This window comes from Exiguobacterium artemiae, from assembly GCF_033342815.1.
GTDB lineage: Bacteria > Bacillota > Bacilli > Exiguobacteriales > Exiguobacteriaceae > Exiguobacterium_A > Exiguobacterium_A artemiae_A.
In genome coordinates this window covers 172,238-229,908 of record NZ_JAWPEN010000003.1, presented here as the reverse complement: position 1 = coordinate 229,908, position 57,671 = coordinate 172,238, and the positions used below count along the sequence as shown (strand labels likewise).

General features: G+C 49.2%; 56 protein-coding genes, 1 riboswitch and 1 other annotated feature (2 of these 58 running past the window's edge). Of the genes, 52 read left to right on the top strand and 4 right to left on the bottom strand.

What is annotated here, in order from left to right; translation table 11 throughout:
• Window positions 1-613, top strand: the 3' portion of a protein-coding gene (locus R7V76_RS05415; RefSeq protein WP_318091528.1) for a SepM family pheromone-processing serine protease. The gene continues 386 nt to the left of window position 1, outside the view; the window shows 613 of its 999 coding nt (coding positions 387-999); its start codon lies off the left edge, out of view; its stop codon occupies window positions 611-613.
• Here the strand turns inward: R7V76_RS05415 and R7V76_RS05410 are convergent.
• Entirely contained in the window at window positions 586-1,737 is a 1,152-nt protein-coding gene (locus R7V76_RS05410; RefSeq protein WP_318091527.1) for a tRNA(Met) cytidine acetate ligase, read from the bottom strand. The genes R7V76_RS05415 and R7V76_RS05410 overlap by 28 nt on opposite strands.
• Window positions 1,738-1,907: 170 nt before the next feature.
• Here R7V76_RS05410 and R7V76_RS05405 point away from each other — a divergent pair, with 170 nt between their 5' ends.
• The 35 genes from R7V76_RS05405 to R7V76_RS05235 all read left to right on the top strand — a co-directional run bounded on the left by R7V76_RS05405 (window position 1,908) and on the right by R7V76_RS05235 (window position 38,322).
• Window positions 1,908-2,417: a YceD family protein gene (locus tag R7V76_RS05405; RefSeq protein ID WP_234944528.1), complete on the top strand. Its 510-nt coding sequence runs from the start codon at window positions 1,908-1,910 to the stop codon at window positions 2,415-2,417.
• 47 nt (window positions 2,418-2,464) lie between these two features.
• Window positions 2,465-2,638, top strand: a complete 174-nt coding sequence (gene rpmF, locus R7V76_RS05400) for a 50S ribosomal protein L32 (protein WP_012370841.1) — start codon at window positions 2,465-2,467, stop codon at window positions 2,636-2,638.
• 87 nt (window positions 2,639-2,725) lie between these two features.
• Window positions 2,726-3,547 carry a ketopantoate reductase family protein gene (locus R7V76_RS05395; RefSeq protein ID WP_318091526.1) on the top strand — a complete coding sequence of 274 codons (822 nt, stop codon included), beginning with the start codon at window positions 2,726-2,728 and terminating at the stop codon, window positions 3,545-3,547.
• Window positions 3,548-3,558: 11 nt separating this feature from the next.
• Complete coding sequence (locus R7V76_RS05390) at window positions 3,559-3,900, top strand: DUF3397 family protein (protein ID WP_318091538.1); 342 nt, start codon at window positions 3,559-3,561, stop codon at window positions 3,898-3,900.
• A 25-nt stretch (window positions 3,901-3,925) separates the two neighbouring features.
• Window positions 3,926-5,485, top strand: a complete 1,560-nt coding sequence (bshC, locus tag R7V76_RS05385) for a bacillithiol biosynthesis cysteine-adding enzyme BshC (protein WP_318091525.1) — start codon at window positions 3,926-3,928, stop codon at window positions 5,483-5,485.
• Between the two features lie 160 nt (window positions 5,486-5,645).
• Complete coding sequence (gene rsmH, locus R7V76_RS05380; RefSeq protein ID WP_012370837.1) at window positions 5,646-6,584, top strand: 16S rRNA (cytosine(1402)-N(4))-methyltransferase RsmH; 939 nt, start codon at window positions 5,646-5,648, stop codon at window positions 6,582-6,584.
• A 13-nt stretch (window positions 6,585-6,597) separates the two neighbouring features.
• Complete coding sequence (gene ftsL, locus R7V76_RS05375) at window positions 6,598-6,984, top strand: cell division protein FtsL (protein ID WP_012370836.1); 387 nt, start codon at window positions 6,598-6,600, stop codon at window positions 6,982-6,984.
• Window positions 6,981-9,119 (top strand): penicillin-binding protein, encoded by a 2,139-nt coding sequence (locus R7V76_RS05370; RefSeq protein WP_318091524.1) that lies wholly within the window; start codon window positions 6,981-6,983, stop codon window positions 9,117-9,119. Before ftsL ends, R7V76_RS05370 begins: the two co-directional genes overlap by 4 nt.
• A 104-nt stretch (window positions 9,120-9,223) precedes the next feature.
• A complete protein-coding gene (locus tag R7V76_RS05365) occupies window positions 9,224-10,543 on the top strand; it encodes a UDP-N-acetylmuramoyl-tripeptide--D-alanyl-D-alanine ligase (RefSeq protein WP_318091523.1) in 1,320 nt (439 codons plus the stop codon).
• Window positions 10,544-10,565: 22 nt separating this feature from the next.
• Complete coding sequence (gene mraY, locus R7V76_RS05360; RefSeq protein WP_012370833.1) at window positions 10,566-11,528, top strand: phospho-N-acetylmuramoyl-pentapeptide-transferase; 963 nt, start codon at window positions 10,566-10,568, stop codon at window positions 11,526-11,528.
• A gap of 36 nt (window positions 11,529-11,564) precedes the next feature.
• Window positions 11,565-12,911: a UDP-N-acetylmuramoyl-L-alanine--D-glutamate ligase gene (gene murD / locus R7V76_RS05355; protein ID WP_318091522.1), complete on the top strand. Its 1,347-nt coding sequence runs from the start codon at window positions 11,565-11,567 to the stop codon at window positions 12,909-12,911.
• Complete coding sequence (gene murG / locus R7V76_RS05350; protein ID WP_318091521.1) at window positions 12,908-14,002, top strand: undecaprenyldiphospho-muramoylpentapeptide beta-N-acetylglucosaminyltransferase; 1,095 nt, start codon at window positions 12,908-12,910, stop codon at window positions 14,000-14,002. Before murD ends, murG begins: the two co-directional genes overlap by 4 nt.
• A 61-nt stretch (window positions 14,003-14,063) precedes the next feature.
• Window positions 14,064-14,843 (top strand): cell division protein FtsQ/DivIB, encoded by a 780-nt coding sequence (locus R7V76_RS05345; RefSeq protein ID WP_012370830.1) that lies wholly within the window; start codon window positions 14,064-14,066, stop codon window positions 14,841-14,843.
• A gap of 229 nt (window positions 14,844-15,072) precedes the next feature.
• On the top strand, window positions 15,073-16,377 hold the full coding sequence (gene ftsA, locus R7V76_RS05340) for a cell division protein FtsA (RefSeq protein WP_290827028.1): 1,305 nt from the start codon (window positions 15,073-15,075) through the stop codon (window positions 16,375-16,377).
• Window positions 16,378-16,416: 39 nt separating this feature from the next.
• Complete coding sequence (gene ftsZ / locus R7V76_RS05335; protein WP_012370828.1) at window positions 16,417-17,577, top strand: cell division protein FtsZ; 1,161 nt, start codon at window positions 16,417-16,419, stop codon at window positions 17,575-17,577.
• 82 nt (window positions 17,578-17,659) lie between these two features.
• The gene (gene pgeF, locus R7V76_RS05330; RefSeq protein WP_214763710.1) at window positions 17,660-18,436 is read left to right on the top strand and encodes a peptidoglycan editing factor PgeF; all 777 of its coding nucleotides are present in this window, start codon (window positions 17,660-17,662) and stop codon (window positions 18,434-18,436) included.
• A complete protein-coding gene (locus tag R7V76_RS05325) occupies window positions 18,423-19,094 on the top strand; it encodes a YggS family pyridoxal phosphate-dependent enzyme (RefSeq protein ID WP_290828917.1) in 672 nt (223 codons plus the stop codon). Before pgeF ends, R7V76_RS05325 begins: the two co-directional genes overlap by 14 nt.
• Window positions 19,095-19,295: 201 nt before the next feature.
• Window positions 19,296-19,619 (top strand): cell division protein SepF, encoded by a 324-nt coding sequence (locus tag R7V76_RS05320; protein ID WP_233550664.1) that lies wholly within the window; start codon window positions 19,296-19,298, stop codon window positions 19,617-19,619.
• Window positions 19,620-19,621: 2 nt separating this feature from the next.
• The gene (locus tag R7V76_RS05315) at window positions 19,622-19,894 is read left to right on the top strand and encodes a YggT family protein (RefSeq protein WP_318091520.1); all 273 of its coding nucleotides are present in this window, start codon (window positions 19,622-19,624) and stop codon (window positions 19,892-19,894) included.
• Complete coding sequence (locus tag R7V76_RS05310; RefSeq protein ID WP_012370823.1) at window positions 19,894-20,667, top strand: RNA-binding protein; 774 nt, start codon at window positions 19,894-19,896, stop codon at window positions 20,665-20,667. Before R7V76_RS05315 ends, R7V76_RS05310 begins: the two co-directional genes overlap by 1 nt.
• 26 nt (window positions 20,668-20,693) lie before the next feature.
• On the top strand, window positions 20,694-21,215 hold the full coding sequence (locus R7V76_RS05305) for a DivIVA domain-containing protein (protein ID WP_290828910.1): 522 nt from the start codon (window positions 20,694-20,696) through the stop codon (window positions 21,213-21,215).
• Window positions 21,216-21,443: a binding site (T-box leader), on the top strand. It abuts the gene before it with no gap.
• Window positions 21,444-21,500: 57 nt separating this feature from the next.
• Window positions 21,501-24,236 carry an isoleucine--tRNA ligase gene (gene ileS, locus R7V76_RS05300; RefSeq protein ID WP_318091519.1) on the top strand — a complete coding sequence of 912 codons (2,736 nt, stop codon included), beginning with the start codon at window positions 21,501-21,503 and terminating at the stop codon, window positions 24,234-24,236.
• 72 nt (window positions 24,237-24,308) lie between these two features.
• A complete protein-coding gene (gene lspA / locus R7V76_RS05295; RefSeq protein ID WP_318091518.1) occupies window positions 24,309-24,782 on the top strand; it encodes a signal peptidase II in 474 nt (157 codons plus the stop codon).
• The gene (locus R7V76_RS05290; protein ID WP_012370819.1) at window positions 24,783-25,706 is read left to right on the top strand and encodes an RluA family pseudouridine synthase; all 924 of its coding nucleotides are present in this window, start codon (window positions 24,783-24,785) and stop codon (window positions 25,704-25,706) included. It abuts the gene before it with no gap.
• A 243-nt stretch (window positions 25,707-25,949) separates the two neighbouring features.
• On the top strand, window positions 25,950-26,480 hold the full coding sequence (gene pyrR / locus R7V76_RS05285; RefSeq protein ID WP_012370818.1) for a bifunctional pyr operon transcriptional regulator/uracil phosphoribosyltransferase PyrR: 531 nt from the start codon (window positions 25,950-25,952) through the stop codon (window positions 26,478-26,480).
• A gap of 51 nt (window positions 26,481-26,531) precedes the next feature.
• Window positions 26,532-27,848 carry a uracil-xanthine permease family protein gene (locus R7V76_RS05280; RefSeq protein WP_318091517.1) on the top strand — a complete coding sequence of 439 codons (1,317 nt, stop codon included), beginning with the start codon at window positions 26,532-26,534 and terminating at the stop codon, window positions 27,846-27,848.
• A 138-nt stretch (window positions 27,849-27,986) separates the two neighbouring features.
• The gene (locus R7V76_RS05275) at window positions 27,987-28,886 is read left to right on the top strand and encodes an aspartate carbamoyltransferase catalytic subunit (RefSeq protein ID WP_318091537.1); all 900 of its coding nucleotides are present in this window, start codon (window positions 27,987-27,989) and stop codon (window positions 28,884-28,886) included.
• A gap of 1 nt (window position 28,887) precedes the next feature.
• Entirely contained in the window at window positions 28,888-30,159 is a 1,272-nt protein-coding gene (locus tag R7V76_RS05270) for a dihydroorotase (RefSeq protein ID WP_318091516.1), read from the top strand.
• Entirely contained in the window at window positions 30,152-31,240 is a 1,089-nt protein-coding gene (locus R7V76_RS05265) for a carbamoyl phosphate synthase small subunit (RefSeq protein ID WP_318091515.1), read from the top strand. Before R7V76_RS05270 ends, R7V76_RS05265 begins: the two co-directional genes overlap by 8 nt.
• Window positions 31,233-34,445, top strand: a complete 3,213-nt coding sequence (carB, locus tag R7V76_RS05260) for a carbamoyl-phosphate synthase large subunit (RefSeq protein WP_318091514.1) — start codon at window positions 31,233-31,235, stop codon at window positions 34,443-34,445. The genes R7V76_RS05265 and carB overlap by 8 nt, the downstream gene beginning before the upstream one ends.
• Window positions 34,442-35,173 carry a dihydroorotate dehydrogenase electron transfer subunit gene (locus R7V76_RS05255; protein ID WP_318091513.1) on the top strand — a complete coding sequence of 244 codons (732 nt, stop codon included), beginning with the start codon at window positions 34,442-34,444 and terminating at the stop codon, window positions 35,171-35,173. The genes carB and R7V76_RS05255 overlap by 4 nt, the downstream gene beginning before the upstream one ends.
• A complete protein-coding gene (locus R7V76_RS05250) occupies window positions 35,170-36,099 on the top strand; it encodes a dihydroorotate dehydrogenase (protein ID WP_290828894.1) in 930 nt (309 codons plus the stop codon). The genes R7V76_RS05255 and R7V76_RS05250 overlap by 4 nt, the downstream gene beginning before the upstream one ends.
• A complete protein-coding gene (pyrF, locus tag R7V76_RS05245; protein ID WP_318091512.1) occupies window positions 36,074-36,772 on the top strand; it encodes an orotidine-5'-phosphate decarboxylase in 699 nt (232 codons plus the stop codon). The genes R7V76_RS05250 and pyrF overlap by 26 nt, the downstream gene beginning before the upstream one ends.
• Window positions 36,769-37,413, top strand: a complete 645-nt coding sequence (gene pyrE, locus R7V76_RS05240; RefSeq protein WP_012370809.1) for an orotate phosphoribosyltransferase — start codon at window positions 36,769-36,771, stop codon at window positions 37,411-37,413. Before pyrF ends, pyrE begins: the two co-directional genes overlap by 4 nt.
• Window positions 37,414-37,512: 99 nt before the next feature.
• Complete coding sequence (locus R7V76_RS05235; protein ID WP_318091511.1) at window positions 37,513-38,322, top strand: GNAT family N-acetyltransferase; 810 nt, start codon at window positions 37,513-37,515, stop codon at window positions 38,320-38,322.
• Between the two features lie 76 nt (window positions 38,323-38,398).
• Here R7V76_RS05235 and R7V76_RS05230 read toward each other — a convergent pair whose 3' ends face one another.
• Window positions 38,399-39,370, bottom strand: a complete 972-nt coding sequence (locus R7V76_RS05230) for a zinc-binding dehydrogenase (protein WP_318091510.1) — start codon at window positions 39,368-39,370, stop codon at window positions 38,399-38,401.
• Between the two features lie 2 nt (window positions 39,371-39,372).
• Entirely contained in the window at window positions 39,373-39,864 is a 492-nt protein-coding gene (locus R7V76_RS05225; protein WP_290828884.1) for a lactoylglutathione lyase family protein, read from the bottom strand.
• A 106-nt stretch (window positions 39,865-39,970) separates the two neighbouring features.
• On the opposite strand from R7V76_RS05225, the gene R7V76_RS05220 reads away from it, so the two are divergent.
• The 4 genes from R7V76_RS05220 to R7V76_RS05205 all read left to right on the top strand — a co-directional run bounded on the left by R7V76_RS05220 (window position 39,971) and on the right by R7V76_RS05205 (window position 43,016).
• Window positions 39,971-40,270: a winged helix-turn-helix transcriptional regulator gene (locus R7V76_RS05220; RefSeq protein WP_012370805.1), complete on the top strand. Its 300-nt coding sequence runs from the start codon at window positions 39,971-39,973 to the stop codon at window positions 40,268-40,270.
• Between the two features lie 40 nt (window positions 40,271-40,310).
• The gene (locus R7V76_RS05215) at window positions 40,311-41,000 is read left to right on the top strand and encodes a metal-dependent hydrolase (protein ID WP_318091509.1); all 690 of its coding nucleotides are present in this window, start codon (window positions 40,311-40,313) and stop codon (window positions 40,998-41,000) included.
• A 208-nt stretch (window positions 41,001-41,208) separates the two neighbouring features.
• Complete coding sequence (locus R7V76_RS05210; RefSeq protein ID WP_318091508.1) at window positions 41,209-42,108, top strand: DUF4097 family beta strand repeat-containing protein; 900 nt, start codon at window positions 41,209-41,211, stop codon at window positions 42,106-42,108.
• A complete protein-coding gene (locus R7V76_RS05205; protein WP_318091507.1) occupies window positions 42,105-43,016 on the top strand; it encodes an FUSC family protein in 912 nt (303 codons plus the stop codon). Before R7V76_RS05210 ends, R7V76_RS05205 begins: the two co-directional genes overlap by 4 nt.
• A 58-nt stretch (window positions 43,017-43,074) precedes the next feature.
• On the opposite strand, the gene R7V76_RS05200 is transcribed toward R7V76_RS05205, so the two are convergent.
• Window positions 43,075-44,769, bottom strand: a complete 1,695-nt coding sequence (locus tag R7V76_RS05200; protein ID WP_318091506.1) for an Rqc2 family fibronectin-binding protein — start codon at window positions 44,767-44,769, stop codon at window positions 43,075-43,077.
• 168 nt (window positions 44,770-44,937) lie between these two features.
• On the opposite strand from R7V76_RS05200, the gene gmk reads away from it, so the two are divergent.
• The 12 genes from gmk to R7V76_RS05140 form a co-directional block, all read left to right on the top strand.
• Window positions 44,938-45,555, top strand: a complete 618-nt coding sequence (gene gmk, locus R7V76_RS05195) for a guanylate kinase (RefSeq protein WP_234944616.1) — start codon at window positions 44,938-44,940, stop codon at window positions 45,553-45,555.
• Between the two features lies 1 nt (window position 45,556).
• On the top strand, window positions 45,557-45,760 hold the full coding sequence (rpoZ, locus tag R7V76_RS05190; protein ID WP_012370799.1) for a DNA-directed RNA polymerase subunit omega: 204 nt from the start codon (window positions 45,557-45,559) through the stop codon (window positions 45,758-45,760).
• 56 nt (window positions 45,761-45,816) lie between these two features.
• Window positions 45,817-47,007 carry a bifunctional phosphopantothenoylcysteine decarboxylase/phosphopantothenate--cysteine ligase CoaBC gene (coaBC, locus tag R7V76_RS05185; RefSeq protein ID WP_318091505.1) on the top strand — a complete coding sequence of 397 codons (1,191 nt, stop codon included), beginning with the start codon at window positions 45,817-45,819 and terminating at the stop codon, window positions 47,005-47,007.
• Window positions 47,004-49,328: a primosomal protein N' gene (gene priA / locus R7V76_RS05180; RefSeq protein WP_318091504.1), complete on the top strand. Its 2,325-nt coding sequence runs from the start codon at window positions 47,004-47,006 to the stop codon at window positions 49,326-49,328. Before coaBC ends, priA begins: the two co-directional genes overlap by 4 nt.
• Before the next feature lie 11 nt (window positions 49,329-49,339).
• Window positions 49,340-50,725, top strand: coding sequence for a methionyl-tRNA formyltransferase (gene fmt / locus R7V76_RS05175; protein WP_318091503.1), 1,386 nt, complete (start codon window positions 49,340-49,342; stop codon window positions 50,723-50,725).
• A complete protein-coding gene (rsmB, locus tag R7V76_RS05170; RefSeq protein WP_318091502.1) occupies window positions 50,722-52,062 on the top strand; it encodes a 16S rRNA (cytosine(967)-C(5))-methyltransferase RsmB in 1,341 nt (446 codons plus the stop codon). Before fmt ends, rsmB begins: the two co-directional genes overlap by 4 nt.
• A 24-nt stretch (window positions 52,063-52,086) precedes the next feature.
• Window positions 52,087-52,821 carry a Stp1/IreP family PP2C-type Ser/Thr phosphatase gene (locus R7V76_RS05165; protein WP_318091501.1) on the top strand — a complete coding sequence of 245 codons (735 nt, stop codon included), beginning with the start codon at window positions 52,087-52,089 and terminating at the stop codon, window positions 52,819-52,821.
• Between the two features lie 2 nt (window positions 52,822-52,823).
• Window positions 52,824-54,749 (top strand): Stk1 family PASTA domain-containing Ser/Thr kinase, encoded by a 1,926-nt coding sequence (gene pknB / locus R7V76_RS05160; protein WP_318091500.1) that lies wholly within the window; start codon window positions 52,824-52,826, stop codon window positions 54,747-54,749.
• Between the two features lie 37 nt (window positions 54,750-54,786).
• Window positions 54,787-55,692: a ribosome small subunit-dependent GTPase A gene (gene rsgA / locus R7V76_RS05155; RefSeq protein ID WP_318091499.1), complete on the top strand. Its 906-nt coding sequence runs from the start codon at window positions 54,787-54,789 to the stop codon at window positions 55,690-55,692.
• A gap of 1 nt (window position 55,693) precedes the next feature.
• The gene (gene rpe / locus R7V76_RS05150) at window positions 55,694-56,350 is read left to right on the top strand and encodes a ribulose-phosphate 3-epimerase (RefSeq protein ID WP_318091498.1); all 657 of its coding nucleotides are present in this window, start codon (window positions 55,694-55,696) and stop codon (window positions 56,348-56,350) included.
• 23 nt (window positions 56,351-56,373) lie between these two features.
• A riboswitch (TPP riboswitch) is annotated at window positions 56,374-56,480 on the top strand.
• Window positions 56,481-56,543: 63 nt separating this feature from the next.
• Window positions 56,544-57,104: an energy-coupled thiamine transporter ThiT gene (gene thiT, locus R7V76_RS05145; RefSeq protein WP_318091497.1), complete on the top strand. Its 561-nt coding sequence runs from the start codon at window positions 56,544-56,546 to the stop codon at window positions 57,102-57,104.
• Window positions 57,104-57,671, top strand: the 5' portion of a protein-coding gene (locus tag R7V76_RS05140; RefSeq protein WP_318091496.1) for a thiamine diphosphokinase. 41 nt of this gene lie beyond the right edge of the window; the window shows 568 of its 609 coding nt (coding positions 1-568); its start codon is at window positions 57,104-57,106; its stop codon lies beyond the right edge, outside the window. The genes thiT and R7V76_RS05140 overlap by 1 nt, the downstream gene beginning before the upstream one ends.

Here is a 57,671-nt window from a genome sequence, read left to right as displayed (position 1 = left end):
TTCGGGAATCATTCCAAACGGTCCGGCAGACCGGAAGTTAAAAGCGGGGGACCAAATCACGGCGATTGGTGACGACGCGATTACTTCATTAAGCGGATTCATGAAAACGATCAGCAGTAAAAAAGCAGGGACAAAAGTAGAGTTGACGTTCCTGCGAAATAAAAAACAACGGCAAACAAACATTACGGTCAGTCAGCTGACGAAGGAATCAGAACGAGTGGGACTTGGGATTTATGAGCCGCTTCCGATATCTTCCGTGAAAACGGATCCGGAAGTCGATTTTAATGTCAAGGATGTCGGCGGTCCATCGGCCGGAATGATGTTCACACTCGAAATTTACGATCAACTGACGAAAGGTGATTTAGCCAAAGGATATAAAATTGCTGGAACCGGTACGATTGAAGAGGGCGGAAAAGTCGGTCCGATCGGCGGCGCGTGGCAAAAAGTTGTCGCGGCAGACGAAGCCGATGCAGAAATCATGTTTGTCCCGGCGGGTGAGAATTACAAAGAAGCCAAACCGTCGATCAAAAAAATCGAGACGAGTATGAAACTCGTCCCGATCAAGACAGTGGAAGATGCACTGGATTATTTGGAAACACTGCCGGCAAAATGAGCGAAGCGGCGATGTTCTTCAAGCATGTCATAACGAGCCAAGGGCACAGCGTATGCTGCTGTGACTTGGCTTTCTTTGATGAGCCAGGGATGTTTCTCAAATGTCGAAATGACCGGGATCCGCTGTTTAATTTTGCGTAAGGCGAGACGTCCTTTGTCATTGAAAGCCAATGGACGGACATAGTCAATCCGGTCGAATGCGATATTTTCGAACTCGCTTGATTTAGTTGACGTCAACAGGTAGATCAGAACACGTTGCAGGCTGGTCCGGGTGTAACGACGTGTTTTAACAGCCGTCATGAAATCGTCGAAAGTCTCGTTTTTACGTGCTCCTTCAATCAAGCGCGGGGCCAAAGAGGAATCAATCCCGTTAAATTGCGTTAAATCATCGAGAGGGGTTGTCAGAAGGCGGTGGCGGATAAAAGGATAGTAGGATTCAAATGAAGCAAAGACCGCATTCTGTAGCGTCTCAGCGGTCAGTTCCGGTAAACCGATTAATGAGCGATGCGTGGCATGATAAGCACGGATTGCCGTGGCACTCATGATGTCACCGGTGGAAAGATCATGGTAGCCGCTCCCGATGCGTTTTGTCGTGTGCAAGGTGATCGTCGAGGCAGCCCGGGCGTAATAATATCCGAGTGTATTATTCGGTGTCGTCAAGTCCAGTGTCGTCGTCATCTCCCGGAATGCTTGACTGGCGGCTGTTGCAGACGATAATCCACGGGCTAACCCTTCCTGCATCAGTTCTTGATAACGCGGAGTCGCTTCATGGTTTTCGGCAGCAGCCTCGATAAACGGCTCCAATTGACCGCATTCACTCCCGAACGATAAACTTTCCGCACCGATTGTCTCGGCAATCGTGACTCCCCCGAGGGCGAACCGGTCGGCCCGTTGGACGGCGAAATAAAACGGAAGTTCGAGGACGAGATCGATTTCGCCGCTCGCGACAGCCGCCTGCGCCCGGGTCCATTTGTCTGTAAAAGCCGGTTCACCGCGCTGTGTGAACGTTCCGCTCATGATGGCGACAATCAAATCAGCGCCTGTTTCTTGACGTGCGATTTTTGCTTGATAAAGGTGTCCGTTGTGAAACGGATTGTACTCAGAAATAATTGCAGTCATTCTCATGAAACTTTCTCCTTTGCAAACCGAATTAAGTGCGGTAATATGGATGAAGACGTCCAAAAGTGTTCGTTCTCTAGCGATTTCAGTGTAAAGAAAAAACATTGACAAAACAAGATGTCCTCTCTATAATTCATATTGTTGCAATTGAGGTGATTCGGATGAAATGGTCCCTGATGCAATTGAATAAATTGCGCAATCTGGGTCAACTTCAGGTTAACGAGACGATTGAGCTTCCTGAGCTTATCGCCCTCCATCCGGATATCCGGGCGGTGCAACCTGTGCACGTTCGTGCAAATGCATCGTTTACATCGAATCAATTAATATTCAATCTCCGGATTACAGGTGAAATGACGCTTCCGGATGCCCGGACGCTGAGTGACGTCGCGTACCCGTTCGAGATTGAATCCATCGAGTCGTTCCTGCTCGAGGTTGATGCTGTTCCGAGTGATTCGGATGACATCAACTTACCGAACGGGAATACGGTTGATCTTCAACCACTCGTGCAAGAATTGATTTTACTTCATGTGCCAGTGCAAGTGCATGGGGATGATGAAGAAAATCAGTTGGTTCAAGGGGAAGGCTGGACGGTTCTCTCTGAAGAAGCGCCAGAAGAAGCTGAACCAAAAATTGATCCGCGACTTGCGGGTCTCGCTCAGTTCTTTAAAAAAGATCAGGATTCCTAATCTTTTCATAAAAAGACGAGTGTATTTTTTCAAGGAGGTGGACAACGATGGCAGTACCATTCCGCAGAACGTCGAAAACACGCAAACGTCTTCGCCGTACTCATTTCAAACTCCGTGTACCAGGTATGGTCGAGTGCCCAAACTGTGGTGAAATGAAACTTTCACACCGCGTTTGTAAAGCATGTGGCTCGTACAAAGGTAAAGAAATCGTCAGCAAGTAAGCTGAATGATCGGTATAAAAGCGACCCTAGAATCGAGCAATCGGTTTGACAGGTCGCTTTTTTTGATGAAAGAAGGAGCGTGGACAGATGAGTAAAGTAGGAATCATCGGTGCTGGATCGATTGGATTATTAATCGCGTCCTACCTTGCAGAACAGCACAGTGTGACACTCTATACGAGACAAACGACAGAGCATGAAATCAAGATTCTCCGGGATAATCAAGTCAGCCGACCTGTAGAGGTACGGCCGCTTGAACAATTCGAGTCACAAGACTTGGTGTTCGTGACGACAAAGTCGTATGATATAAAAAGTGTGATGCCTTATCTGACGACCGGAAAGATGCCGGTCATGTTCTTACAGAACGGGATGGGGCATGTGAAAGAAGCGGAGCAAGTACCGCAGGCGTTGTTCGGGATCGTTGAGCACGGTGCCATGAGAACGGGACAATACGCTGTCCGGCATACCGGAATGGGACGGATCCGCTACGGGCGGGTACCCGTCGCGATGCTTGAAGCAACACCGTTGCAGTTTGAGTATGTTAAAAACATTGAGCAGGTCATGTTAACGAAATTATTCATGAACGCCGTCATCAATCCGTTGACCGCCTATTACCGGATTACGAACGGTCAATTACTCGAAGCACCTTACGCTGAAAAAGCACACGATATTTTTGAGGAGTTGCGGAACGTCTTTCCGGAGCATCCCATCAGCTATGAAGAAATTGAACAGGTCATCAGACGAACTGCGCTGAATCGTTCGTCGATGCTTCAAGATATAGAGCAGGAAAGACAAACGGAAATTGAGCCGATTGTCGGTTTTGTCCTGGAACACGCGGGGAATCCGACACCCTTACTGACTTTTTATTTTGATCAGATTAAATCTCAGGAAAAAAGAGGGGATTCGATGTGACGTGGTTTATTATGTTTCCGATCTTCAGCTTAGTTAGCTTATACCTTATTTTTTTGATGGTCTTTCGCCAACACGGAAAAGCAGTCCGGTTGGCGCTGGATTTAGGTACATTCATCGTATTGTATGGAATTCACGTCGCTCTGATTGCCTTGACCGGTCAAAATTATTTAGGGTGGCTGCTGATCGCCGTCCTCTTAATTTTTGCAGTCAATGCCTTATGGCAACGGATCAAAAAAGTGGATGTGGATTATATACAGATGATTCGACACAGTTGGCGGATTACGATCTTGATTGCTCTGCCGGTTCAGTTGACGCTTTTTGGAATCGGAATTCAACAACTGTTCATTCATTGATTTTGTCAGAAAGAAGGGATTTTGTTTGAAGGTACAATCATTTGACGCCTTGTATGATGAAGATTCATTGATGCAGAAAGCTTCCCGTCAAGAATTTTCGAAATACGTTGATCATATTGGAACAGAAGGAATGCAGGCAAGAAGCAGCCTGTTGCAAGAACGGCAATATCCGCATCTGAATGCACTTGTCGACGAATTGATGCGGCAAAACCCCCGGCTGAACGACAGCCTGAAGGAACGTCTCGAACTGTTGCGGACAGGTGAGGCGCAAGTCGTGATCACCGGTCAGCAAACGGGAATCTTCGGCGGTCCGATGTATGCCGTTTATAAATTGCTGACCTGTCTAAAGGTTGCCCGCCAAACGGAAGAACTGCTGAATCGTCCGGTTCTCCCAATTTTCTGGCTCGCAACCGAAGACCATGATTTTGATGAAATCAATCATCTGATTGTACCGACACATGATTTCCGGACACGGAAACTGGCAATTCAAGCACCGGATTCGATTTCGCGTTCCGTCAGTCGGCTGGCATTTGACCAGACGGCCGTCAAGGAAATCGTTCGTCAGGCACTATGTACCGAACAGGAAACACCGTATACAAAAGAGTTACTGGCACTGTCGGACCGGTTAATCGAATCGAGTACGACATACGGAGAGTTTTTTGCTTCGTTCCTGGGAGAACTTGTCGATCACGATATCATCTTCTTTGATGCAGATACGGAAGCAGTCCGCCAGCTTGAAATTCCGTTTTTCGAACGATTGATTCAGGACAATGCTGAAATCCGGCAAGCGTTATCAAAAGGCATTCAAGAAACAACTGAATTGCCGGATACCTTTTTAAACGAAGAAGCAGCTCATCTATTTGTGGAGGACATCGGACGTGATTTATTGTATCCGGGACAGGATTTTGTGACGAAACAAGGGAAGACCTATACGGAGCTTGAGCTGTTGGCATTACTGTATGCAAGTCCGGAACGTTTTTCAAACAGTGTCGTCACACGTCCGTTGATGCAGGATTACTTATTCCCGACACTTGCTTATATCGGAGGACCGGGAGAAATTGCATACTGGACAAGATTACGGCCGTTGTTCCATCACTTCGATTGGACGATGCCGGTGCTGATTCCACGGATGGGAGCCATCATGTTACAGGCAAGGGACGAGAAAGGACTTCGGCGTCATGGTCTGAGTCTCGAACAAGTGCTTCATACAGGCGTGCCGCTCGCACCATTTGACGCGGCGGCAATCAAACGGCATTTGCATGACGCAACCCTGTTAGGAACAGTCCTGGTCGAGGAAGTCACGCGGGTCGAACAACAGGAGTTGCGCACGACGGCTGTCGCAACGAAATTGAACAAACAGCTTCAACTTGCCATAGAGACGATCGTCGATCAAAAGCGGCGTCTTCATGAACAAGCGAATCGTTCGGACCGCGCCTTGCAGTATCAGTTGGCACCTGATCATGCACCGCAGGAACGGATTCATTCGATATTGCCTTGGCTGAACCGATACGGTTTGAATCTAGTTCAGACCTTACGGATGCACTATGAACAAACCGAGGCGGAACAATTGAAAATTATGCTCTAAACCTGCGAAATAAGCAGGTTTTTTTGTTTTTTTAACGAAAGATACACAAAAGTTCAAAAAATCAAGGAAACTGTCTCATTTTCGTAACGTTTTCAAGAAAGAATATGATACATTGAAAAAGAGTAACGTCCAGTTTGGACAGTGAAAGGTGAGGCAGCACATGTTTGAGCATGAAACAGTATTAAAATGGGAGTCCATTAAAGGGCTGAATATCAAACCTGACGGGATTTATGTTGATTGTACGTTGGGTGGAGCAGGACACAGTGAAGAAATCGTCAAGCAGTTGACGACAGGACATCTGTACGCGTTTGATCAGGACGATGTCGCACTGGCACATGCAGCAGAACGTCTCGCGGCGTATGAAGGTCGCTTTACTTTAATAAAAAGTAATTTCGTACATTTAAAAGAGGAATTAGAAGCACGATCCGTAACAAAAGTGGACGGGATTTTATTTGATCTCGGCGTATCTTCTCCACAACTAGACGAAGGCGAACGTGGATTCAGCTACAACTTTGACGCCCGACTGGATATGCGAATGGACCAAACGTCACCGCTGTCTGCGTATGAAGTCGTCAATGAGTGGCCGTATAACGATCTTGTTCGGATTTTGTTTACATATGGGGAAGAAAAGTTCTCCAAACAGATTGCCCGCAAGATTGAGAAGGCACGTGAGATTGCACCGATTGAAACGACATTTGAACTGGTCGAGTTAATCAAAGATGCGATTCCGGCACCAGCCCGCCGTAAAGGAGGGCATCCGGCCAAGCGGACGTTCCAAGCGATCCGGATTGCCGTCAATGACGAACTGAATGTTTTTGATCGAGCCGTGTATCAGGCGATTGATTTACTCGCCGTCGGTGGGCGCTTATGTGTCATCACTTTCCATTCGCTCGAAGACCGGATGTGTAAGCAAGCATTCAAAGAAAAGTCATCTTTACCTGAGCTTCCGCAAGGGTTGCCGATGATTCCAAAAGAATTTGAGCCAGAACTGCGTCTGGTGACAAGAAAACCGATTACAGCAGGAGACGATGAACTCGATGATAATCGCCGGTCACGCTCCGCCAAATTACGAATTGTTGAAAAAATGAAGGAAAGTTGAGAGGAGCATTCAAATGGCAGAACCACTTCGTAAACCGATGCAATCCATGGAACCTGTTCGGCAGCAACCTATCCAAGAACCACGTAAGACGGAAGATATCGCACGTCGTGTTGCGGTTCGTCCAAAATATCGTTTGTATCCATTTGAAAAGTTTTTGTACAGTGCGATGATTGGCGGAATTGTCCTCTTTGGCAGTGTGACGATTGGTGCTCATAACGAAGCCTACAATGTCAGCCGCGATCTCGCGAAAGAAAACCAAGTGACACAAGAGATGAAAAAAGAGAATGAACGTCTTCAACTTGAAGTGACCAACTTAAGCTCTCCAGAACGCATTTACAAGATTGCGAAAGAACAAGGTCTTGATATGCGAAAAGGGAACATTAAGGTGATTCCTAAATGAATCCACTATCTAAATCCCGACGGAGAGTAGCCTTTGTCATGTTGATATTTGCTGCTCTCTTTTTGGTGTTCATTTCACGCTTTTTATACTTATCGACGACAAAAAAATTCCACGGAGAAGACATGTTGGTCTACGCGGAAAAAAAACGTTGGGAGTCGCAATCGACATTATCGGCAGAACGTGGAGAAATCTTTGACCGGCTCGGTTCACCGATTGCGATCAACATCCCGTCCTATCACTTAGTGGCAATCTACCGGTTGGGCGGAGTGAAGGATCCGGACGAGACAGTGGTCGATTTCAAGAAAACAGCGACCGGACTGGCGCCGATTTTAGGCATGTCGGTGAAAGAGCTGGAAACTTATCTGATTGAAAACAAAGATCGGTCTCAAATCGAATTCGGTAAAAAAGGGAACGACTTGACGGTTGATCAAAAAGAACAGATCGATCGGTTGAAGTTGCCCGGAATTCGATTAATCGAGGAACCGAAACGCTATTATCCGAACGGGATTTTCCTGTCGGATACGCTAGGATTCGTCCAAAAAATTACAGAAGATAACGGACGGGTCGTCTTAAAAGGACAGATGGGCATCGAAAAACAATACGATGAGGCCTTACGTGAATCATTTGGCTCCCGTGTCTTTGAAAAAGATCGCAGTGGCGGAGAGTTGGTTCAAGGTACGTCAAAAATCTCAAATGAGCCGAAAGACGGATCCAATCTGTATCTGACGATTGATCACCGGATTCAGCAAGCGCTTGAGAAGCAGATGCAGAAGATGTACAACGAATACAAACCGAAAAATGCGACCGGAATCGTCATGGACGCCAAAACAGGTGAAATTTTGGCAATGACGGATCGTCCGTCATTTAACCCGAATTTACGTGATATGACGGATTTTACGAACTTTGCCGTCTCGTCTCGTTTTGAACCCGGATCGACGATGAAGATTTTCACGTTGGCTGCTGCCATCGATGCAGGGGTCTTCCGTCCGAACGAACCTTATAAATCAGGAAGTTACAATTACAAGGGGACCGTCATTAAAGACTACAATGATGTCGGCTGGGGAACGATTCCGATGATTGAAGGGGTTTATCATTCCTCAAATGTCATGTTCTCGATTCTGACGGCTGAAAAGCTTGGAATCGAGCGCTATAAAGACTATTTCAAGAAGTTTCATTTCGATCAAAAAACGGGTATAGACATCTCGGGTGAAGTCAACAGTCAATCTGATTTGTCAAAACCGCTGAATACGCTGATTACATCGTGGGGACAATCGACGGCGGTAACGCCGATGCAAATTCTCCAAGGGGCGACAGCGATTGCCGGAAACGGTGAAATGGTCAAACCGCATATTATCCAAAAAGCGGACCATACGGACAAAGCGCCGTATAAAGCCAAGACAGAAGTAGTCGGAAAACCGATTTCCGCGGAAGCGGCCAAAGCGACCCGGGAAGCACTGGACGGTGTCGTCAACAGTAAAATCGGAACCGGACAGATGTACAAGCTGAAAGATTACCGTGTCATCGGGAAAACAGGGACGGCCCAGATTTCCGAGAACGGAAAATACATCCAAGGACAGTTCATCCACTCCTTTATCGGAATGGCGCCAAAGGATGATCCGGAATTGATCATGTATATCGCGGTCGATCGGCCGTCGAAAAATGAATCGTCGGTTTCCGGTCCAAGCATCATGAGTCCTGTCTTCAAAAGTGTCATGAATACAGCATTACAGTATCGAAGCATTAAACCAGCGACTCAAAAAGAGTCGGTGGATGTCAAAGCGAAAATCATTCCGAGCTACATCGGGAAAAGTATGAATCAGGCGGAAGAGATGGCGAAAGAGCAAGGTGCCGTACCGGTCGTGTTAGGTGACGGGGTCGAAGTCGTCTCCCAAATTCCGACCCGCGGACAGGAATTCGTCAGCGGGGAACGTGTCCTCTTCAAAACAGGACGGACGTTTAAGATGCCTGATATCACCGGGTGGTCACAACGGGATGTCAAAAAGCTTGTCAGTCTCTATGATTTAAAGTTAGACGTGATTGGTAAAGGTTTTGTAACCAAACAATCGGCGCGAACTGGTACACTAGTGAAAGAAAATGGAAAGCTGACGGTGGAACTCGCTGAACCAAAAGAGTAAGAAACAGCGGTCTCCTGATTTCTGCAGTGAAACGAGGACGGACCGGAGTCATTCGTTGACTTCTGTTCGTCCTCGTTTTCTGTAATCGAGTGGAGGAAATAGTGATGGTGACAATTGCACAGATTGCCCAGTGGCTGGGACTAGAAGAAACCGATACACGGGCTTTAAGAAATTTTGCGACAGATTCAAGAAGTACGCTGACAGAAGGATTGTATATCCCGATCCAGGGAGCACGCGTCGACGGACATACGTTCATCGAGGGAGCAGTTGCTCAAGGGGCCATCGCCACGTTGTGGAAAAAAGGTATTCCGCTTCCGGAGATGGATATCACGGTTCTTGAAGTCGAAGATCCGTTACAAGCGTTACAAATCATCGCTCGACGTTATTTACAACAAGTGGCACCGAAAGTCATCGCCATTACAGGATCAAACGGAAAGACCTCAACGAAAGACATGATTGAAAGTGTCTTGAAACAGTCATTTCGAACGCACAAAACGGCAGGGAACTTTAATTCGGATATCGGAATGCCTTTGACGATCTTGATGATGCCGATCGAGACGGAAGTCGCCGTTCTTGAAATGGGGATGAACGGGTTTGGGGATATCGAGCTGTTATCGAATCTTGCCGAACCGGATATCGCACTCGTGACGAACATTGGGGAGTCCCATGCCGAGCAAGTCGGCGGACGAACTGGAATCGCTCAAGCTAAACTGGAGATTCGCTCAGGCTTAAAACCGAACGGTCATCTCTTCGTAGATGGCGACGAGCCGTTGTTAGGAGAAGTGCCGGCTGAACGGATCGGATATCATGCGACCAATACGTACGTCATCGAACAGGCGGAAGCGACGTTCATCGGAACGACGTTTAAATTTGACGGGACGACGTTCAGCATACCGGTCCTCGGTAAGCATCAAGTCCGGAATGCAGCGTACGCGATTGCGACAGCAAAAGCACTGGGTCTTACCGATGAGGTCATCCAGGCAGGATTGAATGACGTACAATTGACACCGATGCGGATGGAACGTTTAATGTACGGTCAAACAGCCATCATCAACGATGCCTACAATGCCAGTCCGACATCGATGAATGCGGCGATTGAAACGATTGCAACGCTCGACGGATTTACGAATAAGGTCGTTGTCCTCGGTGATATGTATGAACTCGGTCAACAGGAACGTCTGTTGCATGCCTCTGTCGGGAAGAAGATTGCACTTCCTGTATCCCATGCTATCCTTGTAGGGGGGAAAGGGCGTTATATCGCGGATGGAATTGCAGATCCGACCGTCCAAGTCCAATTTGCGGACACGGTCGAAGAGGCAGCTCGTCTGCTCAAACCTTTGCTCGGCCAGCAAACCGTTGTTTTGTTGAAAGCATCGCGTGGACTGGCACTGGAACAAATTTTTACATTTCTAAATGAAACTTAATCCTTAAAAGTAGGTGTTTGCAATGATCACATTATTCATCAGTTTAATTATTGCGTTTTTGGTTGTCGTCCTCGTGATGCCAAAAGCGATTCCTTTTTTACACAGTCTTAAATTCGGTCAAGAGATTCGCGAAGAAGGTCCGGATTGGCACCAAGTGAAATCCGGGACGCCGACAATGGGTGGAATCGTCATATTGCTGGCGATGATCGGCAGCCTGCTTGTGCTCTTGGTAATGGGAGATCTGGACCGGAGCCATCTGTCGTTGTTGTTCTTGACGCTTGCTTACGGAGCAATCGGTTTTATCGATGACTATATCAAAGTCGTTAAAAAACGTAATCTTGGTTTAAACTCAAAACAAAAATTAATCGGACAAATTGTCGTTGGTCTCTTGTTCGTCTGGTTGAGCGGCGGATTTTCGAGTCAAGCTACGTACCTGGCGATTCCTTTTACGACATGGTCGATTGACTTCGGTATTTTGTATCCGCTCGTCGCGTTATTCTGGCTCGTCGGATTCTCGAATGCGGTCAATCTGACGGACGGACTGGACGGACTCGTATCCTTTACGGCGATTCCGACATTCCTGTTCTTTGGTCTTTACGGTTGGTTTATCGCGGATGAGCCGGGAGTTGCCTTGTTTGCCTTTTCAGCTGTCGGTGCGTTGATCGGATTCCTTGTGTTTAATGTCTATCCGGCTAAAATCTTCATGGGCGATACGGGATCACTGGCTTTAGGAGCGGCGCTTGCCGGTTTATCGATCTTATTGAAACTGGAATTACTGTTAGTACTGATCGGCATTGTATTCGTTGTCGAGACATTATCGGTCATCCTGCAGGTTATTTCCTTCAAGACGACAGGAAAACGGATCTTTAAAATGAGTCCGATTCACCACCATTTCGAAATGGTCGGGTGGAGTGAATGGCGGATCGTTGGAACGTTTGCTTCGATTAGCTTAATCGTGGCGTTAATTGCCTATCTGTTCGTGTAATTGAAATTCGTGGTCAAGAAAGTGAGCGATTTAATGATGAAGAGTTCTGAGCTGGAGAAGAAAAAAGTATTGGTCCTTGGGACTGCGAAAAGCGGAATTGCGGCAGCGACTTATCTTGTGAAGGCAGGCGCTGTCGTGACAGTGAACGATGGTGGGACGCCTTCGGAAAATGACGTCCAAACGCTTGAATCCTTGAAGGTCGAGACCCTCTTCGGAAGTCATCCGTTATCCTTGCTGGATGGAACAGACTTAATCGTAAAAAATCCAGGGATCCCTTATCAGATTCCGTTGTTACAGAAAGCGCTGGAGCTTGGTATCCCGGTTTGGACGGAAGTGGAACTGGCTTATCGTTCTACAAAAGCGGACTGGGTGGCGATTACAGGATCAAACGGCAAGACAACGACGACGACGCTCGTTCATGAATTATTGAAAAGGGGATCAAAACGAGTTCATCTGGCGGGGAACATCGGTTTCCCGGCAGTTGAGGTTGCCCAGCAGGCAGAAGCAGGCGATGTCATCGTCATCGAGCTGTCCAGTTTTCAATTGATGGGTATCGAATCCTTCCGTCCAGTCAGTGCGGCGTTCCTGAACCTGTCGCCGGCTCATCTTGATTACCACGGGGATGTCACATCTTATGCGGCAGCCAAAGCACGGATCTTTTCAAACATGGATGAAGCCGGACGACTGGTCGTCAATGCGGACGACGAGGAGGTCATGCGCCTGAGCGAAACAGCGGCAGCTGAACGGTTGACGTTCTCACGTCGCCAAGATGCGTATGCACACATCGAAAACGATATGATTTTTGTCGGTCAGACAGAAATTCTCCCGGTCCGTGAGCTGGCGCTCGGCGGTGGTCATAACCTCGAAAACGTCCTGGCTGCCTTGACATTGATTGAACCGTTCGGGATTTCCCTGACAGCAATTCAAGACGTCTTGCGGACGTTTGGCGGAGTAGCACACCGGACAGAATACATCGGTGAGTTTGCCGGACGAAAAGTCTACAATGATTCAAAAGCCACGAACAACGTTGCAACGGAAGCAGCATTGTCCGGTTTTCAATCGTCGATCATCTGGATTTGCGGCGGACTCGAACGCGGTGCAGATTTAACGCCGTTGAAAAGTGCGATGACCCATGTCAAACATGTCATCGGACTCGGGGAGACCGGTCAACGCTTCGCCGATTTAGCGGGCGAGCAACAGATCGCCTCGACGGTGACGCGTGAGATGGAAGAAGCCGTTTCCACGGCATTTGATGTTTCGAAGCCCGGGGATATCATTTTACTGTCTCCGGCATCGGCCAGTTGGGACCAATACAAAACGTACGAAGAACGCGGCGAACACTTCATCCGTTCTGTCCAAAAAGTAGGGGGGATGACGAAATGAGAATCGTAGTTTCAGGTGGAGGCACAGGTGGACATATCTATCCGGCGTTGGCGATGATTCGAGAAATTGAACGTCGGACGCCATGCGAAGTGTTGTACATCGGAACGGAGAACGGACTCGAAGCGGATATCGTCCGCCGAGCGGGTATTCCTTTCGAATCGATTGAAATTTCGGGGATCCGCCGTTCCTTGTCGTTTGAAAACGTCAAGACCGGTTTCCGCTTTTTAAAAAGTGTTGTCCGCGTCCGGAAGCTGCTGCGCGACTTCCAACCGGATATCGTCGTCGGAACGGGTGGTTTCGTCTGCGGTCCGGTTTTATACACGGCAGCGAAGATGGGATATAAGACGCTCGTCCATGAACAAAACAGTTTACCCGGAATCACGAATAAGTTCCTGGCGCGTTACGTCGACCGAGTAGCCTTGTCCTTTAAGGGATCTGGTCATCATTTCGGCAAAAATGAAGGGAAGACGATTTTAATCGGAAATCCCCGTGCTTCGGAAGTTGCGATGCTACAGATTGATCCAGTCGAAGAAAAACAAAAATACGGTTTTGAACAAGATCGCCCTCTGATTGTCGTGTACGGCGGCAGCCGGGGGGCACCAGCCATCAATAAAGCAGTCGTCGACATGATTCCCAAGCTGACAGAAACCGACTGGTCGTTATTGTTCGTCACGGGACAGGTGCACTACGAAGACATTCAGGCTCAGCTCGGCTCATTACCCGACCGGATTCAATTGCGTCCGTTCATTTATGATCTGCCGTTGATTTTAAAAGCGAGCCAACTGGTCATCTCGCGTTCCGGCGCAAGTACGTTAGCTGAATTGACGACGCTCGGTTTACCGAGCATCTTGATTCCAAGCCCGTATGTGACGGAAAATCATCAAGAAGTGAATGCTTCGTCACTCGTCGAGACAGGAGCCAGTCTGTTGATTCGGGAACCCGAGTTGACGGGAGACCGGTTGTTCGACGCTTGTACGAAAGCAATTGCCGATCAAGCGTACATGTCAAAAGCGTCACTTGCGCTTGGTATGCCAAATGCGGCAAGTGATCTGGTCGATGAATTATTACGGTTGATTCAGCAAAAAAACTAAAGCATTGCAGGAATAGACCGATAAGGTACTGAAATTAAACATAATGGAGGGAGAGGCTTACGTGAAGGAACAACAACCGGCCAGACAGCCGAAGATGGATGCGACTGTCCGCAGCTTAGAAGATAAAATTCCATATGTCCGTGAGCAGCGTCGGAAAAAGGCGAACCGGCGTTTAATCTATGTCCTCATCCTGATCGGTCTATTGATTGGTGTCGTCTTCTATCTTCAATCGAGTTTCTCGCGTGTCGCGACATTTGATGTCACCGGCACCGTGAACGTCAAGAAGGAAGACATCATTCAAGCATCACGTATTAAGGTGAAGGAGACACATGCTTTCAATGTGTCGGAAGAAGCCGTGTTGGAACGGATTGAAGATGTTCCGGGTATTCGCGAAGCGACGATGAAAAAAACGTTTTTACACCATTATGAAGTGGATGTCGTCGAAGAAAAAGAAATCGCGTATGCCAAAGACAAACCGGGTGCCCGGATCGTCTTAGCGGACGGAACGATTATTCCTGGAAAGTCGAAGGAAGAATTGTTTGATGCACCGATTCTAACCGGATTTACGGATCAGTCCTTGGAACGTCTGACAAAGGAACTCGTTAAAATCGAGCCGAAAGTCCGGAGCCGGATTTCGGAAATCGTAGCCAATGATCAGACCGACAAAGGCGGATTAAAGTTATTCATGACGGACGGAAATACCGTCTTATTGAGTACATCGGCTTTTTCTAACTCGTTGAATGAATATGTCAAAGTGATTTCCGCATTGCCAAAAGGTAAAACAGGAACGATCACGATTGATGGTGGTATCTATTTCAAACCATATAAAGGTAAAAAATAGTAAATAACATCCTGTATTAGATGGGTTTGACAAACGTTTGTTTTCATTAGTAGGAAAGCGGACACATCGTCATCAAATCGTAATCTATTAGATGGGTAAGTTAGACAATAACTTCTTTTCGTGAGGTTTTTTATAGTGTAGACTTAAACGAGAAGAAGATTGTCTCGATTCCTGTAAATATAAACAGGAACGACAGGATTAGTATTATGAAAGTGGAGGTGTCACTCCCATGGAAACGAAAGGTACGATTGCCGCACTAGATATTGGGACATCGGAAGTGAAACTCATCGTCGGTGAACTTCTAGGTGGAACACTGAATGTCTTAGCGGAAGGGTCTGCACCATCTGCAGGCGTCAAGCGAGGTGTCATCGTCGACATCGATCAAACAGTAAATGCCATTAAACAAGCGGTTGCAGAAGTGGAACGCACACTCGGCGAACCGATTGGTGAAGTATATGTAGCAATTTCCGGTGAGCACATCCAAGTCAAGGATTGCCAAGGGATGACATCAATCAAAGGGGAAGATAACGAAATCACGGATGATGATGTGAAGGATGTCCTTCATTCTGCCATGGTGATGCGGATTCCAAACGAATTGAGCGTTGTCGATGTGTTACCTAAAACGTTTACTGTCGATCAGCAGACGGAGATCACAGATCCACGTGGCATGATCGGTTATCGTTTAGAAGTGACAGGGAAGCTGATTATCGGAGCGAAGACGATTCTACATAGCATCAAACGTTCCATCGAACGAGCTGGTTTAGAACTTGCGGGGTATGTGCTGGAAAGCTTGGCCGTCTCACGAATTGCAGCTTCGATTGATGAATTGGAACTCGGTGTCGGAATCGTTGATATCGGACATGAAACGACCACTCTTTCAATTTACGAAAAAAATGATTTAGTGTACTCAACGACACTTTCGTATGGCGGAGATCATCTGACACGCGATTTGACGTATAAAATGAATTGTAAATACCAAGATGCCAAACTCGCCAAAGAAGAGTATGGTGTCGCACTGGAAGCACTCGGAGATCCGGAAGAGAAAGTCTCCTACGTGACGATTAACGGGGAACACCGTTTCGAACCACAGACGGAAATCGGTTTTGTACTGGAAGCCCGTCTGGAAGAGATTTTTGAAATGATCCAGAAACGAATGACACAAGCCGGATATGCACAAATGAACAGCGGCATCATTCTTTGTGGCGGCAGTTCTTCCTTACCAGGAATTGACCAACTCGGTAAGCGGATCTTTAAACAAAGCGTGAATGTGTATCAACCAGCCAGCTTAGGGATTCGTCATCCGAAGTATGCTGTCGCTGCCGGAATGTTACGCTACGTGCTGTCACGCAGTGCCGTTTCGAAGTCAGGGTTTGACCGTGCGGACGAAAAGGGAACAGCAGCACAAGGTCGCGAACAAGAAGAAATGTTTACACCTCCTTCAGCTCCTACGCGTGACGAAAATCGCGCACCGAAGGAACAGCCTCCAAAAGAGCGGAAGTCATTCAGCAGTTTCTTTGAGAAATTTTTCGGCTAAATAAAAAATTATCAGTAAAAAAAATAGGGGGCCCCTTTTATGTTGCATTTTGATGAAATGATGGACCAAGTAGCTAAAATCAAAGTCATCGGAGTAGGTGGCGGTGGTTCAAACGCTGTCAACCGAATGATTGAACATGGTGTCCAAGGCGTAGAATTCATCGCTGTCAATACGGATGCACAAGCTCTAAACATGTCACAGGCGGATGTAAAACTTCAACTGGGAGCAAAACTGACACGTGGTCTTGGTGCCGGAGCAAATCCGGAAATCGGTAAGAAAGCTGCCGAAGAAAGCCGCGAACAGTTGACAGAAATTCTATCTGGCGCCGATATGGTTTTCGTAACGGCAGGAATGGGTGGCGGTACCGGAACAGGTGCAGCACCAGTCATCGCTGAAATTTCTAAAGAAATCGGTGCGTTGACAGTAGGTGTCGTCACAAAACCTTTCATGTTCGAAGGCCGCAAACGGATGCAACATGCTGTTTCAGGCGTACAGAACTTTAAAGAAAAAGTTGATACACTCATCGTCATTCCGAATGATAAATTGCTTGAAATCGTCGATCGTAACACGCCGATGCTTGAAGCCTTCAAAGAAGCCGATAACGTGCTTCGTCAAGGTGTTCAGGGGATTACAGACTTAATCGCCGTTCCGGGTCTCATTAACTTGGACTTCGCGGATGTTAAAACGATCATGACGGAAAAAGGTTCAGCATTGATGGGTGTCGGTGTTGCAACGGGTGAACACCGTGCGACAGAAGCCGCGAAAAAAGCGATTTCGAGTCCATTGCTTGAAACATCAATCGAAGGTGCAAAAGGCGTCTTGATGAATATCACCGGTAGTGCGAACTTGAGCCTTTACGAAGTAACGGAAGCTGCTCAAATCGTTCAAAGCGCTGCGGACGAAGAAGTCAACTTAATCTTCGGATCAGTCATCAATGACAACTTGGAAGACGAAATCATTGTTACGGTCATCGCAACGGAATTTGAAAACGAGCCACTCGATTTTGAAATCCCGTCAGCACAAGAGATGATGAAAAACCTGCTCAAGAAAAAGCAGGCGTCGACACCATCACCGGTAGCTGAAGAACCTAAACCGCAAGTCGAAGAGACACCTATTAGCTCGAACCAAGAATCAGCAAAAGGGTCAGATGTCGAAGAGACGATGGATATTCCTTCTTTCCTTCGCCGGAATAATCGTTAATCCGATATTCCCGGGACACGACTGCTAGATCAAGAGGTGTCGCGTAAGCGACACCTCTTTTTTTAAAAAAGGATGGGATGAGATGTTTGGTCAATGGATAAAATGGGATACCCCGACAGGAACGGTCCGTGCAGCGTTTACGACAAAGTTTTCAGCACCTCACGGTCAAGGCAACTTAGGACTGCATGTAAAAGATGATCCGGAAGGTGTCATTAAAAATCGTGAAGTCATCGTGCGGCAACTGGATTTAGCTCTGGAAAACTCAGTATGGGCTGAACAGGTGCATGGCAATCATGTCGAGCAAGTAACGACCCTCGAGTCCGGTCGCGGAGCCGCAGATTACGAAACGGCAATCAAGGGTACAGACGGACTGGTGACAACGGATTCAAACGTTTTATTGATGATGCTGTTTGCAGACTGTGTGCCGCTCCTTTTCTGTGATCCGCGGACAGGCATCATTGCAAACGTTCACGCCGGCTGGCGCGGAACAGTTGCCAACATCGTCGAAGCCACATTGACAAAGATGGAACAAGCCGGTGCCGAACGTTCTTCGATTCAGATGGTGATCGGACCCTCGATCCGGGAATGTTGTTACGAAGTCGATGGTCCTGTTCTTGAGGCGGTTGACCAACTGAACTTGGAAGAGTCTCCTTATACTAAAAAAGAAGACGGAAAAGCTATGTTATCACTTCAAAAAACCAATGCCATGTTAGCCGAACGCAGTGGTGTCGGTGATGTGTTGGATACAGGAATCTGTACGAACTGCCAGGCGGAAGACTACTTCTCCTATCGTCATGGGGATCATGGTGGACGGTTTGCCAGTTTGATTGTAAAGGAGTCTCTCGATGTCAATTTCTGAAAATGTACAACAAGTCCGACAAAACATGAAACAGGCGTATGAAAAGACCGATCAAAAAAAGCAGGTACAATTGATCGGCGTGACGAAATCAGTGTCAAGTGAAGTGGCGGCGGAGTTGCTGGCGGCAGGCATAACGGCACTGGGTGAGAATCGTCCGGAAGGATTGACCGACAAACAAACGGTCTTAGGACGTGAGGCATGTGAGTGGCATTTTATCGGAACACTGCAGACCCGTAAAGTCCGGCAAGTCATTGATCGGATCGACGTGTTGCATTCCTTGGACCGGTTGCATCTCGCGGAAGAAATCAATAAACGTGCCAAGCAGCCAGTCGATTGTTTTGTACAAGTCAACGTTTCCGGTGAAGAATCCAAGCAGGGAATTGATCCGGGGGATGTCCACTCATTTTTGCATGAGGTGGGGCAATATCCGATGGTCCGTGTAATCGGGCTGATGACGATGGCTCCGTTGACGGAGGATGAACAAGTACTCCGTTCGGTTTTCCGTTCACTTCGTGTCTTGCGAGACGAAGTGGCAGCCCGTCATCTCCCGCATGCACCATGCACGGAATTGTCGATGGGGATGTCATCGGACTATCAGATTGCCATTGAAGAAGGCGCGACATATGTCCGAATCGGTACGACGTTAGTCCAGTCATAAATTGCCTAGATATACGAAAGGAGAATTGATATGGGATTCAAATCAAAAATGCAAAATCTATTTCTCGGTAATACAGACGATTTAGATGAACTCGAATATGAAAATGATGCTACAATAAATAAAGGTAGAGGTGCATCACAGCAAGACTATGACGAGTATTATGAGGATTCTACCCCTACTGTTACTCAAAAGGAGGACCCTGTGAGACAATCGAACATCGTACCCATTCATACAAAAAAGGCAAAATCACAAGTCATTCTCAGTGAGCCGCGTGTGTTTAACGAAGCACAGGAAATCGGCGAACATCTTCGTCAAAATCGTGCTGTCATCGTGAACATGCAACGGATGTCTAAAGATCAGTCACGCCAAATGATTAATTTCCTGTCAGGTGTCGTGTTTGCTCTTGATGGAACGATTACGACCATCAGTCAAAATACACTCCTCTGTGTACCGAACAACGTCGAGCTGGCCGGAAGTATCTCTAATCTGCTCGGTGAAGATGATATCAACCATAAGGGGTGGTAAGCATGGATCCGCAAGTCATGTACGCAATCGGTCGTACACTCAGCACGTTACTTCAATATTACAGCTACGTCATGATTGCCTATATTTTATTATCGTGGTTCCCAAATGCACGTGAATCACGATTCGGTCAAGTCCTGGCCATGTTAGTCGAACCTTTCCTCGCACCGTTCCGACGGATTATCCCGCCCATCGGAGGTATGCTTGACATTTCACCTATCGTTGCCTTTTTGGTGCTTAATTTGGCACAGGCAGGTATTGGAGCGATCTTCTTCTAATGAGCGTTTATGATCATTATCGCGGACATGAGCGGGAGTTCGTCGATCTCGTCCTAAACTGGATCGACCATGTCGAAGCGACCTATACATTTAAAGTGACAGACTTTCTGGATCCGCGTGAACAACAGATTACCCGAGAACTTGTCGGAACAAAATGTGCCCTCTTTTTTGAGGGCGGTTTTGAAGGTGCGGAACGACAGCGTGCCCTCATTGCCCCTGATTATTACGAGCTTGATGCCAACGATTTTGATATCGCCATTTATCGTATCCATTATCCCACAAAATTCGTCGAGCTCTCGCATCGCCAGGTGACAGGGACATTGCTGAACGTCGGATTAAAACGAGGGAAATTCGGTGACGTCGTCATCCAAGATCAACTCGTCCAGTTCGCCGTCGCGAAAGAAGTGGCTTCTTATATTGAAGCGAACGTCGATCGTGCGGGGAAAACCAAAATCCGGTTGTCACTCGTGGATTCAGAAGAACAGTTGAAAATCAAGGATCAAGAATGGCAGGAAGAACTGGGTTTTGTCAGTTCGCTCCGTTTTGATACGGTCGTCAGTGAAATCCTTGGATTTTCAAGACAAAAAGCGCAAAGCCTGATTAAGCAGGGTGAAAGTAAAGTCAATTATAAAATCGTTGAAGATCCGAGCTTTTTGTTAGAGGAAGGCGATTTACTGTCACTTCGCGGAACGGGACGTGTCAAGTTGATTGCCGTACTCGGGTCGACGAAACGGGATCGGATCAAACTGCAATACGGTCTGCTAAAAGGATAACCAACAAGCTGAGGGAGGATTTCATCATGCCATTGACGCCACTTGATATTCACAATAAGGAATTTACACGTAAGTTTCGCGGCTATGACGAGGATGAGGTCAATGAATTTCTTGATCAAGTCATCAAAGATTTTGAATTGTTGCTCCGGGAAAACCGTCAACAGCAAGAAGTCATTCAAAACATGCAGTCTCGTGTCGATTACTTTAGCTCGATGGAGGAAACGCTAAACAAATCCATCATCGTGGCCCAAGAAGCGGCAGAAGAAGTCAAAGCGAATGCGACGAAAGAAGCCAGCCTCATCGTCAAACAAGCAGAACGGGAAGCCGAACAACTGCAGGATGCGGCACAGCGTCGAGCACAGCGGACTGATTTTGAAGTCGAACAGATGCGTAAAAAAATCGAATTGTACCGTAACCGATTCAAAGTATTGATCGATGCACAGATGGAATTGTTGACGAGCCACGACTGGGATGCATTTGATAGTTCGACCCGGGGTGCGCTTGACGAGATTCCGGCAGTTGCGTATAATGACGACGATGTCGTATAAGTTAAATCATTGAGAAGGACACGTCTTTTATCTAAATACTGTCAGCGAATCGGGGACCGGTGTGAGCCCGATCAGTCAAGGATAAAAGGTATCCCCTTTGAGTGTGGAACTGAACCTGTTCAGTAAGTTCCACCGTCTCGCCTCCGTTATCGGGCTCTTAAGTGGTAATCCGTTTTTCAGGATTGCTAGTAGGGTGGTACCGCGAGTTCAAGCCAACTCGTCCCTATCAGGGGATGAGTTTGGCTTTTTTTGTACGCAAAATTCAGATAAGTGAGGGAATGCCAGATGGAATACAAAGATACGTTATTGATGATGAAAACGGAATTTCTAATGCGGGGAAACCTGCCGAAACGTGAGCCGGATATGCAGGCACGTTGGAACGAGATGAACCTGTATGAAGCCGTCCAGGAAAAAAATGCCGGTAAACCGACATTCATTCTTCATGATGGTCCTCCTTACGCCAACGGAGACATCCACATGGGACACGGATTAAACAAAGTCTTAAAAGACATCGTCGTCCGTTACAAGTCCATGAACGGGTTCCGTTCTCCGTATGTACCGGGTTGGGATACGCACGGACTTCCGATTGAAACAGCGCTTCAAAAAGCGGGTGTCGACCGGAAATCGATGTCGGTCGCAGAATTCCGTGAGCTGTGTGCGAAATATGCACTGGAGCAAGTCGATCACCAACGGGAACAATTCAAGCGTCTTGGTGTCCTCGGGGACTACGACAATCCATACATCACGTTACAACCGGAATTCGAAGCGGCACAAATCCGTCTGTTTGGTGATATGGCGAATAAAGGATACATCTATAAAGGGAAAAAACCGGTCTACTGGTCACCGTCATCCGAGTCTGCTCTGGCTGAAGCGGAAATCGAATATCAGGATAAACGTTCGGCTGCAATCTACGTGGCGTTCCAAGTCATGGACGGAAAAAACATCCTGGAGCCAACGGATCATTTCGTCATCTGGACGACAACACCTTGGACGATTCCGGCGAACCTCGGGATCTCTGTCAGCGGTGAGTTGACGTATGCTCGGATTGAGCACGAAGGAAAAGGGTATATCGTCGCCGAGACTCTTGTCCCGGAAGTCATCGAAGCTCTCGGCTGGGAAGATGCGACAGTTGGTCGTGTCTTCAATGGAGCCGACTTTGAATACATCAAAGCGAAACATCCGCTCTATGACCGCGAATCACTTGTCATGCTCGGCGATCATGTCACGGCAGAAGCGACAGGTGTCGTTCATACTGCGCCTGGACACGGGGAAGATGACTTCCGAATCGGTCAAGCGTACGGTCTCGATGTTCTTTGTCCGGTTGACGACAAAGGGGTCATGACGGCGGAAGCTCCTGGTTTTGAAGGATTATTTTATGAAGATGCCAACAAAGAAATCGGTGTGGCGTTAGAAGAATCCGGTGCTTTATTAAAACTGTCATTCATCAAACACTCGTATCCGCATGACTGGCGGACGAAAAAACCAGTCATCTTCCGGGCGACACCACAGTGGTTCGCTTCGATCAAAGATTTCCGGGCTGAAATCCTTGACGAAATCAAAGAAGTCCAGTGGGTACCGGAGTGGGGCGAAACACGTCTTCACAACATGTTCAAAGATCGCGGAGACTGGGTCATTTCCCGTCAACGTGCGTGGGGTGTTCCGCTGCCGATCTTCTATGCAGAAGATGGTACGGAAATCGTCACACCGGAAACAATCGACCATATCGCCAATCTGTTCGCAGCTCACGGATCAAATGTCTGGTATGAGCGCGAAGCCGTTGATCTGTTACCGGAAGGCTTTACGCATCCGGCAAGTCCGAACGGAATCTTCAAAAAAGAAACGGATATCATGGATGTCTGGTTCGATTCCGGATCATCCCATGCCGGTGTCCTCGCGACACGTCCGGAACTCGAGCGTCCTGCTGACTTGTACCTGGAAGGGTCTGACCAGTATCGCGGATGGTTCAACTCGTCTCTTTCGACAGCTGTCGCAACGACAGGGAAAGCACCTTACAAAGCGGTCGTCAGTCACGGATTCGTCCTTGACGGTCAAGGACGGAAGATGTCGAAATCAATCGGAAACACGATTGCACCAATCCAAATCATGCAACAGTTCGGAGCGGAAATTCTTCGTCTTTGGGTGGCTTCCGTCGATTATCAATCAGATGTCCGTGCTTCCATGGACAACTTCAAACAAGTCTCGGAATCTTACCGGAAAATCCGGAATACGGTCCGCTTCCTGCTCGGAAACCTCGACCAGTTCGATCACACGACGCACCGTGTGGCATTTAAAGACTTGCCGGAATCGGATCGCTTCATGCGGACGAAACTGGATCAACTTGTCGGTAAAGTAAAGGCAGCGTACGATGCGTATGACTTCATGGCGGTCTATCAACTGTTGCATAACTTCTGTGTGCTTGACTTGTCTTCGTTCTATCTCGATTACACGAAAGATATCTTGTATATCGAAAAAGAAGATGCACCGGCGCGTCGTGCCGTTCAAACGGTCATGTATGATACCGTCGTCACATTGTTACAACTGATGGCACCGGTCTTACCGCATACAGCCGACGAAGCGTGGGAGTTCGTTCCCGGCGTCGAGACGGCGAGTATCTTCTTGACGGATCTTCCGGAAGCACCGGAAATGACGGAAGAGGGTCTTGCGTTGATCGCGAAATGGAACAGTTTCCTCGTCTTCCGCGATGATATCTTGAAAGCACTCGAAGAAGCACGTGCCGAGAAACTTGTCGGGAAAACGCTTGAAGCGAAACTCCTGCTTGCACCGAATGACGAAACGAAAGCATTACTTGCGACGATTGATCACCTCGAACAACTGTTGCAAGTTTCGCAAATCGAGTTTGTCGCTTCGGCCGAGAAATCGTACGGAACGACAGGCATCACTGTTCTGAAAGCAGACGGCGAAAAATGTGAACGCTGCTGGACATATTCGACTGAACTTGGACAAGATCCGGCTCATCCGACACTTTGCCCACGTTGTACTGAAGTCGTCAATTCTTTATAATGAATCAGGGAGGGGCAGCTACGGCGACTTCGTAGCGGTCCCTCATTATTTTTGGATGTGGAGGAAAAAAGAATGTGGCTTTACTTAGCGATTGCTGCTGTACTCGTCGGAGTGGATCAATTGACGAAATGGATCGTCGTCCAACAGATGACGATTGGTCAAGCGATTGAGATCATTCCCAATTTCTTTTATTTAAATTCATACCGGAATCGTGGGGCCGCCTGGGGAATGCTTGAAGGGAAATTCGGTTTTTTCTTCGTCATTACACTGGTCGTCGTCATCGGGCTGATTTATTTTCTTTACAAAGAAGGCACAAAAAACAAAGTATTTGCTTGGAGCGTCGCCTTGTTACTCGGCGGTGCGGTCGGAAATTTCATCGACCGGATGGCACGTGGAGAAGTCGTCGACTTTTTTCATTTTTATCCGTTCGGGTATAATTTTCCGATCTTTAATGTTGCGGACGTCTGTTTGACGTTTGGTGTTATTTTGATGCTGATCAGCGTCATGTTTGAAGAGCGTTTGACTAAGAAGGGAACGATTGATTAAATGAATGAACAAAATGAATGGGCTGTTAAAGCCAATGGTGCTACCGGTCGAATTGATAAATGGTTAGCCGAACAACAAGACTGGTCCCGGTCACAAGTCCAGGACTGGTTAAAAGCGGGTCACGTCGAAGTAGACGGACGGATCGTAAAACCGAACTACAAGATGTCCGGAACGGAAGAAATCCTTGTTCGAATCCCGGAAGCGGTTGAGCTTGAAGTCTTACCGGAAGATATCCCGCTGGATGTCGTCTATGAAGACAGTGACGTCATCGTCATCAACAAACCAAAAGGAATGGTCGTGCATCCGGCAGCCGGTCATGTGTCTGGAACACTCGTCAATGCCTTGCTCCATCATTGCCAGGATTTATCCGGCATCAACGGCGTCAAACGTCCGGGGATTGTCCACCGGATCGATAAAGACACATCGGGTCTCTTGATGGTCGCTAAAAATGATTTGGCACATGAATCGTTGGCACAACAATTAAAAGATAAGACGACAGAGCGTCTTTATATCGCACTGGTCCACGGCGAGATTCCACATGAGCTCGGGACGATTGAAGCACCGGTCGGCCGTGACAAAAATGACCGTCAACGGATGACGGTGACAGATAAAAACTCGAAAGCAGCTGTGACACATTTCCGTGTTCTCGAGCGGTATGAAGGCTTTACGGTCGTCGAATGTAAGCTCGAGACAGGACGGACGCACCAAATTCGTGTCCATATGCGTTACATCGGTTTCCCGCTTGCCGGAGATCCGAAATACGGTCCACGGAAAACGATGAAAATGAACGGTCAAGCGCTTCATGCTGCGGTTCTTGGATTCAAGCACCCGCGGACCGGTGAGATGTTGCATTTCGAAGCACCTTTGCCGGAAGAGATGACGTTTGAGATCAGCCAGTTGAAAAAACTTGAATTAGAGTCTTGACGTTTTTCTAATAAAACGGTAGAGTATCACCTAGAGAGCGATGCGAGACATCTGCCTCAAACAACCGGTCGTCCGCGTTGACGATCCTACCCATAGCACACCTTTAAACGAGTCCGGAGAGGCTACGAAAGGGAGACACTTCATTTGTGTAGATACGTGCAGTTTCGGCTGCTCAACACTTATTGTCTTCAACAACCTCCTGCGACTTTGCGCAGGAGGTTTTTTTGCAGAAAGGAGCACCTCATGAAACCATCCGTCATTTTAGATGAAGCGGCAATCAGTCGTGCGTTGACACGCATCGCCCATGAAATCATCGAACGTAACAAAGGAATCGACCAACTGATGATTGTCGGCATCAAAACACGCGGGGAGACACTCGCCCGCCGTCTGGCCCGCCGGATTGAAGAAATTGAAGGAAAGCCGGTCTTGCTCGGTGTCGTTGACATCTCGATGTACCGGGATGACTTATCGAAAAAAAGTCTCGAGCCAGAAATCAAAGGAACGGATATGCCGGAAACGGTGACCGGAAAAATCATTGTCCTCGTCGATGACGTCCTGTACACCGGACGAACCGTCCGCGCCGCAATGGATGCGCTCGTTGACCACGGTCGCCCGAGTATGATCCAGCTCGCGGTCCTCGTTGACCGGGGGCACCGGGAACTGCCAATCCGACCGGATTTCATCGGGAAAAATGTCCCGACCTCACGCGAAGAACAAGTTGTCGTCGCTTTATCCGAAGTCGATGACGCCGATCAAGTATTCATCAAACGTTAAACACAAATACCTTTAACGTGGTCCAGAGAGACCAGAAAGGGAGTTATCCTCATGCAAACACACACAGCAGTTCTCGATGTACAAGAACGACCAAAACATCCCCTTCAGTGGCTGATGCTCAGCCTCCAACATGTCTTCGCGATGTTTGGCGCGACGGTCCTGGTTCCGTTATTAACGGGACTGAACACATCCGTCGCCCTCGTCGCAAGCGGAGTCGGCACGTTGATTTTCCTCGCCGTCACCCGCTTTAAAGTCCCGACGTACTTAGGTTCAAGTTTCGCTTATATCGTCCCGATCATTGCCGTCAGTGAACGCTGGGGTGTCGAAGATGCGCTTGTCGGCGGAATGGTGGCAGGACTTGTCTACGGCATCGTTTCCCTCGTCATCACGTATACAGGTGTCGGCTGGTTAATGAAACTGTTGCCGCCGGTCGTGATCGGCCCCGTCATCATGGTCATCGGATTATCGCTTGCTCCAACAGCCGTCAACATGGCAATGAACGGAGCGGACGGGAAGTACAACGGTACCTTCCTGCTCGTCGCCTTGACGACACTCGCTGTCACCTTGCTTGCGATGACGTACTTCAAAGGAATGTGGAGTACCGTCCCGATTCTGTTTGGTATCCTGACCGGATATCTGGTTGCCGTCGCTGCCGGGATCGTCGACTTCACGTCACTGAAACAAGCGAGCTTTTTCCAGGTGCCTAACTTTACGGTGCCATTCCTCGACTACTCGCCGACGCTAAACTGGGCAGCACTTGCGCTCATCGTTCCGGTCACACTGGTCACATTAACAGAGCATATCGGAGAACAGAAAGTGACATCACGGATTATCGGGCGCGAGACGCTTCTTGATCCGGGGATGCACCGGACGGTTCTTGGAGATGGACTGGCGAAGACGATTGCCTCGATCCTCGGCGGTCCACCGGTCACGACGTATGGTGAAAACAACGGCGTCATGGCCATCACCCGCGTCTACAGTGTCTTTGTCCTCGGAGGCGCAGCGGTTCTCGCCATCAGCTTTGGCTTCCTCGGCTATGTGGAAGGATTCATCAAGACGATACCGACACCTGTCATGGGGGGAATCAGTATCCTGTTGTTCGGGGTCATCGCTTCGAACGGTCTGCGGACACTGGTCGAAAGTAAGGTCGATCTTGCCGATAAAAGGAACCTGACCATCACAGCGGTCATTCTGGTCATCGGGATTGGTGGAGCTGCCCTCAAAATCGGCAACTTCTCGCTCGAAGGCATGGCACTGGCCACGATCTTAGGAGTCCTTCTGAATTTGATCTTGCCGAAAACAACGGTCGAAACGGCAGAACACGAACAAGAAATACCACAATCGAAACGAGCAGCTAACGACTTTTAAGACGTTCCAGAGAGAACGATAAAGTGGAGGCCCTTCAGAAACAGGTGGCGACATCTGTCTTCTTCAGCGCACCTTCACATCAGAAGGTGCGCTTTTTTGCGGCCCAAAGGAGAGAAAAACATGCAGACACGACAACGAATTGCCCATTTTACGAGTCTAGACGCATTAGCGACAGAAGACATCGAACAGTTGATTGAGCGGGCACTGCAGCTGAAACAAGGCGCACCTGTCCGACCGCTTCCGACGAAAACCGTCGCTAACTTATTTTTCGAACATTCGACACGGACTAAAAGTTCGTTTGATATGGCGGAACACCATCTCGGACTGCATGTGCTGCCGTTCGAAACGGCAACTTCATCCGTCCAAAAAGGAGAAACATTGCTGGATACGTGCAAAACGTTACAAGCAATCGGCGTGGATGCCCTCGTCATCCGACACGGAGAGACCGGTTATTATGAACCGTTGCAACAACAGCTGTCGATTCCGATCATTAATGCCGGAGACGGCAGCGGGCAACATCCGTCGCAATCACTGCTCGATTTGATGACGATGTATGCGGAATACGGTCATGTCAGCGGAAAAACCATCGTCATCTGCGGTGATCTCCGGCACAGCCGGGTTGCCCGGTCAAACGCACACGTCTTGCAACGCTTGGGAGCGACCGTCATCGGTTCCGGACCGAGGGAATGGTTTGACGAGACGATGGGCATCACCTACCGGGAGATGGACGAGGCGGTGGCGACGAGTGACATCATCATGCTGCTCCGGGTCCAGCACGAGCGGCATACGGATGGTCGTCCGTTTGCAGCGGAAGAGTATCACGAACGGTACGGATTGACGGAACAACGGATGAAGCGGATTCGACCGGAAGCGATTGTGTTACATCCGGCACCGGTCAACCGCGGTGTTGAGATTGCCGACGAATTGGTGGAGCATCCGCAATCACGTATCTTTGATCAGATGACGAACGGTGTGTTTGCCCGAATGGCGATTTTGGAACGGGCATTTGAGACAGCAACGACAAAGGAGACGATATAAAATGGCGATTCGAATTGATCATGCAATATGGTATAAAAACGGGGAACTGCAAAAGTCGAGTATTCGCATGGAGGACGGGATCTTTACGGATCTTGATGCGACACCACTTGAGACGGATCAGGTGATTGATGCCACGGGATACACGGTGGCACCGGGATTTGTGGATGTTCATGTTCATTTACGCGAACCGGGCGGCGAACATAAAGAGACGATTGCGACCGGAACAGCGGCAGCGGCAGCCGGCGGATTTACAACGATTTGTCCGATGCCGAACACGCGACCGGTGCCGGACGACCGCGAGACGCTGGATGCGCTCTTTAAAAAAATTGAAGAAACGGCATCTGTCCGTGTTTTCCCTTATGCGGCGATTTCAAAAAATCAGCTAGGGCAGGAACTCGTCGCATTTGAACAACTGACTGACGCTTTTGCCTTCACGGACGATGGAGTCGGCGTCCAAAGTGCCGCCGTCATGCGGGAAGCGATGACACGTGCTGCCGCCGTCGAGAAAAGTATCATCGCCCATTGTGAAGATGATTCGCTGAAAGCAGGCTGTGTCCATGAAGGGGCATACAGTGCACGGGAAGGATTGCAGGGAATCCCGTCACTGGCAGAAAGCATTCATATCGCCCGGGATGTCTTGATTGCGGAAGCGACCGGCTGTCATTATCATGTCTGCCACGTCTCGACAAAGGAATCCGTCCGGGTCATCCGGGATGCAAAACGGGCGGGGATTCGGGTGACGGCAGAAGTTACGCCGCACCATTTAGTGTTGACGGAAGACGATATCATCGGACGTGATCCGAACTTCAAGATGAATCCACCGCTTCGGAGCGAAGCGGATCGCCAAGCGTTGCTTGCAGGACTGCAGGACGGAACGATTGATTGCATCGCGACGGACCATGCACCGCATGCCGCGGAGGAAAAAGCACTCGGCATCGAACGGGCACCGTTCGGGATTACCGGATTTGAAACGGCCTTTCCGTTGCTCTATACGAAACTGGTCGAACCCGGCATCTTTACGCTGAATCAGTTATTCGACTGGATGTCGCGTAAACCGGCCGATTTGTTTGACTTACCGTTCGGACGGATTGAAGTCGGGGCGCCCGCTGATCTTGTCCTGCTTGATCTCGAGACGGTCCGGACGGTACAACCGGACCAGTTCCTCTCAAAAGGAAAAAATACTCCGTTTGCTGGAGCATCACTAACCGGTTATCCGGTCTTGACACTCGTCGGTGGAGAAATCGTATTCAAGGGGGAAAAAGCACATGTCTAAACGGACGTTGATTTTAGAGGATGGAATGGTATTTGAAGGAGAAGCGTTTGGTTCAAGCGAGGTGACGATGGGAGAGGTCGTCTTCCAGACCGGGATGACGGGATACCAGGAGATGTTATCCGATCCGTCTTACTGCGATCAAATGATTGTATTAACGAACCCGTTGATCGGCAACTATGGAATGAACCGTGACGACTATGAAACGACCCGGCCGCTTGCGAAAGCACTGATTGTCCGGGAAGTCTGTCACACGCCATCAAACTTCCGCTCGCAGACGTCTCTTGCGACAGCTTTGGAAGAATTCAACATTCCCGGATTATCCGGCATCGATACACGGCAACTGACGCGGCATCTTCGGTCAAAGGGTGTTATGCGGGGATTGCTCGTTGACGGTACGTATGATTTGACCGAGCAACTGGAGCGGCTCAAACAGATGGCGCTTGCGACCGATCAGGTCAAACGGGCTTCGACGGAACGGGCCTATGTCATTCCGGGTGCCGGTCCGAGAATCGTCCTGGTCGATTTCGGTGCGAAACTGGGCATTATCCGTGAGCTCGTCCGACGCGGCTGTGAAGTCGTCGTCGTCCCGCACGACGTGACGGCAAAAGACGTCTTGCGTTATGTTCCGGACGGTGTCATGTTATCAAACGGTCCCGGGAATCCGAAAGATGTCCCGACCGCCATTCCCTTGATTCAGGAACTGACGGGACAAGTCGTCATTTTCGGTATCTGTCTCGGTCATCAACTGATTGCCTTGGCTCATGGCGCAGACACATTTAAGCTGCCGTTCGGTCATCGGGGAGCGAATCATCCGGTCGAAGATCTTCGGACGGGACAAGTCAGCATCACCTCACAAAATCATGGATATGCCGTGGAGGAACAGTCGCTTGCCGGCTTGAATCTCAAGCTGACGCACCGGGCCATCAATGATGGAACCGTCGAAGGAATCCGCCATACGACACATCCCGTCTTTTCGGTCCAGTATCATCCGGAAGCTTCTCCCGGACCGATGGATGCCAACGATTTATTCGATCAGTTTTTAACAGAAATCACGAACCAACAGGAGGTCTCTCATGCCTAAACGTCAAGATATTCAAAAGATTCTCGTTATCGGATCCGGTCCAATCGTCATCGGACAAGCAGCAGAATTTGATTATGCCGGAACACAAGCCTGCCAAGCCTTGAAAGAGGAAGGGTATGAAGTCGTTCTCGTCAACTCAAATCCGGCCACCATCATGACGGATCCAACTGTAGCGGATCGGGTTTACATTGAACCGTTACAAGCAGAGTTTGTTGCCCGCATCATCCGGAAAGAACGTCCGGATGCGTTACTCGCGACACTCGGCGGACAAACGGGACTGAATCTCGCTGTCGAACTGGATCGACTCGGTGTGCTTGCCGAATACGGCGTCGAACTGCTCGGGACGAAACTGACGGCAATCGAGGAAGCGGAAGATCGTGATTTGTTCAGAAAATTGATGTTTAAACTCGGACACGGTGTACCGGAAAGTGAAATCGTGCATACGGTCGAAGAAGCCGAGCAGTTCTGTGCGAAGATCGGTCTGCCGATCATCATTCGCCCGGCGTATACACTCGGTGGAACCGGCGGCGGAATCGCCGAAACGATGGATGAGTTCATCCGGATTGTCGAAGGCGGACTGAAAGCCAGTCCGGCGACCCAGGTCTTATTGGAAAAATCGATTGCCGGCATGAAAGAAGTCGAGTTCGAAGTCATGCGGGACGCGACGAACCAGGCGATCATCGTCTGTGCAATGGAAAACTTTGATCCGGTTGGTGTCCACACGGGGGATTCCATCGTCTTTGCCCCGACACAAACGTTATCCGACCGTGATTATCAGATGATGCGGAATGTATCGCTTGATATCATCCGTGCCCTCGGAATCGAAGGCGGATGTAACATCCAGTTCGCACTCGATCCGGTCAGCTTCACGTATTATGTCATTGAAGTCAATCCGCGTGTCTCACGTTCGTCAGCACTGGCTTCAAAAGCGACGGGGTATCCGATTGCCAAACTGGCTGCCAAGATCGCCGTCGGGTATGCCTTATCCGAATTAAAAAATCCGATTACGGAAACGAGTTTTGCCTCGTTCGAACCGGCACTCGACTATGTCGTCGCTAAAATTCCCCGCTGGCCGTTTGATAAATTTGAATCGGCCGACCGGACGCTCGGTACCCAGATGAAAGCGACGGGTGAAGTCATGGCCATGGGCCGGACGATGGAGGAAGCTTTGCTGAAAGCGGTTCGTTCGCTTGAAATCGGTCAAGCGGACTTGCACATGAACCGTTTTTCCGAGATGAATGAAGCCGACCTGCACCGTCATATCATCAAAGCGACAGATGAACGCCTGTTTGCCCTGTATGCCGGCATCGAACGTGGTCATACGGTCGAACAATTGCACGAATGGACGAGCATCGATCGGTTGTTCCTGGAAAAACTGCATCATATCCACCGGATCGAACAAGACATCGTCAAGCAGGGTTTGACATCGGAACGTCTCCGTCATGCGAAACGTTACGGCTTTAGTGACCAGATGCTGGCCCGAATCACGCAACAGACCGAGACAGCGATCCGGCAAATCCGCAACGAATCCGGCCTCCATCCTGTCTATAAAATGGTCGACACGTGTGCTGCAGAATTTGCATCCGACACACCGTATTACTACGGGACATACGAAGTCGAAAATGAAGCGGTTCCGACGACACGATCGTCGATTCTTGTCCTCGGTTCCGGACCAATCCGAATCGGACAAGGGGTGGAATTCGATTACGCCACCGTCCATTCGATCCAAGCGATTCGCGAAGCCGGATACGAAGCCATCATCGTCAACAATAATCCGGAGACGGTTTCAACCGATTTCTCGATTTCCGACCGGCTCTATTTTGAACCACTGACGACGGAAGATGTCCTCGAAGTCATCCGAAACGAACAGCCAATCGGTGTCATCGTCCAATTTGGCGGTCAGACGGCGATTAATCTCGCGGAATCACTGGAAGCCGAGGGTGTGAAGATCCTCGGAACGTCACTTGAAGATCTCGACCGGGCAGAAGACCGGAAACAGTTCGAAGCAGCTCTGACACAGCTCGATATTCCGCAGCCTCCCGGAAAAACAGCCGTTACAGTCGCAGAGGCAACAGCAGCGGCAAGTGAGCTCGGCTATCCCGTCCTCGTCCGCCCGTCGTATGTCCTCGGTGGACGCGCGATGGAAATCGTCTACGGAGAGCAGGAACTGGAGCATTATATGAAACATGCCGTCATCGCCTCACCGGAACGTCCGGTGCTCGTCGACCGTTATTTGACAGGAATGGAGCTTGAGGTGGATGCGATTTGCGACGGAACCGATGTCGTCATACCGGGCATCATGGAACATATCGAACGGGCCGGCGTTCACTCGGGTGATTCGATCGGGGTCTATCCACCGCAACGGGTTCCGCAAGCAATCAAGGAGTTGATTGTCGATTACACGACACGCATTGCCAAGGCCTTCCGGATCAAAGGATTGCTCAATATCCAATTTGTCTTTGCTGACGGAGAACTGTATGTGCTGGAAGTCAATCCGCGGGCAAGCCGGACCGTTCCGTTCATCTCAAAAGTGACGGGGTTGCCGGTGGCGCGTCTCGCGACGAACGTCATCTTAGGCGACACACTTGCGTCTTACGGATTGACGAGTGGTGTTTTACCGGAAGAAAAACTGGTTTCTGTGAAAGTACCGGTCTTCTCCTTTGCGAAGCTGAAAGAAGTGGATCCGTCGCTTGGACCGGAGATGAAGTCGACCGGTGAAGTCATCGGAACGGACCGGACACTTGAAAAAGCCCTCTATAAAGGACTGCTTGCTTCCGGAATGGCGATTCCGGAACACGGTCGGGTGCTGCTGACAGTCGCGGATCAGGACAAACAAGAAATGCTTGATCTCGCTAAACGCTTTACAGCACTCGGCTTTACGCTGCTCGCAACGGCCGGAACAGCCAGCGTCTTGGAAGAACACGGATTGCGTGTTCAAGTCGTCGGCAAACTCGGTTCGGAACAAGGATCGATGCTCGAATGGATTGAAAAAGCAGAAGTCGAATATGTCATCAATACGATGAGCCGGGATTCGCAAGTCACGAAAGACGGCTTCATCATCCGCCGGGCGGCAGCAGAAAACAATGTCGTCTGCCTGACTTCTCTCGATACAGCGGAAGCGTTGTTGCGGGTCATCGAAAGTCTGTCCTTTGAAGCGAGCGCGATTCAGCCGTTCGATTATATGAAAAAGGCGGTGACTCGATGATTCAACTCCTGACAGTCGTTTCACGCCGTGAAATCGCCAAAGGCGCGACAGAGTTAATCTGTCGCCGGCCTGACGCGACGGCTATCGAACCAGGTCGATTCATGCATTTACGGGTTGGCCCATTGTTACGTCGTCCCATCTCGATCGCCAACGTGGAAGGAGATTTAATCACGTTTTTATTTAAAGAAATTGGTCAAGGCACAAAAGAACTGGCCCGTCTCCGTGTCGGCGATCAAATCGATGCGCTCGGTCCACTCGGAAACGGATTTCCGGTCGAACATGTTGCGCGTGAGGCAAAAATCGTGTTGGTCGGGGGAGGGATCGGTGTTCCGCCGCTCTACTATACAATGCGTCGGTTGGTCGAACGGGGGATTACCTGCGAAGCGATTTTAGGATTTGATACGGCAGACAGCGTCTTTTATGAAGCTGAGTTTCGAAAGCTTGGTCCGACGACCGTGACGACTGTCGACGGGACAGCAGGCATCGCAGGATTCGTAACCGCTGCGCTCGACAGCAGCCGGTTTGATACGTTGTTCGCCTGTGGACCGGAACCGATGTTACGTTCGATCCAGCAGGTGCCGGTCGAACACAAGTTTTTATCGATTGAGAACCGGATGGGATGCGGTATTGGAGCCTGCTTCGCTTGTGTCTGTCCGACACCGGACGGGCATTATGTCAAAACCTGCTCTGATGGTCCGGTCTTCCGGGCGGAAGAGGTGATTCTATGAATCGTTTGCAAGTAGCGTTACCTGGTTTGAATTTGAAAAATCCGATCATTCCGGCATCCGGATGTTTCGGATTCGGCGAAGAGTTTGCCAAGCTGTATGACTTATCGGTGCTTGGCGGCATCATGATCAAAGCAGCGACCGGAGAAGAACGGTACGGGAATCCGACACCGCGCGTCGCGGAAAGCGGAATGGGCATGCTGAATGCGATCGGCTTACAAAATCCCGGCGTGGAAGGAATCATTGCACAGAAGTTACCGTTCCTCCGTCAATTTGATACCGAAATTATCGCAAACGTAGCCGGTTCAACACCGGAAGAATACGAAGACGTCACAAGACGAATCAGCCGGGATCCGGTCGTCAAAGCGATCGAACTGAATATCTCCTGCCCGAACGTCAAGTCCGGCGGATTACAATTCGGAACAGATCCACAGATGGCAGCCGAGCTGACGAGACGTGTCAAGGCGGTTTCTGAAAAACCGGTTTATGTCAAATTATCGCCGAACGTCACATCGATCGTCGAGATGGCCCAAGCCGTTGAACAGGCGGGAGCGGATGGCCTGACGATGATCAATACACTGGTCGGGATGCGGATTGACGTTCGGACGGGTCAGCCGATTCTTGCCAACCGAATCGGCGGTTTGTCCGGACCAGCCATTAAACCGGTCGCCGTTCGGATGATTCACGACGTCGCCCAAGTCGTCACGATTCCCATCATCGGGATGGGCGGCGTCATGGAAGTAGATGATGTGCTCGAGATGATTTATGCAGGAGCATCGGCAGTAGCAGTCGGCACGGCCAATTTCGTCAATCCGTTCATTTGTCAGGAATTGATTACGGATTTACCAAAACGGATGGACGAGTTAGGTATCGAACACATCATGGATATCAGGGGGAAAGCATATGGAGCAGCTTTACATCGCGCTTGATTTTCAGTCAGCCGATCAAGTCGAACGGTTTTTAGAAAAATTGGCACCACACCGGCCGGCACTTAAAGTCGGGATGGAGCTGTATTATGCGGAAGGACCAGCCTTTGTTCGTCATTTGGTCCGGCAAGGACATGATGTCTTTCTCGATTTAAAAGTCCATGACATTCCGGAGACTGCCCGGCGGACGATGCGTGTCATCGGTCAGCTAGGTGTTGAACTGACAAATGTCCACGCAGCAGGCGGGAAAGCGATGATGGAGGCAGCCCTTGCCGGATTACGCGAGACGTCGCCCAAGACACGGCTGATTGCCGTCACCCAACTGACCTCAACGGATCAAGACATGTTAACCGATCTGATGATTCCGCATGCCATGGACGAAGTCGTTGCCCATTATGCCCGCGAAGCCGACCGGGCTGGTCTTGACGGAGTCGTATGCTCGGCTCTTGATACGACACATATCAAAGCAACCTGCCGCTCCGGCTTCCAACTCGTCACGCCGGGCATCCGGCCGAACGGGACGGAGGCGAATGATCAAAAACGGATTGCGACGGTAACGGATGCACGCCGGAACGGGGCAACGGATCTCGTCATCGGACGTGCCATCACACAGGCAAAAGATCCGAAAGTCGTTTATGAAGCATTGCTCTCAGAATGGAAGGGGATTAAACAATGAATCAACTCGCACAGGCATTACTTGAAATCGAAGCGGTCACGTTGGCACCGACGGCTCCTTATACATGGGCAAGCGGATTACGGTCTCCGATTTATTGTGATAACCGGCTGACTTTATCGAGTCCTGCGGTCCGGACTTTAATTGCTGACAAATTGGCGGAACGAATCCGGCCGTTAAACGCCGACGTCATCGCTGGGACGGCGACAGCCGGTATTCCGCATGCGGCGCTCGTCGCGGAACGACTTGGTCTCCCGATGGTGTACATCCGGGGAAGTGCGAAGGGGCATGGGAAAGGAAATCAGATTGAAGGGCGTTTGCAGGCCGGACAACGTGTCATCGTCGTCGAAGACTTATTGTCGACGGGGATGTCTTCGATTGAAGCGACGCAAGCCGTCGAAGCAGCCGGTGCTTCGGTCATCCGGATTCAGGCGATCTTCTCTTACGGGATGACCCGACTGAAGGAAAACTTAACGGCGGCCGGAGTGGAAGCCGATGCTTTACTGACGTTCACGGAATTACTGGAGACGGCTGTCGAGACCGCCTATATTTCAAAAGAAGAGCAGGAAGGATTACAAACCTGGTCGATTGATCCGGTGAAGTGGAGTGAATCTTTCCTGATCGGCACGAAACAGAATTCATAATCAGAAAACTCAACCGAGCATGGCGGAAAAGATGCGAATCGTCCGTCATGCGTTCTTTTTTTTGATACACTGAAAACAAAGAAAAGGAGCTGTTTTCAGATGTTGACCCATTATCGTGATTATGAACGCTTCAAACAGATTGCGGTCCCGTTGCTTGAACGACGACCCGATGTCCATCAGTTACCGCTCGGGATACTCGAACGGGGGGATGTGCCGATTTTAATGGCGATTGCGGAAGAAGGGGACCGGACGATTGTTGTGCTGCAAACGATTGAAGAACAGGCCATCTTAGCAGGTGATGTCTTTACATACGAAGGAATCCGGAAATTATCGCGGATTTTGAACTGTCCCGGATATGTCGGAGAGCAGGCGATCATCGAGCCGCTGCTTGCTTCGCACAGTCCGTTTCAAATCAAGATGGATCAAGGGATTTATACATTGACGACGGTCATTCCTCCTGTGACGCTTGACTACGAATTCCGGTTGATCGAGGAACGGTTTGCACCACAGGCTGTTGCATTCGGTTGGTCGTTCATACAAGAGACCGGTGCCTTGCCGGCAACGGAACGCAGTCGTTTGAAGAATGAGCTGACGATTCGTAAACACATTGAGGCCGAAACATTATTTGGTTTGTTTGACGGAGAACAGTTGCTGGCAATGGCTTCATCGAGTCGGCCGACTGCTTCCGGTGTGACGATTTCTTATGTCTTCACCCCGCCAGAATGGCGAAAACAAGGGATTGCGTCTTATCTCGTGGCCTGTCTGTCCGAACATCTGTTACAACAGTATCCGATGGTATCGCTCTACACGGACTGGTCCAATAAAACATCAAACAAGATCTATCAGGCAGTCGGGTTTGAACTCGCCGGACGTTCCATGCAAATCACGAAACGTCCGAAATACCAATGACCGGATGACAGTATACAAAAAGCAGAGGTGTTTTCCCGCAATTCAAGGAAAACACCTCTGCTTTTATATACACAATTTAAAATGTTGCGATGAGCTTTCCGCGGACATGCCGTTCAGACAGCCGCTGTAAACCTTTGACGAGATCTGCCGCCGGAATCTCTTCCGTAACGAGCGGATCCAGTTCTTTTGCAGCAACCAGTTTCAAAAGTTCATCTGCCATATGACCAAGATTCCGAATGGCCCGGTCATCTTCGCTTGCATAAGCAGCAGCGAGAGCGACTTCATGGATAGACGGTGAAAGCGTAAACGGTGTGACGACCGATTGATCGGGACCGCCGGCGATGAACGCCAGTTGTCCGGAAAAAGCGAGTCGTCCGAGATCAGCGGTCGCTTCATCTCGACCGACTGTATTGAAAATCAAGTCCGCACCACGACCGTTCGTCCAGTCGCGGATGACTTCCGTCACATTTTCTGTTTTATAGTCGATGGCAAGATCCGCACCAAGCTTCTTGACCCAGTCATGATTCTCTGTCGAGGCCGTCGTCGCGACGGCAAGTCCGAGTCGTTTCGCGAGCTGAATTCCGATTCCACCGACACCACCGGCTCCGGCGTGAATCAGGATGGTCTCCTTATCTGTTGTGTTCATCTTTTGAATGATGGCTTCATAGGCCGTCATACCGGCGCATAGAATGGCAGCAGCCTCGCTAAAGCTGACAGCCGCCGGAATTTTCGCCAAGGCACGGGCATCGACGACTGCATATTCCGCGAATGCCCCGTTTTTTTGAAGATTCGTATGAACGGCGACACGTTCACCGACTTTGATATCCGTTACATTTGGTCCTGTTTGTTCGACGATTCCGGTCAAATCGACGCCCGGCACATGCGGATACGTCCAGGCCGGGTTTTTGATTGCTTTGTAGTCGACAGGATTCAAAGCGACCGACTTGACACGAATCAACGCTTGACCTTCATCCGGCGTCGGGGTTTCGATCTCTTCGAACGTCCATTGATCAACTGCTTCACCTGTGTGGTTTAACCATGCTTTCATCATTAATACGCTCCTTCCGAATACGTCAGTTCATATGAGTGGGAATACAGTTCGACCAGGTTACCGAACGGGTCTTCGCAATAGACCATCCGGTACGGTTTTTCACCCGGATAATATTCGCGGATCGGCATCCGTTGTTTACCGCCGTGGGCAACGATTTTTTCGACCATGCCCTCGATATCCGGATCCTGGATGGCGTAATGAAAAATGCCGGTCTTCCAGAATTCGAAATTGTTGTCCGGTTGTTCATTGTTCGGGAATTCAAATAACTCGATTCCGACCCGGTCGCCGGTCGCCATGTGAGCGATCCGGAATTTTCCCCAGCCGGCTCCGAAGACATCCGTACACATGACCCCGATCGGTGAGTCATCCTCGACGACGTCCGACGGTTCCATGATGGTGTACCAGCCCATCACCTCCGAATAAAATGAGATGGCTTGTTCTAGATTCGGAACAGACAGTCCGATGTGTGAGAAATTACGTGGATACGTCATAACATCCAACTCCTTTGCTTTTTGATTTACGATTACGATAACTTACGATACACTCGACTGCATAGTACGCACTTTAAAGTAACTACCTGAAGGAGAGACAAAAGCAATGACGACAGAACAGTTCCCAGTCAATCGGGCGCTCGCCATCATCGGCGGAAAATGGCGTCCACAGTTATATTGCACGTTAGAAGACGGTCCGAAACGTTTTTTGGAGCTGCAACGCGCGATTCCCGGTATTTCGCGGAAAGTGTTGACCGATCAATTGAAAGAACTCGAACGGCTCGGGATGGTCGAACGGATTGAATTCGACGAAGCCGTACTGCACGTCGAGTACCGGTTGACGGATGCCGCTTATACGTTGCAACCTGCGATAAAAGGTTTATGCGCCTGGGGAGAAGGGAACTAAATTCCTTGTTGATACCACTAATCTCAGGAGGTCCTTTTAGATGAAACTGACTTATCACGGACAGTCCACTGTCACAATCGAAACGAATGGGCACCACATCGTCATTGATCCATTTTTCAGCGGCAACGATCAGGCGATGACAAAACCGGAAGACGTCAAAGCAGACTTTATTCTGTTAACGCATGCGCATGCCGATCATATGCTGGATGCCGAAGCTATTGCGAAAGCGACAGGCGCGACGATTGTCGCGACACATGAACTGGCGACGTACCTGAGCTTTAAAGGATTGAATGTTCATCCGATGAATCTCGGCGGACAGTTTGAGTTTCCGTTCGGAAAAGTTAAAATGACGCAGGCGTTCCATTCTTCAAGCATCATCGATGAAGAAAAACAGACAATCACCTACATGGGAATGCCGGCCGGCTTCTTATTGACGATTGAAGATAAAGTCATCTATCATGCGGGAGATACGGCACTGTTTGGTGATATGGCGCTCTACGGTGCACATTACGACATCGATCTTGCGTTCCTGCCAATCGGTGATAACTATACGATGGGTCCGGATGATGCCTTGGTGGCAGCAGACATGTTGCAGGCGAAAACGATTGTGCCGGTCCATTACGACACGTTTGATCTCATCAAGCAGGATGCCGCGGCTTTCTGCGCGAATTTGGAAGCGCAGGGTCAAACCGGTCAAGCCTTGAAAATCGACGAGTCAATCGAACTGTAATTAACAGCGAAAAAACCGGTCAGACCGGTTTGCACTGTTAAAAACGAATCATTCTTCCGGAAGCATGGAAAGAATGATTCGTTTTTTTGTCATGCTCCATCTTCCGCCCGATGGTATTATGTGAACAATTTCGTATGATAAAGAAGGAATGTTGACAGACGAATCATAAATTCGGAATAATGGGAGAGAATTGGATGGAGGTAGACCAATGGAGGAGAACACAAGCAGAACAGAACGAAAGCGGAAACAATCATCGTTTACGCGACTAAAAGACAAACGGCGGAAAATGACGGCTTCATTCGATCGGATCGGTGCCCGTAAACCGATTCGCCGCCCGCTCATCGTTTACGGTTCGGTTATCTTAAGTCTGATGATTTTATATACGGTGACCTTATTTTTGACGACGGATTCCTTATCACGGGGAGAAGCGTTTAAAACAACGAACCGGTATAAAACGCTTCAGATCGACGCACCGAACGGTACGATCAACTTTGTCCGGAGTACGGACGGAAATGTCCAGCTGAAACTGGTGGATAGTGCGTCCAGCCAAAAGCGGTTGAAAATCGGTACGTCAGGAAATACACTGACGGTGACAGGACGTGATGGGTTTGCCGCACGACTCGGGAACCGTCCGAGTGAGAAGCCAGGTGATTTTTCAATTCAGGTCGGATTACCGAACTACATGAATCGAATCGATGTTGACGCTCGGTCCATTAAAGGAATGGGCGTATATGCGAAATCAATCCAGATGTCAGCTGAGGCGATGGATATAAACAAAATGGATGCAGACGATATCATGCTGACAGCTCAAGGCAATGTCAAAGCCACGAATATGAATGCCGTCCATGCGGAAGTAACCGCAGAATCGGTTAACTTATCCGAATACGGTGCCAAACTGGATTTATCCGTCTCGACGATTGACGGCCCGGTTCGATTGAAACCAACGAAAGCGGCCGGCACGATTGCCGTAACGACGGAAGGTGACATCAAAGCTTCAGACCGGTATACGAAACGAAAAGACGATGATACCGCTTTATTTGAGTTGTCGAAACAAGAAAAACCGGAAGTGACTGTCGAGAGTGAAGTCGGGCAGGTGACGCTCGAGTGAAATTCCAATTTCGGATCGGTCTTCGGACAATCAAGACCGGAATCGCTGTAGCGATTGCCCTCAGTTTTTCTTGGTATGTCTTCGGAATTTATTCCGGTATGGGAGCGGTTGCCGCAATCGTCGCCATGCAACCGACGATTCACCGGTCGTTTAAAATCGTCTTCAACCGGATTTTAGGGACGATTCTCGGTTTAGTCTGTGGACTCGCGGTCGTCGCGACCCTCGGAGCGAATCCATTGACGATCGGATTGGCCGTCATCGTGTCGCTTGTCTTTAACTCAATGATTGGACGGACCGACATGTCGACGTTTGCCGCTTTTGCCATCGTGCTGATGTTTGAAAGTCCGACCGCTGACTATGTCCATTATGCATTGACCCGTTCCTTATTGACGGTCGTCGGTGTCTTATCCGCAGTCGCCGTCAACTACATCGTGTTTCCCCCTCACTATGAAGACCGTTTATTGTTGTTCGTCAAAAAGACGACCAAACAATTGATGGAGGACTGGCGCAGCCTGGTCAAAGACGATGCAAAATTACTGACGGTCCGCAAACAGGTTTTAAAGCATGAGGAAATGATTATCATGCTGCAGGAGGATCAGAAATATCCGCTTGTCGCCAGCGGTCAGAGTAAAGCATTCATTCAATTGAAACAGCTGGTTGATCTGGAGGACAAACTTCTGTTACTGCTTGAAAGTATCGCCAGTCATCGCGACTTGCCGATGTCGGACGAACAGGAGAAGGTCCTCGGACAAGAAATCGATTTTCTGCTCAGCCATCATTATGATGTGATTTTTTCACACGACCGGGATCAGCCGATGTTCAGCTTTGACCAGGAAGTCAGTGAAGTGGACGATATCATCAACGGTCATTTGCTCGATTACCGGGAACAACTGGAAAAAATGAAATGAAAAAACGTCGTCCTCGTGATTCTTTTTCAATTGAAAAAGAGCGAAGACGACGTTTTTTTTAAGGTGTCCGCAATGACTGGACAAGATCGGCATCCGGAGTGACATAAAGTGTCGTTTGATCCGTATAGATGACGAATCCCGGTTTGGCACCACTCGGTTTTTTGACGTAACGGAGTTCTGTGAAATCGACCGGCACCTGGCTCGATTCCCGGGCCTTGGAATAATAGGCGGCGACCACCGCGGCTTCTTTTAATGTGGTCTCATCCGGCTGGTCACTGCGGATGATGACATGTGAACCGGGGATATCTTTTGTATGCAACCATGTCTCGGACCGGCGTCCGAATTTAAACGTCGCATAATCATTTTGTTTGTTGTTTTTGCCGACGAAAAATGGAATGCCGGTCGAAGATTGGTAGGCCTCAAGTTTAGGGATAAGAGGTTTCTTTTTCTTTTTGCTGCGTTCCCGGACGTATCCTTCTTCGACGAGCTCTTCCCGCATCTCCCGAATATCTTCCGGAGAAGCGACATCGAGTTGTGCCAGTAGCGACTCGAAATAATTGATTTCGAGCTGGTTTTTCTCGAGCTGCTTCGCGACTTCGATTTTAGCGGTTTTCAGTTTGTTGTAGCGTTTGTAGTATCGTTGGGCATTTTCATTCGGTGAGAAGCGGGGATCAAGAGCAATCGTAATTTCCTTCCCGTCTTCGTCATAATAATCGACGACCGTCGCCTCTTTCATGCCGCGTTCGAGCTGATACAGGTAGGTCGTCAATAATTCGCCTTTGTGTTTCAATTCGTCCATCTTTTCGGTAGCGGCCAGGTCACGTTCGAGTTTCGTGCGTTTCAGAATATTTTTATCATATTCGCTTTTGATAAAACGCTCCAGGTCGGCCGCCTGTTGTTTGACACGATCCCGATTTGATTTCTGATGGAAGAATGCATCGAGGACGTCTCCGCTTGTCGCGAAGGTCTTTTCTTCAATGATTTCCCCGTGGTGCAACGCGACAGGGGAGAAACGTTCCTTCCCGTTTGCGAGACGCTGTAAATAATAAGGACCCGTCAGTTCATCGAGGACGGAATGAATGGCCTCCGCAAGCGATGTCCGGTTCGAAAGACCGCCCCGCGACACGATTTCAGCAGTGATTTGCGGTGAAAAACCACTGAACAAACCTAATAACTGACGGTCGATCTTTCCGGCGTTCCAATCAATCCGGTGTAACGTCTGTTCGATGTCACCGGTCAGAGGATCGACTTTATCTTGTTCCGGCGGCAAGTGATACTGCAGACCCGGCATGATGGTCCGGAATGTATTTTGGCTGAGCGGAAGATGTTTGATCGCATCCAAGATTTTATCCTGTCCATCTGTCAGGAGGATGTTGGAATGGCGGCCCATCAGTTCGATGTACAGTTTTTTCGCTTCTTCATCCCCGAGTTCATTTCGTGAGCGGACACGCATTAAGATGACCCGGTCACGTCCGAGCTGTTCGATTGATTCGATGAAGCCGCCTTCGAGATGCTTTCGGAGCATCATACAAAACATCGGCGGTTCGCTTGGATTGCTCGTCGACTCCGATGTCAGATGAAGCCGCGCGTACATCGCATTGGCCGATGCGAGCAACATCACGTTTTTTCGTTCTGCCCGGACACTGAAAATTAAATCGAGAGCATACGGTTGGTGTATTTTATTAATCCGTGCCCCAACGAGCGGTTGGAGTTCCCGGACGACACGTGTTGTCATTAGTCCGTCAAAAGCCATGATATTACCTTCTTTCCTGATTTCGTTTCCACTTTCTAAAGGTAACAGAAAGTGCCCGGTTATGGTATGATTAAGCAGTCGAGCTGAAAAAGACCACTTGCGAACTTCCTGTCTCTACTGCTAATATGAAACAATGTGAAGTTTGTTAGATGGAGGGGTTCTGAAGTGATTTTTAAAGAGCGTGGCTTATTACTCGTATTGTCTGGTCCGAGTGGTGTTGGTAAAGGAACGGTTTGCCGTGCCTTGCGCGAAGATGAAGACAATAATTTGCACTATTCTGTGTCATGTACGACACGTAAACCGCGTGAGGGAGAAGTGGACGGTGTCCATTATTTCTTCAAGACACGTGAAGAATTCGAAAGTATGATTGCGAACAACCAATTGCTCGAGCATGCGGAATTCGTCGGTAACTATTATGGTACACCCGTCGAATGGGTCAACAAAATCTTAGATGAAGGAAAAGATGTCATCTTGGAAATTGAAGTACAGGGTGCGATGCAGGTGAAGGAACATTTTCCGGAAGCTGTTTTTCTGTTTTTGGCTCCGCCAAGTTTACAGGAACTTCGCAACCGTCTTGTCGGGCGTGGAACAGAATCAGAAGAGGTCATCAAACAACGTCTTCTTGTCGCGAAAGAAGAGATTGAAATGATGGATGCTTATGATTACGTCGTCACGAATGACGAGATCCACAAAGCATGTGACAGAATTCAAGCAATCGTCACTGCAGAACATTGTAGCCGGGAACGCGTTGCGTCCTTGTATAAAAAAGCCATGGAGGTCAAATAACATGTTATATCCATCAGTAGACAAGCTTCAAAAGACGGTCCCTTCGAAATACACAATCGTGACGGTCGCAGCAAAACGTGCACGTCAAATCCAAGACGGGAAACGCGTGAAAGTAGCAAACCCGAAATCATACAAACCAGTCGGAAAAGCGCTCGAAGAACTCTTTTCTGGTGAAGTCGTGGTTACGAACCAACCGCAAGACTAATTTTGAAGCAGCCACTCCTCATTGTGGCTGTTTTTTTCAATAAGGAGGAATTCATCATGCTAACGAATCGTAACATTTTATTATGTGTCGGAGGAGGAATCGCCTCGTATAAAGCGGCGGCTTTGGCATCGAAACTCGTTCAGGCCGGAGCGAACGTTCAAGTCGCGATGACGAAGAATGCCCAACAATTCGTCGGGAAAACGACGTTTGCCGCCTTGACGAGAAAACCGGTCTATGATGATGTCTTCATCGAGCATGATGCATCCAAGATTGCCCACATCGATTTAGCAGATGAAGCTGATTTGATCGTCGTGGCTCCTGCGACGGCGAATCTGATTGCGAAACTTGCGCACGGAATCGCCGATGATTTCATTACGACGACGATTTTAGCGGCGACATGTCCGGTCGTGGTTGCTCCGGCGATGAACGTCAATATGCTCGAACATCCGGCGACAGTGCGAAATATGGAACGGCTGATGGCAGACGGAGTCCACTTGATCGCACCCGGAGTCGGTAACTTGGCATGTGGCTGGATCGGAAAAGGGCGGTTGCCTGAACCGGAAGAGTTGGTCGAAACGTTATCCGGCTTGTTCCAACCGAAACCGCTCGCGAATCGCCATGTCCTGATCAGTGCCGGTCCGACTGTCGAACGGATTGATCCGGTTCGTTATTTGACGAACGATTCGTCCGGTAAGATGGGCATCGCGCTTGCGGAAGCGGCCCGGGATGCCGGAGCGACCGTCACGCTTGTTCATGGTCCGGTTCGAGAAGCCTTGCCGACCGGTATAACGACGAAAGCTGTCGAGTCCGGTGACGAGATGCTTGCAGCGATGTTAGCTGACTATGACAAACAAGATCTGGTCATCATGGCAGCGGCGGTGGCCGATTATCGTCCGACTGTCCGGTATGACCGCAAACAAAAGAAAATCGACGGACCGTTACGGATTGAACTGGAAGAGACGACGGATATCTTACGTACGCTTGGTGAGCGGAAGACAAATCAGATTTTAGTAGGGTTTGCAGCCGAAACTGAAAATCTGGAAAAACATGCGCAGCAAAAACTGATTCGAAAACAGGCGGATTTCATCGTCGCAAATGATGTCTCCCGTGCAGACATCGGTTTTTCAAGTGATGAGAATCAAGTCACGGTTTATGGAAACAATCATCCGGCCGTTCATTATGATCAACAATCGAAAACCCGATTGGCAGCCGCATTGATTGAACAGTTCATGGAGGCATTACGATGATTGCCGAAGTCATCGTCGATGTCGCGGCGGCGACGGTCGACCGGCCATTTGATTATGAAGTACCGGATTTATGGCGTGATCTCGTTGTTCCCGGTATGCGTGTCGAAGTGCCGTTCGGTCCGCGGGCATTGCTCGGAATCGTCGTTGCCGTGAAGGACGAGACGGATCTTGCACGTATCAAACCGATTGTACGCGTTCTCGATGAGACACCGACGTATACGGAAGAATTGCTTCAACTGTCGAGTTATCTGTCCGAGACGACCCTTTGCTATCAGGCGACGGCACTACTTGCGATGTTGCCCGCTGCTTTAAAAGTCAGTTATGATAAACTGATTTTGGCGGAAAATCCGCGGCTGATTCACTGGAACCAGAAGAAAATCAGCCAGTTTCCGAGTGAGGTCCAACAACAGATATTAGTGGCTGCCCAAAATGGGGATATCCGACTGCAACCGATCGTCAAAGAAAAGAAAACGTCCAAAACCGACAAGCGGATTTGTCTGCTCGATTCGACGATTGAATTATCGAAACAAGCGACAAAACAGATTCTGCTCCGTGATTATCTGATGGCACGTCAGGAAGTGTTATGGAGTGAAGTGATGCATGAACTGGATTTGACTGTCAGCATTCTGAACAGTTTAGAGAAAAAAGGTGTCATTACGGTCGAGACGATTGATGTAAACCGCAATCCGTACGAACATCTCGTCCAAGATATCTTTGTTCCGTCCACCCTGACAACCCATCAGCAGGATGCGGTCGATGCGATCACGGCACCGGACGAGACGAGTACGTTTTTACTCCACGGGGTGACCGGCAGCGGGAAAACGGAAGTCTATCTGGAATCGATTCATACAATGCTTCAGCGGGGGCGCCAAGCGATTTTGCTCGTACCGGAAATCAGTTTGACGCCGATGATGGTCAAACGTTTTAAACGCCGGTTCGGGGATCGAGTGGCTGTGCTGCACAGTGGTCTGTCGTTAGGTGAAAAATACGATGAATGGCGGAAAATTTCCCACGGGGAAGTTGATGTCGTGGTCGGGGCACGTTCTGCGATTTTTGCACCGTTGACGAACATCGGTGTCATCATTTTGGATGAAGAACATGAAACGACCTATAAACAGGAAGAAAATCCGCGGTATCATACCCGGGATGTGGCCACGTGGCGAGCGGCGTATCACAAATGTCCCGTCGTCCTTGGAAGTGCGACGCCGATTCTAGAAACGTATGCACGTTCTCAGAAAGGGGTCTATCGTTACCTCCCTCTAAAAGAACGATTCGGAGGCGAACTTCCACCGGTCGAGATCATCGATATGCGAAAAGAACTGGAACGCGGCAATCGAACACCGTTCAGCCTGCCGCTTGTCGAAGGAATCAAACAACGCATCGAACGGGGCGAACAGACGGTTTTACTCCTCAATCGACGGGGATATACGACGTTTGTCCTGTGCCGGGATTGCGGGGAAACACTCCAATGTCCGCACTGTGCCGTCAATCTGACGTATCATCAACACCAGGATTGCCTGAAATGTCACTATTGTGGATTTGAAGCAGCGATGCCGAAAACCTGTCCATCCTGTGAGTCAAAGAAAATCCGTCAATTTGGTACCGGGACACAAAAAATCGAAGAAGAACTGGCACATTTGATTCCGGAAGCGAAAATCATCCGGATGGATCAAGATACGACGTCACGCAAAGGCGCGCATGAAAAATTATTGAATGCGTTTGAGCGTGGTGAAGGAAACATCCTGCTCGGAACCCAAATGATTGCGAAAGGGCTTGATTTTCCGAACGTAACACTGGTTGGTGTCATTGCAGCAGATGCAACACTCGGGATTCCTGATTTCCGGGCGAGTGAACGAACGTTTCAACTGATTACGCAGGTTTCAGGTCGTGCCGGTCGGGGAGCGCTTGCCGGACAATCGATTATTCAGACATACAATCCGGAGCACTACGTCATTCAGACGGCGAAACGTCATGATTATGAAGCGTTTTATCAGCGAGAAATGCAGTTGCGTAAGTTAGGCGGACACCCTCCGTTCTGGTTTTTAGGACTGGTGACGATTTCAGCGGCTCATCCGCTCGAAGCACAAGCGGAAGCGGAAGCGATTGCGGGAGAACTCCGGCACCTGGAATCAGACGATTTAATTGTCAACGGTCCGCTCGAAGCACCGCTGGCACGACTAAAAAACATGTACCGATATCAAGTGATTCTAAAACATAAAGGTCAAGAAGAAGTGCGGGAGGCACTCCGTGCGATGCTTGCATTACGCATCAAACAAAAAGTCCAAGTAACAGTGGATTTAAATCCATTTGTATTCATGTGAGGTGGCAAATTATGTACAAAGTTGTGGAAGTACCAAATGAAGTATTACGTCAAAAATGCCAACGGGTAACGAAGTTTGACAAGAAATTAGGAAAAATGATTGATCGGATGTTCGATACGATGTATGAATATGACGGCGTCGGATTAGCAGCGCCGCAAATCAACCAACCGATTCGTGTTGCTGTCGTCCATACGGATGATGAGACGGGACCGATCGAGCTGATTAATCCGGAAATCATCGAAGCAACCGGATCGGAAATCGACGACGAAGGCTGTTTAAGCATGCCGGGGATTTTCGGACCCGTGGAACGCTTTGAACAGATTGTCGTCAAATCACAGGACCGTCTTGGACGAAGTGTCAAAATTAAGGCGAACGGCTTTTTTGCACGGGCCATCCAGCACGAAATGGATCATTTGGACGGTGTGTTGTTCACGGACAAATTAGTGGAGACGGAAGCAACGCCTCGTGTCGTTTTCATGGGAACACCAGAGTTTGCTGCAAATACACTCCGGGAAGTAATTGACGCCGGATATAACGTCGTCGGTGTCGTTTCCCAGCCGGACAAACCTGTCGGACGCAAACGTGAAATCAAGCCGACACCGGTGAAAGAAGTGGCATTGGCTCATGAAATCCCGGTGTTACAACCCATCAAAATCCGTGAAGACTATCAAGAGCTGCTTGATTTAAAACCGGACCTAATCATTACGGCTGCTTACGGACAAATCGTTCCGACGGCAGTGCTCGAAGCCCCACAATACGGCGCGATTAATGTCCATGCGTCCTTATTGCCGAAGTATCGCGGCGGAGCCCCGATTCACCAGGCAATTATCGACGGGGAAACAGAAACAGGGGTCACGATTATGTATATGGTCGACAAGCTGGATGCTGGAGATATGTTATCAAAAATCATCGTCCCGATTGAAGAGCGTGACACGGTCGGAACGATGTTTGATAAGCTCAGTGCTGCCGGTGCCCGATTATTAATCGAAACATTACCGCAGTTGATTGCAGGTACGTTGACACCTGAAGCACAACGGGAAGAAGATGTTACGTTTTCTCCGAATATCAGCCGGGAACGGGAACGACTCGATTTTTCACGTTCCGGAGAAGAATTATATAATCAAATCCGCGGCATGAATCCATTCCCAAGCGCCTATACGCTGCTCGGTTCAGATCGTCTGAAAGTATACTTTGCTGAAAAAGTGCCGGGGCGCGGAAGCGCAGGCGAAATCATTGCCCTGGAAGCTGATGGACCTGTCGTTGCAACCGGTTCAGACACAGCCTTGAAGTTAGTGGACGTACAGCCGGCCGGTAAAAAACGGATGGACGGTGCGACGTTCATGCGAGGTGTCGGACAGACACTGACGATTGGACAGAAAGTAGGCGAACAAGCATGAATGTCAGAGATGCAGCAGTCACAACTTTATTAAAAATTGGCCAGGGCGGCGCTTTTTCCACGATTTCCGTCCACCAAATGCTTGAAAAACGAGCTATCTCAAAAGCAGATGTCGGTTTATATACAGAACTGGTTTACGGTACACTCAGTCGTGAACTGACACTGGACTATATTCTGGAACCTTTCTTAACGAAACAAAAAAAGTTAGACCCTTTCATGCGTCCGTTATTACGGATGAGTGTTTACCAACTGTTTTATCTCGACCGGATTCCGGATCATGCTGTCATCAACGAAGCAGTCGAGATTGCCAAGACACGCGGGAAACCGCACATCGCCAAAGTCGTCAACGGTGTTCTGCGGAACGTGCTTCGGACCGGAAAACCGGATTTCTCAGCGATTCCTTCGACGGTTGACCGGATCAGCATCGAAACGAGTCATCCGGTCTGGCTGGTCAAGCGATGGATGGAACTGTTTGGAGAGGAAGAGACATGGAAGATGTGCCGACTGAATAATGAACCGGCACCCGTCACCGTCCGTGTCAACCGGACCCGGACAGACCGACAAGAAGCGATTGTATTGCTGGAAGAACAAGGAGTCATTGCAAAACCGGCCCATGCGGCACCAGACGGACTTGAAATCGTCAGTGGCAGCGTGCAACAGACGGATCTGTTGGAACGCGGTTACTTGTCACTCCAAGATGAAAGTTCGATGCTGGTCGCTGCCGCTTTAGGTGCACAACCGACGGATCGTGTCTTGGACAGCTGTGCGGCACCGGGCGGAAAAGCGATGCATATCGCGGAAGGTTTGGCGACGGGATCGTTAATCGCACTGGACCTTCATCCGCATAAAGTAAAATTATTAGAAAAGCAGGCAACGCGTCTTGGACTGCATAATGTGCAGGCGGAGGCACTGGATGCCCGACAGGCAGGCACACGTTTTGAGGCGGCATCATTTGACCGGATATTGGTCGATGCACCATGTTCCGGACTCGGTGTCATTCGCCGGAAACCCGATATTAAGTGGACGAAACGTCCCGAAGATTTAACGCAATTGCCGGTCATTCAGCGGCAAATCCTTGAAGCGGTTCTTCCGCTCGTCAAACCGGACGGAACTTTCGTCTATTCGACTTGTACGATGGATCCGCTTGAAAATGAACAGCAAACAGAGTTCATCCTCAGCCAAGGATTTGTTTTTGACGAGACGTTCAAAACACGGATGCCGGAAGCTGTTCAATCATTGATTGGTGAACGGGCTGAATTAAAATTACTTCCTACATCGCTTGGTACAGATGGTTTTTATATCGCTGCATTCAAAAAAATGAATGAAACAACGGGATAATCAAAAACGAAGAGGAGGACGGGTATGGAGTTAGCTTATTTGACGACGACTGGAAAGGTCCGTTCAAAAAATGAGGACACGGTTTTATTGGTAGGCGATGTAACACAAGGATTGGCCGTCGTCGCTGACGGCATGGGGGGGCACGCGGCCGGTGAAACGGCGAGTGCCATCGTCAAACAGACTTTTGCCGAAGCATACGCAGATATGCCAAGCCGACCGATGGAGTTATCTTCCTGGATCGAGCGGTTAGTGAAAGAAGCCAATACGCAGATTCTACGTTTTTCTCAAGTCGAAAATTTATCGATTGTCGGCACGACGATGGCCTGTGTCTGTTGGTCGGATGATTTACTGGTGATCGGTCATGTTGGCGACAGCCGCGTGTATGCACTGGAAGCAGGACAATTGAAACAACTGACGGATGATCATTCCTATGTCAACATGCTTAAACAGTTGGGGGAATTATCGGAAGCAGAGCTTGAAAATCATCCCCGTCGTAATGTCATTACACGATCCGTCGGTTCGAACGAATCCGTTGATGTCGACATTCAAGTCCGGGATGCACCGGACTATGATATCGTGTTAGTGTGTAGCGACGGTTTATCGGATGAAGTTCCCCATGAAGTCATCGAGCAGTTGCTTCAAGAAGATGCACCGCTCGATACGATTGTCGAACGTCTTGTATCAGAGGCGAATGACCGGGGAGGCGCAGACAACATCACGATTGCTGCAATCCGTTTTAAAGAAAGAGAGAGGATCTGAATATGCGTTACGGAGATCGATTGAACGACCGCTACCGCATAGAACGGTTAGTTGGAAATGGCGGAATGGCAAACGTTTATCAGGCATATGATGAAATCTTGAATCGAACTGTCGCAATCAAAATTTTACGTACCGAGTTTTCGCATGATGAACAATTCATCCGCCGATTTGAACGAGAGGCACATGCTGCGACGAGTTTAAATCATCCCAACATCGTCGCGGTCTATGATGTAGGAGAAGAAGAAGCGATTTATTATATCGTGATGGAATATATCGATGGTATGACACTTAAAACGTATTGTGAAGGGCGGGCACTGCCCGTCACAAAAGCGATTGACATCATCAGTCAAATTTGTGATGCGATTGATCATGCCCATGCCCACCGGATCATCCACCGGGATATCAAACCGCAAAATATGTTGATTCGTGAGGATGGGACCGTCAAGGTGACGGATTTTGGAATTGCGGTCGCGATGTCGAATGCGACTCTTACCCATACGATGTCAGTACTTGGGTCCGTTCATTATTTTTCGCCGGAACAGGCGAAAGGGAAATTTGCGGATGAAAAATCAGATATCTATTCGCTTGGAGCAGTGTTATATGAACTCGTGACGGGACAGGTTCCGTTTGAAGGCGATTCACCGGTGGCGGTTGCCCTGAAGCATCTGCAAGATACCGCTCGCCGTCCAACCGCATTAAATCCGGCCGTACCGCAAGCTTTAGAAAATTGCATCATGCAGGCGCTCTCTAAAGCACCGCACGACCGGCAACAAACGGTCGCTGCCTTTAAAGAAGATATGGTGACGGCGATGTCAGCCGAACGGGCGAACGAAGGAATTCGTGGTGATGATCTGATGGAAAAAACGATGGTGCTCAGTCCCGTATCGTTGCCATCAGAAGAACTCGAACAAACCGTGCCGGTTCCGAAAGTCGCGACCGTTCTGCCTCAACCCGAGAAAAAAAAGAAGCGCGCATGGTGGATCATTTTATTGTTGGTATTACTAATCGGTGGAGCTGCCACGACTTTTGCCATGTGGCCCGATCCGACGGTCGTCGTTCCGGATGTGACAGGCAAGGACGCCGACGAGGCGGAAACGAAGCTTGAAAAAATGGGGTTCATCGTGGAATCGACGGAACGCTCAAGTGATACGGTCGAAGAAGGTGCCGTCATCAGTCAGTCTCCTCGCGAACAAGCGACTGTCAAAAAAGGATCGACGGTGGATTTGATTGTCTCGACTGGAAGTGATCCGGTCGAAGTACCGGATGTTTCGGATGAGACAGAGAAAAAAGCAATCGCCATCCTGAAGGACAGCGGTTTTGAAAAAGTCGACGTCGAACGGGAAGAATCCGAAGACATCAAACGCGGAAATGTCATCCGACAGTCGATTTCAGCAGGAACGGAAGTCATTGCGAAGGAACAGATGATCACGATCACGGTCTCAAACGGATCGCCGGCGTTTGTCCTGAAAGACTTGACGGACTTATCGAGTACAGAAGCGAAAGCCTACCTCGATGAGATGGGACTCGACGGCACGTTTGAGCAAGAGTTCTCGAGTGACGTCGCCCTTGATCAAGTCATTCGTCAATATCCGCAAGCCGGTGCGCAAGTCGAGCCGAATGATTCCGTTACGGTCTTTATTTCACGGGGAGAGGAAGAAAAAACCGTCACAGCGACGTTCCCTGAAAAAGTCGTCTACGATGGCGTCAGTGAAGAAGACAAGCCCGCTCCACGTCAGCTCGTCCGGATTGAGACGGAAGATGCCAAAGGGAAACGGACGGTCATCGAAGAATCGATTGATCAGGACGAAACGTTTGATGTTCCGTTAACAATTGATCCGGGAGAAGAAGGTAAGATTACCATCTATAAAGATGACGAAGTTTACCGGGCGAAGACGATTACGTACAATCAGGCAAAATCACAAGAATAATGATCAGGAAGTTGATCCTGACGAAGGAGTGCATAGGATGGCAGAAAATCGAATTGAAGAAAATCGGGAAGGGACGATCATTCGGCTGCAGGGTGGATTTTATGATGTCATGACACCTCAAGGCGAGATTCGTTCACGGGCACGCGGTAATTTCAGAAAACGGGGCATCAGCCCGGTCGTCGGGGATGAGGTCGTTCTACACATTGAAAGTGAGACCGGATATATCCTCGAGGTAAAGGACCGTCAAAATTTCCTCGTTCGCCCGCCGGTTGCCAACATTGATCAAGCGTTGTTGGTCGTTTCAGCAGCAGAACCTGATTTTTCTGCCCATCTTCTCGATCGGTTTTTGGTACTGATCGAAGCAAAAGAGATTCAACCGATCATCATCTTGACAAAGATGGACTTGCTGCAAGGAGAAGCCGAACAGCATGTATCCGAAGCGATTGCTGCCTACCGGGCAATCGGCTATCAGGTCATCGAAACGTCAAGTGAGACCTTGACCGGAGTCGAATCCGTCCGTCCGTTGCTGAAAGATAAAACGAGTGTCCTGGCCGGACAGTCCGGTGTAGGGAAAAGTTCATTGCTGAATGCCTTAGAACCTTCATTGGCACTGGAAACAAGTCATATCTCGAAGGCACTTGGACGCGGACGACATACGACCCGCCACGTGACCCTGATGCCGCTCGGTGATGGTTTAATTGCCGATACTCCGGGATTTTCAAATCTCGATTTTCCGCATGAAATGGAACTGGAAGAGTTACGTTGGTGTTTTCCTGAATTCGTCGCTTTACAGGACGATTGTAAGTACCGCGGCTGCCTGCATCTGAATGAGCCCGGTTGCGCGGTTAAGCAGGCTGTCGAGGCACATGAAATCATGAACTCACGGTATACGAATTATGGTATGTTTGTAGAGGAAATCAAGAATCGGACACGGAGGTATTAACATGATTAAAATCGCCCCATCAATCTTATCAGCGGATTTTGCAAATTTAGAGCGGGATGTCAAAGCAGTAGAAGCGGCAGGTGCCGACTACATTCATTTTGATGTCATGGACGGCCAATTTGTTCCGAATATCTCATTCGGACTTCCTGTCTTAAGCAGTTTACGTCAAAAAACAGATATGATTTTGGATGTGCATTTAATGATTGACCGCCCGGAAAACTTTGTTGAAGCATTCGTTGAAGCAGGGGCTGATATCGTGACGTTCCACGTCGAGGCAACGAATCACGTCCACCGTGTCCTGCAACAGATCAAAGCAGCCGGTGCGAAAGCGGGAGTCGTGCTTAATCCGCATACACCACTTTCGACGATTGAACACGTGCTGGAAGAAGTCGATATGGTCTTGTTGATGACGGTCAATCCTGGTTTCGGCGGTCAAGCCTTCATTCCGGGTGTCATGAAAAAATTAAGTCAACTGGCTGCGCTGAAAGCGGAACACGGTTTATCGTTTGAGATTGAGATCGACGGCGGAGTCAACGCAGAGACGGCCAAATTATGTATCGAGAACGGTGCAAACGTTTTGGTCGCAGGTTCGGCAATCTATAATGCCCCGGATTATTCAGAGGCAATCACTAGTATTCGGAATGCCGCTCACGTATAATAAGAGCAGAATCAAAATTGAATGAAGACCGCAAGGGGTGTCGCGTCAAGCGGCTGAGAGAAGTGATTGGACTTTAACCCTTCGAACCTGTTCCGTTCAGACGGACGTAGGGATGTGGCGCACGCAGGCAGTACGGCGTTCGTCGTACTGCCTTTTTGCCGTCCTGCGATTTTATTTTTAGGAGGAAAAAAGGATGAAACGGCTACAAATGTTAATGGAAATTGCAATCTTTGCAAGTCTGGGTGTGGTGTTTGATTTATTGATCCCGTTTAAAATGCCTCAAGGAGGTTCCATCAGTTTGGCGATGTTACCGATTTTTGTCATGGCGTTTCGTCACGGCGTTATCGGTGGGGTCGTGACGGGAGCACTCGTCGGAACACTCCAACTGATGTTCGCTCCACAAATTCTGACGGTCGTTCAGCCGTTACTCGATTATACGATTGCGTTCGGAGTCGTCGGACTGAGCGGACTGTTTGCCCGTCAAGTTAAAAAAGCAGCAGCCGCCGGGAAGAATGGCCGTTTGATGGCGATTGTATTAGGTGCGACATTGTTAGGTGCGGGCTTACGTTATGCCTGTCACGTCATCAGCGGAATCGTCTTCTTTGCTGAATATGCGGAAGGTCCGGTCGTTCCGTATTCCTTGATCTATAACGCGACGTATATGGTTCCGTCCTATCTGTTATGCGGTATTGTCGCAGGGCTCCTGTTTACGACGGCACCACGACTTCTTCGTTATTCCGCACGAGGTGTCTGATGCGGGTCGTGATTGTAGCAGCCGGTCCGGCGGAAGACATTCCGTCCTTACAACCGTTTATGGAGGAGAAGCCGGTTGTCATCGCTGTCGACGGCGGGGTCACCGTTTTGGCGCAACAAGGTTTCGCTTTTGACTTGGCCATCGGTGACTTTGATTCGCTTGGATACCAACCGGAAGGGGCGATCATTCATCCGTCTGAAAAGGATGAGACCGATTTGGAACTGGCATTACGTTACGTCAGTCAACATTATGAAGCAACGGAAGTGCTGGTATTCGGTGCGACCGGCGGACGACTGGATATGACGCTTCAAAATGTCTATCTGTTAAAACAATTCCCGCTCGTCCGCTTGATGACGAAGCGGGAAGAGGTCCGTTTCCTGCAACAGGGACAATATGACATCGAAGCAGACCAGTATCATTATCTGTCCTTCATTCCGCTCGTCCCGACGTGTTTGACGCTCCAAGGGGTCAAGTATCCGTTGACACAACACGATGTCCCGGTCGGCGGATCGTTGACCGTCAGCAATGAATGGACGAATCAGGAACCGGCAAAAGTGACGGTGCACA

Bases quoted from the DNA above. Each gene is read 5' to 3' on its own strand.
- R7V76_RS05410 (WP_318091527.1), bottom strand. From the start codon at position 1,737: ATGAGAATGACTGCAATTATTTCTGAGTACAATCCGTTTCACAACGGA.
- R7V76_RS05405 (WP_234944528.1), top strand. From the start codon at position 1,908: ATGCAATTGAATAAATTGCGCAATCTGGGTCAACTTCAGGTTAACGAG.
- rpmF (WP_012370841.1), top strand. From the start codon at position 2,465: ATGGCAGTACCATTCCGCAGAACGTCGAAAACACGCAAACGTCTTCGC.
- R7V76_RS05395 (WP_318091526.1), top strand. From the start codon at position 2,726: ATGAGTAAAGTAGGAATCATCGGTGCTGGATCGATTGGATTATTAATC.
- R7V76_RS05390 (WP_318091538.1), top strand. From the start codon at position 3,559: ATGTTTCCGATCTTCAGCTTAGTTAGCTTATACCTTATTTTTTTGATG.
- rsmH (WP_012370837.1), top strand. From the start codon at position 5,646: ATGTTTGAGCATGAAACAGTATTAAAATGGGAGTCCATTAAAGGGCTG.
- ftsL (WP_012370836.1), top strand. From the start codon at position 6,598: ATGGCAGAACCACTTCGTAAACCGATGCAATCCATGGAACCTGTTCGG.
- R7V76_RS05370 (WP_318091524.1), top strand. From the start codon at position 6,981: ATGAATCCACTATCTAAATCCCGACGGAGAGTAGCCTTTGTCATGTTG.
- R7V76_RS05365 (WP_318091523.1), top strand. From the start codon at position 9,224: ATGGTGACAATTGCACAGATTGCCCAGTGGCTGGGACTAGAAGAAACC.
- mraY (WP_012370833.1), top strand. From the start codon at position 10,566: ATGATCACATTATTCATCAGTTTAATTATTGCGTTTTTGGTTGTCGTC.
- murD (WP_318091522.1), top strand. From the start codon at position 11,565: ATGAAGAGTTCTGAGCTGGAGAAGAAAAAAGTATTGGTCCTTGGGACT.
- murG (WP_318091521.1), top strand. From the start codon at position 12,908: ATGAGAATCGTAGTTTCAGGTGGAGGCACAGGTGGACATATCTATCCG.
- ftsA (WP_290827028.1), top strand. From the start codon at position 15,073: ATGGAAACGAAAGGTACGATTGCCGCACTAGATATTGGGACATCGGAA.
- ftsZ (WP_012370828.1), top strand. From the start codon at position 16,417: ATGTTGCATTTTGATGAAATGATGGACCAAGTAGCTAAAATCAAAGTC.
- pgeF (WP_214763710.1), top strand. From the start codon at position 17,660: ATGTTTGGTCAATGGATAAAATGGGATACCCCGACAGGAACGGTCCGT.
- R7V76_RS05325 (WP_290828917.1), top strand. From the start codon at position 18,423: ATGTCAATTTCTGAAAATGTACAACAAGTCCGACAAAACATGAAACAG.
- R7V76_RS05315 (WP_318091520.1), top strand. From the start codon at position 19,622: ATGGATCCGCAAGTCATGTACGCAATCGGTCGTACACTCAGCACGTTA.
- R7V76_RS05310 (WP_012370823.1), top strand. From the start codon at position 19,894: ATGAGCGTTTATGATCATTATCGCGGACATGAGCGGGAGTTCGTCGAT.
- R7V76_RS05305 (WP_290828910.1), top strand. From the start codon at position 20,694: ATGCCATTGACGCCACTTGATATTCACAATAAGGAATTTACACGTAAG.
- ileS (WP_318091519.1), top strand. From the start codon at position 21,501: ATGGAATACAAAGATACGTTATTGATGATGAAAACGGAATTTCTAATG.
- lspA (WP_318091518.1), top strand. From the start codon at position 24,309: ATGTGGCTTTACTTAGCGATTGCTGCTGTACTCGTCGGAGTGGATCAA.
- R7V76_RS05290 (WP_012370819.1), top strand. From the start codon at position 24,783: ATGAATGAACAAAATGAATGGGCTGTTAAAGCCAATGGTGCTACCGGT.
- pyrR (WP_012370818.1), top strand. From the start codon at position 25,950: ATGAAACCATCCGTCATTTTAGATGAAGCGGCAATCAGTCGTGCGTTG.
- R7V76_RS05280 (WP_318091517.1), top strand. From the start codon at position 26,532: ATGCAAACACACACAGCAGTTCTCGATGTACAAGAACGACCAAAACAT.
- R7V76_RS05270 (WP_318091516.1), top strand. From the start codon at position 28,888: ATGGCGATTCGAATTGATCATGCAATATGGTATAAAAACGGGGAACTG.
- R7V76_RS05265 (WP_318091515.1), top strand. From the start codon at position 30,152: ATGTCTAAACGGACGTTGATTTTAGAGGATGGAATGGTATTTGAAGGA.
- carB (WP_318091514.1), top strand. From the start codon at position 31,233: ATGCCTAAACGTCAAGATATTCAAAAGATTCTCGTTATCGGATCCGGT.
- R7V76_RS05255 (WP_318091513.1), top strand. From the start codon at position 34,442: ATGATTCAACTCCTGACAGTCGTTTCACGCCGTGAAATCGCCAAAGGC.
- R7V76_RS05250 (WP_290828894.1), top strand. From the start codon at position 35,170: ATGAATCGTTTGCAAGTAGCGTTACCTGGTTTGAATTTGAAAAATCCG.
- pyrF (WP_318091512.1), top strand. From the start codon at position 36,074: ATGGAGCAGCTTTACATCGCGCTTGATTTTCAGTCAGCCGATCAAGTC.
- pyrE (WP_012370809.1), top strand. From the start codon at position 36,769: ATGAATCAACTCGCACAGGCATTACTTGAAATCGAAGCGGTCACGTTG.
- R7V76_RS05235 (WP_318091511.1), top strand. From the start codon at position 37,513: ATGTTGACCCATTATCGTGATTATGAACGCTTCAAACAGATTGCGGTC.
- R7V76_RS05230 (WP_318091510.1), bottom strand. From the start codon at position 39,370: ATGAAAGCATGGTTAAACCACACAGGTGAAGCAGTTGATCAATGGACG.
- R7V76_RS05225 (WP_290828884.1), bottom strand. From the start codon at position 39,864: ATGACGTATCCACGTAATTTCTCACACATCGGACTGTCTGTTCCGAAT.
- R7V76_RS05220 (WP_012370805.1), top strand. From the start codon at position 39,971: ATGACGACAGAACAGTTCCCAGTCAATCGGGCGCTCGCCATCATCGGC.
- R7V76_RS05215 (WP_318091509.1), top strand. From the start codon at position 40,311: ATGAAACTGACTTATCACGGACAGTCCACTGTCACAATCGAAACGAAT.
- R7V76_RS05210 (WP_318091508.1), top strand. From the start codon at position 41,209: ATGGAGGAGAACACAAGCAGAACAGAACGAAAGCGGAAACAATCATCG.
- R7V76_RS05200 (WP_318091506.1), bottom strand. From the start codon at position 44,769: ATGGCTTTTGACGGACTAATGACAACACGTGTCGTCCGGGAACTCCAA.
- rpoZ (WP_012370799.1), top strand. From the start codon at position 45,557: ATGTTATATCCATCAGTAGACAAGCTTCAAAAGACGGTCCCTTCGAAA.
- coaBC (WP_318091505.1), top strand. From the start codon at position 45,817: ATGCTAACGAATCGTAACATTTTATTATGTGTCGGAGGAGGAATCGCC.
- priA (WP_318091504.1), top strand. From the start codon at position 47,004: ATGATTGCCGAAGTCATCGTCGATGTCGCGGCGGCGACGGTCGACCGG.
- fmt (WP_318091503.1), top strand. From the start codon at position 49,340: ATGTACAAAGTTGTGGAAGTACCAAATGAAGTATTACGTCAAAAATGC.
- rsmB (WP_318091502.1), top strand. From the start codon at position 50,722: ATGAATGTCAGAGATGCAGCAGTCACAACTTTATTAAAAATTGGCCAG.
- R7V76_RS05165 (WP_318091501.1), top strand. From the start codon at position 52,087: ATGGAGTTAGCTTATTTGACGACGACTGGAAAGGTCCGTTCAAAAAAT.
- pknB (WP_318091500.1), top strand. From the start codon at position 52,824: ATGCGTTACGGAGATCGATTGAACGACCGCTACCGCATAGAACGGTTA.
- rsgA (WP_318091499.1), top strand. From the start codon at position 54,787: ATGGCAGAAAATCGAATTGAAGAAAATCGGGAAGGGACGATCATTCGG.
- rpe (WP_318091498.1), top strand. From the start codon at position 55,694: ATGATTAAAATCGCCCCATCAATCTTATCAGCGGATTTTGCAAATTTA.
- thiT (WP_318091497.1), top strand. From the start codon at position 56,544: ATGAAACGGCTACAAATGTTAATGGAAATTGCAATCTTTGCAAGTCTG.